Source organism: Streptomyces sp. NPDC055239, from assembly GCF_053606205.1.
Map to the genome: position 1 here is coordinate 302,841 of NZ_JBSGRD010000004.1, position 57,124 is coordinate 359,964.

Sequence of the window (57,124 nt, forward strand, 5' to 3'; positions counted from 1 at the left end):
GGCCGCCCGGTCCCCCGGTGGGGGGGGGAGGTGGCGGCCCGGGGGGCGGGGCCCGGGCGGGGGGGGGGGGGGGGTGGGGGGGGGGGGGGGCGGGCAAACCCCCCGCCCCGCCCCCCCACCACCATCCGCCGTCAGCCGACCGAGCTGTACGCCACAACCCCTCGCAGCAGCTGATCCACGGCCTTACGGGCGTTCTTCGCGACCGTGCTCCCCTCACGAGGAGCCGCAGCCGAAATCTGCCCAAGGACGTCGATCACCTGCTTGCACCACCGGACGAAGTCCCCCGCGGGCATCTCGACCTCCCGAAGCACCTCGTCGAGGCCCTTGTCCGACGCCCACATGTACGCCGCCCAGGCGAAGCCGAGGTCCGGCTCCCGCTGCCCGACCCCTTCCGCCTGGTTGATCTTGAACTCTTCCTCCAGGGCGTCGAGCCGCCCCCAGATCCGCACCATCTCGCCGAGCGAGGCCTTCACCTTCCCGGAGGGCAGCTTGGGGGCGAGCGCGTCGTCCGCCATCCGGGCCTCGAAGACCAACGCCGAGACGCACGCGGCCAGTTCGGCCGGGCTGAGCCCCTCCCACACGCCCTCCCGCAGGCATTCGCTCGCGAGGAGGTCCAGCTCTCCATAGAGCCGGGCGAGCCGCTTGCCGTGCTCGGTGACCTCGTCAGCCCGCAGATAGTCCATCTCGGTCAGGAGCGCGACGATCCGGTCGAAGGTCCGCGCGATGGTGTTCGTGCGCCCCTCGATGCGCCGCTCCAGCTGCACGGTGTCCCGGCGCAGGCGGTAGTAGCGCTCGGCCCACCGGGCGTGGTCCTCCCGCTCGTCGCACCCGTGGCAGGGGTGCGCCCGCAGCTCCGTACGGAGCCGGGCGATCTCTCGGTCGTCGGCGGCGACCGCGCGCCCCTTGCGATGGCGCTCCGGCACGATGTGCCCGGCCTTCGTGCGCAGCGCGGACGCCAGGTCCCTGCGCGACTGCGGCGAGCGCGCGTTGAACGACTTCGGGATGCGCATCCGCTCCAGGGCCTCGACCGGCACCGGGAAGTCCATCGAGGCGAGCCGCTTGACCTGCCGCTCGGAGGTGAGGACAAGGGGGCGCGGCCCGTCCTGGTGCTCGAAGCCGCGGTGGCCGTTGACCCGCCCCGCGGGGATCCCCGGATCCAGGACGAGCGCGAGGCCCGCGTACTTCCCGGTCGGCACGTGGATGACGTCACCGGGCTTGAGCTTCTCAAGGGCTGCGGCGGCAGCCGCCCTGCGCTGGTTGGCGCCCTGCTTGGCGAGCTCGGTCTCCCGGTCCTTCAGCTCGCGGCGCAGGCGTGCGTACTCGTCGAAGTCGCCCAGGTGGCAGGTCATCGAGGCCTTGTAGCCCTCAAGACCCTCTTCGTTCTTCTGCACCTGCCGGGAGATCCCGACGACCGACTTGTCGGCCTGGAACTGCGCGAAGGACGTCTCCAGGAGCTCGCGCGAGCGGTGCCGCCCGAACTGCTCGACCAGGTTCACCGCCATGTTGTACGACGGCTTGAAGCTGGACCGCAGCGGGTACGTACGCGTGCCGGCGAGGCCCGCGAGGTGCTCCGGGCTCATGGCGCGCTGCCACAGGACCACCGCATGGCCCTCGACGTCGATGCCGCGCCGCCCGGCACGGCCGGTCAGCTGCGTGTACTCACCGGGTGTGATGTCCGCGTGCTGCTCGCCGTTCCACTTGACGAGCTTCTCCAACACCACACTGCGCGCGGGCATGTTGATGCCGAGCGCGAGGGTCTCGGTGGCGAAGACCGCGCGCACGAGCCCGCGCACGAAGAGCTCCTCGACGACCTCCTTGAAGGTCGGCAGCATGCCCGCGTGGTGCGCGGCGATGCCGCGCTCAAGGCCTTCAAGCCATTCGTAGTAACCAAGGACGTGCAGGTCCTCGTCGGGGATGGCGGCCGTGCGCTCCTCGACGATCTCGCGGACCTGTGCCCGCGCGTCCTCGTCGTTCAGCCTCAGTCCCGCGTGCAGGCACTGCTGCACGGCGGCCTCGCAGGCCGCGCGGCTGAAGATGAACGTGATCGCGGGAAGGAGACCCTCGGAGTCGAGCCGGTCGATGACCTCGGGCCGGCCCGGCGTCCAGATCCGCGACCGCTGTCTGCGCTCGCGCTCGCGGTCGGCCTCGCGGATCATCTTGCCCTTGCGGCGATCACGCGGGTTGTACGAACGGCTGGCCTCCATCCGCGCCATGCGCGTGAGGTCGGGGTTGACGGCCTTGCGCTGGCCCTCCCCCTCCTCGAAGAGGTCGTACATCCGGCGTCCGGCGAGGACGTGCTGGAACAGCGGCACGGGCCGGTGCTCCGAGACGATCACCTGGGTGTCGCCGCGCACGGTGTCGAGCCAGTCGCCGAACTCCTCGGCGTTCGAGACGGTCGCCGACAGGGAGACCAGCGTCACCGACTCCTGAAGGTGGATGATCACCTCTTCCCAGACGGCGCCACGGAAGCGGTCGGAGAGGTAGTGCACCTCGTCCATCACCACATAGCCGAGGTTGAGCAGCGACTGCGAGCCCGAATACAGCATGTTCCGCAGCACCTCGGTGGTCATCACGACCACCGGGGCATCGGAGTTGACGCTGTTGTCGCCGGTCAGCAGACCGACCTTGTCCGCGCCGTATCTCTTGGAGAGGTCGGCGTACTTCTGGTTGGAGAGCGCCTTGATGGGCGTCGTGTAGAAGCATTTCTTGCCCTGCAGCAGGGCGAGGTGCACGGCGAACTCGCCGACGATCGTCTTGCCCGAGCCCGTGGGGGCGGCCACGAGAACACCCTTGCCCGACTCGAGCGCCCGACAGGCGTCGATCTGGAAGGGGTCGAGGCCGAATTCGTACATCTCGCGGAAGCCAGCGAGTGCGGTGGCCTGCTCGACAGCGCGCTCGCGCGCCGCCGCGTACCGCTCGGCCGGTGAGAGGTCCTCTGTCATCGTGCTTTCGAGACTACCGGCCACCACTGACAACGGACGATCATTATCCGTCTTGGGGTACCTGCGGGCTCGGGGTACCTGCGGGCCGCCCAGCCTCAGGGCGCGAGGACCCGCACGGCCCCCGGCACACACTCCGCCGTCAGCGGCAGTTCCCCGAGCTGCTCCCCGTCGGCGTACCCGGTGACGCCCGGTGCGGCGAGCTCCACCTTCGCGGCCCGGAACACGGTGACCTTGGGATGGTCCAGGTGCGTGCCCTTATAGACGCGCGGGAAGACCTTGAGGAGCGTCGTACGGCTGCAGTCGCCGACGACCGTGACGTCGAAGAGGCCGTCGCCCATGTCCGCCCGCGCGCAGATCTTCATGCCTCCGCCGTACGACGGTCCGTTCCCCACGGCGACGAGCGTCGCGTCGACCTCGTGGGCCCGGCCGTCGTCCAGCGTGATCCGGTACGGGACGGGCCGGAAGGCGGCCAGCTCGACGGCCATCGCCAGGTCGTACTTGAAGCGCCCCGTGGGCCAGCGCATCCGGTTGCCCCGGTCGTTGACCCGTGAGTCGAAGCCGGAGGCGAGCACGGTGCCGAACCACGTCTTGCCCACCCGCCCCAGGTCGACGTCCCGCGTGCGCCCCGCCTCGAGCGCGGCGGCGACGACCGCCCCCGCCGCGGCCGGGTCGCGCACCGGAAGCCCGAGGGCACGCGCGAAATCGTTGCCCGTGCCCACGGCGATCACCCCCAAGGGGGTGGGCGTCTGCGCGACCGCCTGCAGCGCGAGGCTAGCCATGCCGTCGCCGCCGACGGCGATCAGCGCGCCCGTACCGGCGTCGACGGCGTCCCGGGCCCGGCGCAGCGCGTCGCCGGCGTCCTCGCCGATGACCGTGCGCACGGAGAAGCCCGCGGCCCGCAACGCGGAAGCGGCCGGCTGCGCCGCATGGGCGCCCCGGCCGCGGCCCGCGGTGGGATTGACGAAGAGAGTGATCTCGCTGGTCACTGAGGGTCCCCCCGGACGGAGTTTGAGGGAGGACCTTACAAGATCAGGTCGCGTCGTCGAAACCGTTCACCCGATCCCGGTTCGTGCTGTCGCCGCTCGCCTGCTCGGGCAGCGCACGGTTCGCGGACACGGGTTCGATCTCGCCGACGTCGTCAGGGGTGAGGTCCAGGTCGGAGGCCTCGTCGTCATCGGGCCCCTCGGCTTCGATCTTGGCCTTGCGCCGGTCGTTGAGGATCGAGAAGGCGGTGGCCGCGAAGTAGAGCACCCAGATCGGTCCGGCGAGCATCATCATGGTCAGCGGGTCGGTGCTGGGCGTCGCCACGGCCGCGAAGACCGTGATGCCCATGATCATGCCGCGCCACCAGCCGAGCATCCGCTTGCCGGAGAGCACCCCGGTGAGGTTCAGCATCACCAGGAGCAGCGGAAGCTCGAAGGAGAGGCCGAAGACGATCACCATGCGGGTGACCAGGTCGAGCAGCTCGTCGAGCGGCAGCTGGTTGTCGACTCCGGCTGGTGAGAAGTCGAGCAGCACCCGGGCCATCGTCGGCAGCGTCTTGTACGCGAAGAAACCGCCGCCGAGGAACAGCGGGAAGCCCGCAGCCACGAATCCGTAGGCGTACTTCTTCTCGCTGCGGTGCAGCCCGGGCGCGACGAACGCCCAGAGCTGGTAGAGCCAGACCGGCGAAGCGAGGACCACACCGGCCGTCAAGGACACCTTGAGGGCGAGCGTGAACGGCGTGAGCAGGCCGTTCAGGACGATGCGCGCGCAGGTCTCGTGGCCGCCGTTCGCCGCGAGCTCGGCGAAGCTGGATTCGCACCCCACGGATTTCAGGATCGGGTCCGTGAAGAACTCGATGATGTTCTTGTAGAAGAACGCGGCGACGATCGCGACGACGATGATGGCCAGCACGGCCTTCGCGAGCCGATTGCGGAGCTCGCGCAAGTGCTCCGCAAGAGGCATCCGCCCCTCGGGATCCTGTTCCTTCTTGCGGGCAGACTTGAGCAACCCACGTCCTCATCTCGTGCGGCAGGCCGGCCGTCGCCGGCCTTGAATCAGCGCTTGGTCGTGCTCGTGCTGTCGGTGGGCTCGGTGACCGGACGGGAGCTGGTCACGTCGCCGGGCGCGGCCTGGATCGTGCGCGGCTGAGCGGCGGAAGGGTCGCCGGGCGGGTCGGCCGGGGCGGCTTCGTCCTTCTTGCCGTCCGACTTCATCGCCTTGGCCTCGCTCTTGAGGATGCGCGCGGACTTGCCGAGCGACCGGGCCATGTCGGGAAGCTTCTTCGCGCCGAACAGCAGAACGATGACGACGAGAATGAGAATGATCTCGGGGGCGCCGATCTTTCCGAACATAGGTCTTTACCTTCTCACCGAGGCGGCAGGGGCGGGGCTGCCGGACAGGCCGGACTTGGCTGTCCGACCACCGTGCTGGCAGCGATCGTAACGCTCAGGGGTGAACGCAGGGCAATCCCTGTGCGTACTCCCAGTTGCGGCCCGCGCCTCGCACTCCGGGCCACTTCAGCAGCGTACCCGCCGGACAAGGGAAGTTGACAGGCCGCGGGGTCGATACGTGTCCCGGCCGCACCGCCAGGATTCACGGGCCCTAGAGGGTGTCCCGGCTCGCACGGGCCACACCTGTGGCAGCCGCCTCAAGATCCTCCGCGGCGCGGTTGATCCGCTGTGTGGTCTGCGTCACTTGACTGCTGAGGCGCTGCGCCTCGATGAAGACCCGAATCGCCAGTACGCCGAGCACGGCGAGGCCACAGAACCCCGCGGCAATCGCCAGCATCGCCCAGAACATGCGCCGAGCCTAGACGGTCGAGTGCAGACGCAGCGTCCGCACCCCGCCGCCGGTGAGCAGTTCGACGATGCGCTCACCGGCGGGCTTGCGCACCGCGGTGCCGCACTCGGGGCACGTGAACGAGTAGAAGGTGGTGCGGGCCGAGGCGCCGATCGCAAGGCGCAGAGAGCCTGCGGAGAGTTCGAAGCGGGCTCGGCAGTCGGGGCAGGCGGCCTTGAAGAGTACGGGGGCGATTCTCGACATTCCGGGAATCTCGGACAAGATGCTGGTGTTCAACGCCCTTGCTCCTGCCTGTCATGCGACCCGCCGGGGTGCTTGTCGTGCTCGTCATAGGCCGCGAGTGCCTCGCGCGCGGCCTTGCGCGCGCTGTCCGCGAGGTCCGCCGGGGAGACGATGTGCCCGTCCCCGCCGAGCCGCAGCGCGAGCCTGCGCAGCGAGGTGGGGTCCGGGGTGCGCAGCGTGATCCGCAGGCCGCCGTCGGGGAGCTCCTCGGCGCTGTCGTGGGGGTAGTACTCGGCGACCCAGCGGCCGCCGGGCCCGACCTCCACGACCACCTCGGGGTCCTCGGCGGCGGGCTGCACGAGCCCCTCGGAGAGGTCACGCAGTTCGACCTCGGGCGGCGACGACGGCTCGTCCAGGATCTTGATCTCGGCCACCCGGTCGAGGCGGAAGGTGCGGCGCGCCTCGGAGAGGTAGCACCACGCCTCCATGTACGTGTGCCCGACGGCGAAGAGCCGGATCGGGTCGACCTCGCGCTCGGTGAGCTCGTCACGCGCGGGCGAGTAGTAGCGCAGCCAGAGCCGACGCCGCTCGGAGATGGCGCGGTCGACCTCGGCGAAGACACCGCCCTCGGACTCGAAGGTCACCGAGAGCCGCGCGCTGGCGCCCGCGTTCTCACCGGCTGCCGCCTCCAGCTTCGCGGTGGCGCGAAGGAGCGCCTGCCGGTCGCTCTCGCGCAGCCCTGGGAGGGTGGAGACCGCGCGGGCGGCCACCAGGAGCGCGGTGGCCTCGTCGGCGGCGAGCCGCAGGGGGGCCGCCACGTCGTCCGGGTTGTGCCACCAGATGCGGTCGCCGTCGGTGTCGATGTCGAGGAGGTCGCCGCCGCGGAAACTGGTCCCGCACAGCGGCAGCACGTCCAGGTCCGAGATCAGCTCGTCCTCGGTGATCCCGAAGGCGCGGGCCACGTCACTGACGTGGGCGCCAGGGCGCTCGCGCAAGTAGGTCACCAGGGAGAGCATCCGGCGGGTCTGGTCGATGGCGTTCGAGGCCATGGTCGTACGTCCCCTCAGCCCTTGGCCACGGCGCGCAGCCGGTCCACTACGTCGGCCCGCAGCTCGGCGGGCTCAAGGACCACCACATCGGGCCCGAACTCCACCAGCCAGGCGTCGAGCCCGTGCCCGTACGGAATCTCCAACTCGTCCCATCCCTCGCCCACTTCACGTATGTGAGCGGCCTTGGCGCGCAGCGGATAGCCCGCGCCCGTACGCAGTCTGATCAGAGCGGAGCGGTCGGCGCTCTCCCCCGCCCAGCTCGCGACGGTCTCACGCACCGTGACCACATCGGGGATGTCGGCGGTGAACTTCCCGGCGCGAGCGCGGACCTTCCCGGTGATCCGGGAGAGCCTGAAGACCCGCTCGGCGCCGCGGTCGCGGTCCCAGCCCGCGAGGTACCAGTGGCCGCGCCAGCACTCGAGCGCCCACGGTTCGACGTGGCGGGGCTCGGGGCGGGCCGCGGTGGCCTTGCGGTAGTCGAAGACGACGGGGCGGCGGTCGCGGCAGGCCAGCATCAGCGGCTCGAAGGACGCCTCGTGCACGGGGATGCGCGGTTCGAGGGCGCTGTGCGCCTCGTACGGGTCGACGTCCTCGGGCAGTCCGGCGGCGCGCAGCTTCTGCAGGGCGCCGCTGGCGGCTCCGGCGAGCCTGGCCTGCTGCCAGACCTTGGCCGCGAGGCCGAGCGCGGCGGCTTCCTCGGCGTCGATGGTGATGGGCGGCAGGCGGTTGCTGTCGCGGCGCGCGAGATAACCCACCTCGCCGTCGAGGTTCTCCACCGTCTCGATGACCAGACCGAGTTCGCGCAGATCGTCCTTGTCACGCTCGAACATCCGGTTGAAGGAGTCGTCGGACCCCGCCTCCAGATAGGCCTCGATGGACTCGCGCAGCTCGCGCTTGCTGAGCGGCCGCCGCGTCCCGAGCAGACACAGCGCCAGGTTCATCAGCCGCTCGGCCTTGGCAATGGCCATCGACGCCCTTCCTCAACATGACTTCCGACCGCCGACCGTACCGCCCCGGGGTGTCTCGGTGAAAGCTGAGAGCAAGGGGGGGCATCCCGAAGGGAATCCGTTGAGGGTGGTGGTGGGAGACGGGAGGGCCCATGCCGGAACAGGCATGGGCCCTCAGTGGTCAGGTCTGATCAGACCTGACCTCAGTCGTCGCTCAGACGCCGACGAGGTCGCAGACGAAGATCAGCGACTCGCCGGGCGCGATGGCGCCGCCACCGGCGCCCCGGTCGCCGTACGCCAGGTGGGCGGGGATGGTCAGCCGGCGGCGTCCGCCGACCTTCATGCCCTGCACGCCCTGGTCCCAGCCTGCGATGACCTGACCGGCGCCCAGCTGGAACTGGAGCGGCGTGCCGCGGTTCCAGGAGGCGTCGAACTCTTCACCGGTGGAGAAGGCCACACCCACGTAGTGGACCTTGACGGTGGCGCCCGCCTTGGCCTCCGGGCCGTCGCCCTCCCAGATTTCCACGATCTCGAGGTCGGTGGGGACCGGACCGTCGGGGAAGTCGATCTCGGGCTTCTCGATGCTCACGTCTAATGCTCCTGCTTTGATACGAATGGCCAGCTGGGACAGTGTTACATCTTCGCGAGGATGTCCACGGTGAAGACCAGCGTGGAGTCCTTCTTGATGGTGCTGCCCTGCGGCGGCTTGTCTCCGTAACCGAGCTTCGGCGGGACGACGACCAGGACGCGGCTGCCGACCTTCTTGCCGGTCAGGCCCTGCGCCCAGCCCTTGACGACCTGCGCCAGCTGGAACGAGGCGAGCTGGCCGCTCTTGTACGAGGAGTCGAACTCCTTGCCGTCGGCCCACAGCACGCCCTTGTACTGGCACAGGAGGCTGTCGGTCTCCTTGATCTCGTCGCCGTCGCCCTCGAGGATGTACGTCGCGACGAGCTTCTCGGGAGCGTCCTTCTTCTTCGGGACCTCGATCGAGGGGGCCTTGCCGTCGGTGTTCGTGCCGACCTTGGGGAGGTCGATGTTGGACTGCGCGACCTCCTTGCCCTTGGCCGAGCTCTTGTTGCTGAAGGTGCCCACGAGGTCCACGACGAACACCAGGGTGTCCGTGCCCTTGATGCCCGCCTGCTTGTTGCCCTCGGTGCCGTAACCCATCTTCGGCGGGATCGCGAGCTGCACGCGGCTGTCGAGCTTCTTGCCGACCAGGGCCTGGTCCCAGCCGGGGATGACCTGACCGGTGCCGATCGGGAAGACCGTGGGGTTGCCGCGGTCGTACGAGTTGTCGAAGACCTTGGCCGTGGCCCAGATCTGGCCGAGGTAGTTCGCCTGGAGGTAGTCGCCCTTCTTGACGACCTCGCCCTTGCCCTCGACCAGGGTCTTGACCGCGAGGTCGGAGGACGCCTTGCCCGGCCCCTTGGCGACGGTCGGCTTCTCACCGAACTTCGTCCCCTTCGTGACCTCGGGCAGCGGCCCGTCCACGATCTTCGCCGTCGGCGCGGCCGACGACGAGTTGGAAGGGGATGGACTGTCGCTGGACTTGGCCTTGTCGGCCTTTTTGTCGTCACCACAGCCGGCCAGCGTGAGCAGGCCTGCCGGAACAGCGAGAAGAAGTGAGCGTCGGCGCACGGTGGGGGCCTCGTATCGGTCGATCTTGTCGGTTGGCGTGCGCGCAACTCTACGCATGGAGAAGGGCGCCGTACGAGGAACGTACGGCGCCCCGCGTTGCGTTCCCGCAACGCATCTCCTGCATCTTGGCTTACATACCGGCGATCAGTTTCTCCACCCGGTCGTCCACCGACCGGAAGGGGTCCTTGCACAACACGGTGCGCTGTGCCTGGTCGTTGAGCTTCAGGTGCACCCAGTCGACCGTGAAGTCGCGGCGCTGCTCCTGGGCCCTGCGGATGAAGTCACCGCGCAGCCGCGCGCGGGTCGTCTGCGGCGGCACCGACTTGCCTTCGAAGATCTTCAAGTCGTTGCAGATGCGGGCGGCTTGCCCCTTCCTCTCCAGGAGGTAGTACAGCCCGCGCCGGCGGTGGATGTCGTGGTACGCGAGGTCTATCTGCGCGACCCGCGGATGCGACATGGTCATGTTGTTCTTCGCCCGGTACCGCTCGATGAGCTTGTACTTCATGACCCAGTCGATCTCGGTGCCGATGCGGTCGAGGTCCTCGGCCTCGATCGCGTCGAGCGTGCGGCCCCACAGCTCGAGGACCTGCTCGACGGTGCCCGTGCGAATGCCGCGGCGGTCCACGAAGTCCACGGCTTTCTCGTAGTACTCGCGCTGTACTTCGAGGGCGGAGGCCTCACGGCCGCTGGCCAGACGCACCTTGCGGCGGCCCGTGATGTCGTGACTGACCTCGCGGATCGCCCGGATCGGGTTCTCCAATGTCAGGTCCCGCATCACCGTGCCCGCTTCGATCATGCGCAGGACGAGGTCGGTGGCGCCGACCTTCAGGAGCATGGTCGTCTCGGACATGTTCGAGTCGCCGACGATGACGTGCAGCCTTCGATAGCGCTCGGCGTCCGCGTGCGGTTCGTCGCGGGTGTTGATGATCGGCCGGGAGCGGGTGGTCGCGGAGGAGACCCCTTCCCAGATGTGCTCGGCACGCTGACTGACGCAGTACACGGCGCCGCGCGGAGTCTGCAGCACCTTGCCCGCGCCGCACAGCAGCTGTCGCGTGACGAGGAAGGGAATGAGGATGTCCGCGAGCCGCGAGAACTCCCCGTGCCGGGCCACCAGATAGTTCTCGTGGCAGCCGTAGGAGTTTCCCGCCGAGTCGGTGTTGTTCTTGAAGAGATAGACGTCGCCCGCGATTCCCTCCTCGTGCAGGCGGCGTTCGGCGTCGACGAGCAGGCCTTCCAGAATGCGCTCGCCCGCTTTGTCGTGGGTGACCAGCTCGGTCACGTTGTCACATTCCGGTGTGGCATATTCCGGATGTGACCCGACGTCAAGATAGAGGCGGGCGCCGTTCCGCAGAAAGACGTTGCTGCTGCGGCCCCATGAGACAACACGGCGGAAGAGGTAGCGCGCCACCTCGTCAGGCGACAGACGGCGCTGTCCCCTAAACGTGCACGTGACGCCGTACTCATTCTCCAGCCCGAAAATGCGGCGGTCCATGACTGAACATTACGCCTGATGCCCTGCCCTGAAACCGGGTTCGACGGCACCGTTTCGATCATTTTCGGATGAACCCGCAACCACCGCCGATTCAGCGGGGAGTGCGAGCGTCCGCGCCGTGGCCAGCAGGACAAGCAGGGCGGCCACTCCGGCGACCCCGGGGATGACGAAGCCCGCCGTGGTCCCGCCCCACTCGACGACGGGGCCCGCGCCCGCCGTCCCCAGGGAGGCGCCGACCATGAAGGTGGTCACCAGCCAGGAGAACGCCTCCGTGACCGTGCCCGCCGGAGCGTGCCGGTCGACGACGATGAACGCGCATGCCAGGGAGGGCGCGAGGAAGACCCCGGCGAGAGCCGCGAGCAGCGTCATGGCGACCGCGCCCGGCGTGAGCATCAGGGGCAGGTAGCCGACGGCGAGCAGCGCGACGAGCACGGTGAGCCGCTTCTCCGGTACGCCCTTCCATTCCCGCGCCCCGTACACCACACCGCCGACGAGCCCGCCGAACCCCACCGCCGCGATGAGCCACCCGTACACGGCGTCGCCGCCGTTCCCGTCGGCGTACGACGAACCCGCGACGTTGATGGAGCCGAGCGCCACGCCGACGAAGAGATACGCGCCAAGGAGCGCGAGGAGCCCGGGCGAGCGCAGCGCCCCGAGCCAGTGCGCCTCACGGTCGGCCGAGCGCCACGCGCGCGAGGGCTTGGAGACCACCACGGAGAGGGCGCCCAGGATTCCGACGGCGTTGACGACGAGCAGCGCGGCCTGCTCCGACCAGAGCGCGACACATCCGGTGACGAGGAGCGGCCCCACGGTGAACATGATCTCCTGCGCCACCGCGTCCATGGCGTACGCGACGTGCACCTGCTTCTCGTCGCGAAGGACGCTCGGCCACAGCGCCCGCAGACCGCCCTCCAGGGGTGGCGTGGTCAGACCCGCCGCGGCGACCGAAGCGTAGGCGAGGGCGAGCGCGTCGGGGCCGGTGAAGGCGAAGGCCGCCATGCCGAGGGCGGAGAGCAGCGCCGCGGGCAGCTGCACGCGCGGCTGCCCGTAGAGGTCCACCAGGCGCCCGAGGAGCGGCTGTCCGACGGCGTTGGCCACCCCGTAGACCGCGGCGAGCGCTCCGGCCAGGCTGTACGACCCTCCCTCGGCGCGGATGAAGAGCACGATGGCGATCGGCGCGGTCGCGTTCGGCAGCCGCCCCACCAAGGTGCCCGCGAGCAGCCGCGTCACGTACCGCGCACGGAGGATCTCCGCGTATCCGGAAGCCATGTGATGCTCCCTCCCCCGCGCGCTGACGCGCCTAGGTGTTACGTATAACGTCGAGGGTCATACGTACCATGTGCGCTGGCCGCGGTCTACTGGGTGGCCGCCCGCTGCCCCGGTCCCGCGGGCACGATCTGGGAGGTGCCGGTGGCCGGACCGCAGCAAGAAGCCGGGGGCCCACGCCCCACGAGCCGCGACGTCGCACGCGCCGCCGGGGTGTCCCAGGCCACCGTCTCCCTGGTGTTCGGCGAGAAGTGGCGCGGCCGCGTCGCCGAGCGCACCGCCGAGCGCGTCAGGGCCACCGCACGCGAGCTGGGCTACCGTCCCAACCTCGCCGCCCGCAACCTGCGCCTCGGCCGCACCAGGACAGCGCTCCTCGTCGTCCCCGCCCTCACGAACGAGTTCTTCGCCCGCGTCTACACCGGAGCCGCCCGCGTCGCCGCCGAACACGGCGTCGGAGTCGTCCTCTACCCCTCCCCCGAAGGCGTCGGCCCCGCCCGCGACCCCTTCGACTCCAGCCGGGCCGCCCTCGACGGCATCCTCGCGTCCTCCATGGCCTCCGACACCCTCGCCACCATCCAGGGCGACGCGCTTCCTCTGGTCATGCTCGACAGCGACCCGGCCGACAGCCTCGGCGCGGCCACCGTCAACCTCGACATCGGCGACGGCATGCGCCAGGTGACCGAGCATCTGCTCGCCCTGGGCCACCGCGACTTCCTGCACCTCGCCGCGGACGTCGACTCCTGGACCTTCGACGTACGCTCCGACGCCCTCACAGCGGCGCTGAGGGGCACCGGAGCGGCCGTACGCACCGCCAGGGCACTCCTCACCGTCGACGACGCCCGCACGGCCGCTGAAGCCGCCCTGCGCGCCCCCGGACCCCGCCCCACCGCACTCGTCTGCGACGACGACATCCTCGCCGCTGGCGCCTGCAAGGCGGCCCGCCGCCTCGGCCTGCGCGTGCCCGAGGACCTCTCGGTGACCGGCTTCGACGACCTCACCCTGGCGACCGCCGTGGAACCCGAACTCACCACCGTGCGGCTGCCCGCCGAGCGGTTCGGCGAACGCGGCATGACGTCCCTGCTCGCCGTCCTCGACGGCCGTACGCCACGGACCGACACCCTCCCCGTCGGCCTGGTGACCCGCGGCTCGACGGCCCCCGCCGACCGCTGACCCCGCACATGCGTACGCCCCGCGCCCCGGCCACAGGGCCGGAACACGGGGCGTACGACGAACTGAACTATTCAGCTCTCGTCGGAGTCGGCATCCGGCTCTTCGTTGTCGGAATCGGCGTCCGTGGGTGCCGACGCGCCGCCTTCGAGCAGCCGCGCGAGCTGACGCCCGACGATCCGCTTGAACTTCCGCTGCTGCGGCCTCGTACGGTCGAGCACCGCCACTTCGAGCCGCTCCGCGGGAATCTCCCGCTCGCTGCCGTTCGTGTCGCGGGAGAGCGACTGCACGGCCAGCTTCAGCGCCTCGGCGAGCGACATCCCGTCACGATGACGCTGATCGAGATACGTGCTGATCTGCTCGGCGTTGCCGCCGACCGCGACCGAGCCGTGCTCGTCCACGATCGAACCGTCGTGCGGCAGCCGGTAGATCTGATCGGAGTCAGCCGTGGCGCCCACCTCGGCGACGACCAGCTCGACCTCGTACGGCTTCTCCGCCTGGCTCGAGAAGATCGTGCCGAGGGTCTGGGCATAGACGTTCGCGAGCCCACGGGCCGTCACATCGTCACGGTCGTACGTGTATCCACGGAGATCGGCGTACCGCACGCCACCGATCCGCAGGTTCTCGTACTCGTTGTACTTGCCGGCGGCCGCGAAGCCGATCCGGTCATAGATCTCGCTGAACTTGTGCAGCGCACGGGACGGGTTCTCGCCGACGAACACGATGCCATCGGCGAACTGCAGCACAACAAGGCTGCGACCACGGGCGATGCCCTTGCGGGCGTATTCCGCCCGGTCGGCCATGGCCTGCTGGGGTGAGACATAGAACGGCGTCGACACCGGCTATCCGTCCCTTTCTGTCAGTGACTCAGTCAGTGGCGAATACGGATCGATCAGAGCAGCGAGGCCCGCGGGCCGTCGGGCTGCTCCATGCGCCGCTCGAGGATCGAGCGGGCGATCTCGGAAGACTCCTCATCTCCCAGCCTCCGGAAACCCTCGTCGGAGATCACAGTGACGATCGGATAGATGCGGCGAGCGACATCGGGACCACCCGTCGCCGAGTCGTCGTCCGCGGCGTCGTACAACGCCTGGACGACGAGCGTCGTGGCTTCCTGTTCCGACAGGTCCTTGCGGTAGAGCTTCTTCATCGCACCACGCGCGAAGACCGAGCCGGAGCCGGTGGCCGCGAAGCCGTGCTCCTCGGAGCGTCCGCCCGTGACGTCGTACGAGAAGATGCGGCCCTTCTCGCGGTCCACGTCGTACCCCGCGAAGAGCGGGACGACGGCCAGGCCCTGCATGGCCATGCCCAGGTTCGACCGGATCATCGTGGAAAGCCGGTTCGCCTTGCCCTCCAGGGAGAGCGTGGCACCCTCGACCTTCTCGAAGTGCTCGAGCTCCAGCTGGAAGAGCTTGACCATCTCCACGGCGAGACCGGCGGTGCCGGCGATGCCCACGGCCGAGTACTCGTCGGCCGGGAAGACCTTCTCGATGTCGCGCTGCGCGATGACATTGCCCATGGTCGCCCGCCGGTCACCGGCGAGCACCACGCCACCGGGGAACGTCGTCGCCACGATCGTCGTGCCGTGCGGCGCCTCGATCACACCCTGCGTGGGCGGCAACTGCCGATTGCCTGGCAGGATCTCTGGCTGATGCTCGGACAGAAAGTCCATGAAGGACGAGGACCCAGGCGTCAGGAAGGCAGCCGGTAGACGCCCGGTGCTACGAGTGTTGGCTTCCACGCGTTTCCTTCCAGGTATGCGGCCGCACGGCGGACGGTGCCGGGATCGTCTCCCAACTTGCCGATGGCCGGAATGCAGTTGAAGCACAGTACGAAGGGACCCTACCCGGCTCTTGGCAGTGATCCACATGAACGGCTGAGGCGCTTGAGCAGCGGCCCGGCAATCCGTCACGCATTGCCGGCACCGCACGCACCCTCACCCGACATGCCCGCTATTGCCCGCCCTTTTGCACAAATGAGCGCACAAAGTCCTCGGCATTCTCTTCGAGCACATCATCGATTTCGTCGAGGACGGAGTCCACGTCGTCGCTCAACTTCTCCTGGCGCTCCTTGAGGTCTTCGGAGCCCTGTGCTTCCTCTGTCTGCTCCTCGACCTCCTCGGTGGAACGCGTCGCCTTCTGCTGTCCGCCGCCGGTGTCCTTGGTCGCCATCTACCTCACCCCGCTCGTTCGGTTCGATGCACTTGATCAGACCCTATAAGCCAGGTCTGACATCGGCCCCGTAGTTACTGCAACGTCCGGGGACCACCTCGATGATTCCCACACGCCGGGTCTTTCAGCCTCCGGAGAGCACCCGTACTAGGTCCTCTGCCGTACGGCAGCGGTCGAGCAGTTCCTTGACGTGGTTCCTCGTGCCGCGCAGCGGTTCCAGTGTGGGCACACGCTGGAGGGAGTCGCGGCCCGGCAGGTCGAAGATGACCGAATCCCAGGAGGCCGCGGCCACGTCGTCCGCGTACTGCTCCAGGCAGCGGCCGCGGAAGTACGCGCGGGTGTCCTCAGGAGGCTTCGTCTGGGCGCGCTCGACCTGAGGCTCCTCCAGGAGGCGCTTCATCTTGCCCCGGGCCACCAGACGGTTGTAGAGGCCCTTGTCGGGCCGTACGTCCGCGTACTGAAGGTCGACCAGGTGCAGCCGCGCCGCGTCCCAGTCGAGGCCGTCACGGCGGCGGTAGCCCTCCATGAGTTCTCGCTTGGCGACCCAGTCGAGCTCTCCGGAGAGGCTCATCGGGTCGCTCTCCAGGCGGCCGAGGACGTCTTCCCAGCGACTGAGAATGTCCTTGGTCTGCTCGTCGGCGTCGGAGCCGTACCGCTCCTCCACATACTTGCGGGCCAGCTCGAAGTACTCCATCTGGAGCTGTACGGCGGTGAGTGTCCGGCCGCTACGGAGCGTGATGAGGCGCTTGAGCGTCGGGTCGTGGGAGACCTGGTGCAGGGTGCGCACGGGCTGGTCGACGGCGAGATCCACCGCGATGAAGCCGTCCTCGATCATGGCGAGAACCAGGGACGTGGTACCGAGCTTGAGATAGGTCGAGATCTCGGAGAGGTTCGCGTCGCCGATGATGACGTGCAGGCGGCGGTACTTCTCCGCGTCGGAGTGCGGCTCGTCCCGGGTGTTGATGATGGGCCGCTTGAGGGTGGTCTCCAGGCCGACCTCGACCTCGAAGTAGTCGGAGCGCTGGCTGAGCTGGAAGCCGTGTTCGTGCCCGTCCTGGCCGATGCCGACGCGTCCCGCGCCCGTGACGACCTGCCGGGAGACGAAGAACGGCGTCAGGTGGCGCACGATGTCCGAGAAGGGGGTTTCCCTTTTCATCAGATAGTTCTCGTGCGTGCCGTACGAGGCACCCTTGTTGTCGGTGTTGTTCTTGTAGAGGTGGATCGGCTGGGCACCCGGCAGCTGCGCGGCCCGCTCGGCCGCCTCCGCCATGATGCGTTCGCCGGCCTTGTCCCACAGGACGGCGTCCCAGGGATTGGTGACCTCGGGTGAGCTGTACTCGGGGTGCGCGTGGTCCACGTAGAGGCGCGCCCCGTTGGTGAGGATCACATTGGCGAGACCGATGTCCTCGTCCGTGAGCTGACTGGCATCGGCGGTCTCACGTGCGAGGTCGAAGCCCCGTGCGTCCCGCAGCGGATTCTCCTCCTCGAAGTCCCAGCGGGCGCGTCGCGCCCGGTGCATCGCCGCGGCATAGGCGTTGACGATCTGGGACGAGGTGAGCATGGCATTGGCGTTCGGGTGGCCGGGGACGGAGATGCCGTACTCCGTCTCGATGCCCATTACTCGCCGTACGGTCATGCGGCCCTCCTTGCCCGGCGGCGCTCCCGTTCGGGTGCGGCGCTCAAGTACCGCTGGTTCTCCGGTGCGTGTGCGGTGCCCGTCCCCGCACTGCGCGACTCGGCGGTACCGAAGAGCCTAGAGCGCCTTTGCGCTGGTGGGGAGATCATTGCCTTCATTGAAAAACAGACAGCTGCGGGTACCCACGAAGGACACCCGCAGCCGCCCTGTCTTCTACAGGTACTGACCGGTGTTGGCCACCGTGTCGATGGAGCGTCCGGTGTCCGCGCCCTGCTTTCCGGTGACGAGCGTACGGATGTAGACGATCCGTTCGCCCTTCTTGCCGGAGATGCGGGCCCAGTCGTCCGGGTTGGTGGTGTTGGGCAGGTCCTCGTTCTCCTTGAACTCGTCGATGCAAGCCTGGAGGAGGTGGGAGACCCTGATGCCCTTCTGGTTGGCGTCGAGGAAGGCCTTGATGGCCATCTTCTTGGCACGTCCGACGATGTTCTCGATCATGGCGCCCGAGTTGAAGTCCTTGAAGTACAGGACTTCCTTGTCGCCGTTGGCGTACGTCACCTCGAGGAAGCGGTTCTCCTCGGACTCCGCGTACATCTGTTCCACGACGGACTGGATCATGCCGTCCACGGTGGTGCGCCGGTCGGCGCTGTGTTCGGCGAGGTCGTCCGCGTGCAGCGGGAGCCGCTCGGTGAGGTACTTGGCGAAGATGTCCTTCGCCGCCTGGGCGTCGGGGCGCTCGATCTTGATCTTGACGTCGAGTCGTCCGGGCCGCAGGATCGCGGGGTCGATCATGTCCTCGCGGTTGGAGGCGCCGATGACGATGACGTTCTCCAGGCCTTCCACGCCGTCGATCTCGGCGAGCAGCTGGGGGACGATGGTGTTCTCCACGTCCGAGCTGACTCCGGATCCGCGGGTGCGGAAGAGGGATTCCATCTCGTCGAAGAAGACGATGACGGGGGTTCCCTCGCTCGCCTTCTCCCTCGCACGCTGGAAGACCAGGCGGATGTGACGCTCGGTCTCGCCGACGTACTTGTTGAGGAGCTCGGGGCCCTTGATGTTGAGGAAGAAGCTCTTCCCCTGTGCCGCCCCGGTCACCTCGGCGACCTTCTTGGCAAGGGAGTTGGCGACGGCCTTCGCGATCAGTGTCTTGCCGCAGCCGGGGGGCCCGTACAGCAGGACGCCCTTGGGCGGCCGCAGTTCGTGCTCCCTGAAGAGGTCCGGGTAGAGGTAGGGGAGTTCGACGGCGTCGCGGATCAGCTCGATCTGGTTGCCCAGGCCGCCGATCTGCTCGTAGCCGATGTCCGGTACCTCTTCGAGGACGAGCTCTTCGACCTCGCTCTTGGGAACCACTTCGTAGACGTACCCGGAGCGGGGTTCGAGCAGGAGTGCGTCGCCGGGGCGGATGGTGACGTCGAGGAGTGGTTCGGCGAGCCGCACCACTCGCTCCTCGTCGGTGTGCCCGACCACCAGGGCACGCTCGCCGTCCTCAAGGATCTCCTTGAGGGTGACGATGTCCCCGACGCTCTCGTACTCCATGGCCTCGACCACGTTGAGCGCTTCGTTCAACATGAGTTCCTGGCCGCGCCTGAGCTCTTCGAGCTCGACGCTGGGGCTGACGTTCACCCGGAGCTTGCGGCCCCCGGTGAAGATGTCGGCCGTGCCGTCCTCATTAGCCATGAGGAAGACTCCGAAGCCGGCCGGCGGCTGCGCGAGCCGGTCGACTTCCTCCTTGAGGGCCACGATCTGGTCGCGGGCCTCACGGAGCGTGTTGGCGAGCCGCTCGTTCTGTGCGGATACGCCGGCCAGATTTGTCTGCAGCTCGACGATCCGCTCTTCGAGAATCCTCGTATGACGCGGAGAGTCGGCGAGCTTACGTCGCAGGACGGCGATTTCCTGCTCGAGATAGGCAACCTGACCGGCGGGGTCCTCAGACCCTCGCCCCGGCCGGATGCCGCGGTTGATGTCGTCGTCGTGGGCTGCCACGGTCCTCACCTCCTCCAAGGGGAGCTGGACGCTTCCAGACCCTACCTGGGTGGGTGTCGATTGAAACCCCTAGATCACAAAGACGGTCGAGGTGTGTCCGATCTTCACCCTTGCGCTCTCCCTCACACCAGGTGGATACCCACCCAACAACATCGGAAAGCGGGCGGTTGTATCGTCGAAGCGTTCAACACCCGTCAGGGCTGGCCCGACTTGTCCTCAAGTCGGTTCGCCCGACGCAGCGATCGGCAGGAGAAATGACCGTGCAGAACGAGGCTGGGACCGGCCCTGAGGGGCGCGATCTCCTGGAGGTCTGGATCGACCAGGACCTCTGTACCGGCGACGGCATCTGCGCCCAGTACGCGCCCGAGGTCTTCGAGCTGGACATCGACGGTCTGGCCTATGTGAAGAGCGGCGACGACGAGCTCCTGCAGACGCCGGGCGCCACAACGCCCGTTCCGCTGACGCTTCTGCGTGACGTGGCGGACTCGGCGAAGGAGTGCCCGGGCGACTGCATCCACGTACGTCGTGTTTCGGACAGCGTGGAGGTCTACGGCCCCGACGCGGCGTGAGGTCGCGAGCTCATCGGTGACTCGGCGATGAAGCCATGAAGAGGGGCCTGTGCCCGCCGTCGACCGGCGGGCACAGGCCCCTCTTCATGGCTGAGTTCTTCATGGCTCCGCCGTCACACGCTGTGAGCCCCGACGGGCGTGGACCGGGCGAACGTGCCGTCCTTCCATTGCCACTTGGCCTCGTCCTTGAGGTCCGGGCAGCAGCTGGGCACGTCCGGTGTCGAGTAGCCGTGGAGCGTGGCAGTGATCACGCCGGCGCGTACGGCGAAGTCGCTGACGTTCTGGCGGTCCTTCGGGTCGACGAGGGTGGCGACGATCCGGGGTTTGCCTCCGGTGGCGCGCGTGACGACGTACACGCCGTCGGGCGGCGTGCCCGATCCGGCGGCGCAGTGCACCACGGCGACGGTCTCGGGGCTGCCGTCCCCGTCGAGGTCCCCGGAGGCCTTCTTCTTGACGACGGGTTTTACGTTGCCGCAGGTGATGGGGTACGTGACGGTGGCCGGATCCGGGGCGGGCGCGGGGGCCGCCGCGGTCTTGCCCGACGGCTTGGAGGCCGGCTGGGCGGCGTTCGCGGGATCGGGCTGCAGGAAGGACGAGCCCGCGATGACGGCGGCGAGCGCGGCCGCGGTGGCCAGCCAGTGGATGGGGCGGGTGGTGTTGTGTGCCAGTTCCGGGACGGCTGGGTGCTGCACTAGGAGTGTCTCCTGTGAGGGCTGTGCCGGTGGGGGAGGTGGCCAGCATCGTGCCATACCTCACAGTGCGGCGGAACACCGGGGTCGATGAACGGACCGGCGTGAACTGACCTGGCATGAACGAAAAGGCGCCGCCGCCGAGTTCCCCGGGTGAAGGGGGAACTCGGCGGCGGCGCCGCTGCGTTCAACGGTGGTACGCGGGTATCGGCACCCGCGGGGTTCTCAGCTCTCCGCGCGGGGAGTGCCGCCGCCGGCGTTCGGGCCTGTGTAGTCGTCGCCGTAGGCGCCCTTGGAGGGGCGGCGGCGGCGCATGGGCGGCTCGACGCCGTCCGCGAGGCGGCGGGCGGTGAGCAGGAAGCCGGTGTGCCCGATCATGCGGTGGTCGGGGCGGACGGCGAGGCCCTCGACGTGCCAGTTGCGGATCATCGATTCCCAGGCGGTCGGCTCGTTGAAGCCGCCGATCTCGCGGATGGACTCGACGGTCCTCGCGAGCTGGGTGGTGGTCGCCACGTAGCAGCAGAGGATGCCGCCGGGGACCAGCGCCTTGGAGACGACGTCCAGGCACTCCCAGGGGGCGAGCATGTCGAGGATGACGCGGTCGACGTCGGTGTCGCTCAGGTTGTCCTGGAGGTCTCCGACGGTGAGCTGCCAGGCGGGGTGCGGGGCGCCGAAGTAGCGCTCCACGTTCTGCTGGGCGATCTCGGCGAAGTCCTCGCGGCGCTCGTACGAGTGCAGCATTCCCTGGTCGCCGATGGCGCGCAGGAGGAAGCTGCTGAGCGAGCCTGAGCCCACACCCGCCTCGACGACGCGGGCGCCGGGGAAGATGTCGGCGAAGGCCAGGATCTGCCCCGCGTCCTTGGGGTAGACCACGGCGGCGCCGCGGGGCATGGACAGGACATAGTCGGGGAGCAGGGGGCGCAGCGCGAGGTAGGCGACGTTTCCCGTGGTGCGGACAACGCTGCCCTCGGGAGCACCGATCAGCTCGTCGTGGGGGAAGGAACCCTTGTGGGTGTGGAAGTTCTTCCCGGCCTCGAGCGTGAACGTGTAGTGGCGGCCCTTGGGGTCGGTGAGCTGAACCTGGTCCCCGACCTTGAAGGGCCCGCGTCGGCGGGCGGCACCGGTCGGTTCGGACATGTGACCAGCCTACCGGCCCCCGCGGGGGCCGGGGACCAGGGTGGGTGTCAGCTGGGGCGGGCCATCGCCTTGACGAAGGCACGCTCCACGTCGGCGGCGGAGAGCACTCCGTAGATCTCGCCGGAGGCCTCGACCACGAGGTACTCCGTGGCGGGGGTCGCCCGGAGGGTGTCGAGGAGTTCCTCGCCCGCGAGCTCGGCGGAGATCCGCATGCCCTCGGTGATGTCCTGGGCGAGGCCGCTGACGGTGACCCAGGGGCGGCGGTGCTCGGGCACGCCGACGATGGCCGCCTCGCGCACCACGGACATGGGGTCGCCGTCGGCGTCGACCACGACGAGGGCCCTTGCCCCGGCGTCGTTGGCGCGGCGCAGCGCTTCGGAGAGCGGGGTGCTGGTCCCGACGGGCACCGCGCGGCGGGTCAGTGCACGGGCGCGAAGCTCGGGCAGGTGTTCGCGCAGACGGGCCATGCGGAGGCTGTTGCCCGCGCCGGTCCAGATGATCGCGGCGAGGATCGCGGCGAGCAGGGCGTCCATGACGGTGTCCATGCCGCCGATGTCCTGGGTCTCGCCGCCGAGCGCGCCGGACTGGTTGAGGAGGGGCAGGCCGATCAGGACGGAGATGGCGAGCGCGCGGCCGACCCAGGCTGCGGCGATCGTGCCGCTCATGGGCTTGCCGGTGATCTTCCAGACGACGGCGCGGAGCATGCGGCCGCCGTCCAGGGGCAGGCCCGGCAGGAGGTTGAAGGCGGCGACGATGAGGTTCGAGATCATCAGGCCCGCGAGCAGGACGCCGGGCACGGTGCCGGGCTCGACGGCGCGCATGCCCGCGTAGAAGACGCCCGAGAGGACCAGGGAGAGCAGCGGGCCCACGAAGGCGAGGACGAACTCGCGTCCCGGTGTCTCCGACTCCTTCTCGATCTCCGATACGCCGCCGAAGAACTGCAGCTGGATGCGGCGCACCGGCAGCTTGTAGCGCAGGGCGACGACGGTGTGGGCCAGTTCGTGGACGAGCACGGAGGCGTAGAAGGCGACGGCGAAGAAGAGCGAGACGAGATAGCGGGCGGCGCCGAGTTCGGGCAGGACGCGGTCGAGCTGGCCGCCGAAGACCCAGGTGATGAGGGCGGCGACGAGGAACCAGCTCGGTGCCACGTACACGGGCACGCCGAAGGGCCGCCCCATGAGCAGCCCTCCCCCGGGTCCCTTCTTCCCCTTGGGCGGGGTCTTCTTGGGCGCGGGGCCATGGGTGGCGTGCGCGAACTCGGGATGGGTGTCGTGCGGGTTCGTCCCGGGCGTGTCGTGCGGGTTCTTCCCGTCGTGCGGGGTCTTCGTGAGGCGGTCGCCGGGACGCGCGGGCTCCTCAGCGGGGCGCCCCGTCTCCTCGGGCGCCTGCCGGGGTGCTTCCTCAGGGGTCCGGGGCCGGGCGCCCTGCGCACCCTCTCCGCTCTCGGAGTCGGCCGTGTCCACCGGACGTGACGATTCCGAGTGGCCGGAGCCGTCTGGGGCCTCCGGCCGCCGACCGTCCGTCCCGTCGGGCTGCGGCCTGCCGCTCCCGGCGCTCTCGTCCACGATGTCCCCTTGTTCGAAGCGTCCCTCGCCCCTGTCCGGCGCGGTACACGCACGATCATGCAGGGCGAGAGGGTCTGTCGTCGATGGTATGCGGCCGTTGTCAGTGGCGGGTCGTAGGGTCTGTCCTCATGGAAACCAGCACCGAGGGTGCCGTGAAGGCCGTGCGCCCGGCGTCCCTGTCGCCCTCGCGCGCCAGTGACTTCATGCAGTGCCCGTTGCTCTACAGGTTCCGGGTGATCGACAAGCTGCCGGAGAAGCCGAGCGAGGCGGCGACCCGCGGCACGCTGGTGCACGCCGTCCTGGAGCGGCTCTTCGACGCGCCCGCGGGCGAGCGGACGGCGCCGCGCGCCAAGGCCCTGATCCCGGGTCAGTGGGACCGTCTGCGCGAGGCGAGGCCGGAGCTGACGGAGCTGTTCGCCGACGACGAGCAGGGGGAGCGGCTCACTCGCTGGCTCGCGGACGCGGAGAAGCTCGTCGAGCGGTGGTTCACCCTGGAGGACCCGACCCGTCTGGAGCCCGCCGAGCGTGAGCTGTTCGTGCAGGCGGAGCTGGACTCGGGCCTGAAGCTGCGCGGCATCATCGACCGCGTGGACGTGGCGCCCACCGGCGAGGTGCGGATCGTCGACTACAAGACGGGCAAGGCCCCCCGCCCCGAGTACTCCGAGGGCGCGCTCTTCCAGATGAAGTTCTACGCCCTGGTGGTGTGGCGCCTGAAGGGTGTGGTCCCGCGCCGCCTCCAGCTCGTCTATCTGGGCAGCGGGGACGTCATCACGTACGACCCGAGGACCGAGGACCTCGAGCAGGTCGAGCGGAAGCTGCACGCCCTGTGGGAGGCGATCACGCTCGCCACCGAGAGCGGTGACTGGCGGCCCCGGCCGACGAAACTCTGCGGTTGGTGCGACCATCAGGCCGTTTGTCCCGAATTCGGTGGGACTCCCCCGCCGTACCCCCTTGCTGTGAGGGTGCCCGAGTCGGAAGAGGACACGCAGGGCAGAATGGCCCCGGGCTAGCGAAGGAGAGTTACGTGGCGATCCGTGTCCTACTGGTCGACGACCAGCCACTGCTGCGCACCGGGTTCCGGATGATTCTGGAGGCCGAGCAGGATGTCGCGGTCGTCGGCGAGGCCGGGGACGGCCTGCAGGCTCTCGACCAGGTGCGGGCGCTGCAGCCGGATGTGGTCCTGATGGACATCCGTATGCCGAGGATGGACGGTGTCGAGGCGACCCGGCAGATCACCGGGCCTGGCCGGGACGGACCAGCGAAGGTTCTGGTCCTGACCACTTTCGACCTCGACGAGTACGTGGTGGAGGCGCTGCGGGCGGGTGCCAGTGGCTTCCTGCTCAAGGACGCCCCGGCGATCGAGCTCGTACAGGCGATCCGTGTGGTCGCCTCGGGCGAGGCGATGCTCGCGCCGAGCATCACGCGCAGGCTCCTCGACAAGTACGCGGGGCATCTCCCGTCGGGCGACGAGCCGGTGCCGGACACCTTGCACACGCTCACCGAGCGGGAGGTCGAGGTCCTCAAGCTGGTGGCGCGCGGCCTGTCCAACGCGGAGATCGCGGCGGACCTGTTCGTGAGCGAGACGACCGTCAAGACGCACGTGGGTCATGTGCTCACGAAGCTCGGGCTGCGCGACCGGGTGCAGGCCGCCGTGTACGCGTACGAGAGCGGTCTGGTGCGACCCGGCGCCCAGTGACAGCCGTACGGCAAGACGTATGAAGGCGGCCGCCCCGGGAGGGGCGGCCGCCTTCATACAGTCCGTGCGAGCGATCAGGCCTTGCTGAGTTCCCAGAAGCGGAACACCGTCGACGCGTCGAGGCACGACTCCACGCCGTACACGTCGTCGCGGATGACGGCGTACTGCTTGGCCTGCCAGACGGGCAGGATCGGCAGTTCGTCGGCGACGGTGTCCTGGAGCCGCGCGTAGTCGTCGTCGGTCCTGGTGCGGTCGGTCTCGGCGGCGGTGCCGGGGATGATCTTCCCGGTGATGTCGCTGTTCCGGTAACCGTTGCCGAGGACGTTGCCCTTGCCGAAGAACGGCTGCGTGAAGTTGTCCGGATCCGGGTAGTCCGGCACCCAGCCCTTGACGTACACGCCGTACTTGCCGGACTTGATGTCCTGCTCGTACTGGCTGAACGGGACCGACTTCACGTCGGCGTCGAAGAGTCCGCTCGCGTTGAGCTGCTTGGCTATCGTCTTCAGCTCCTGGTCGGTGGCAGGGCCGTAGCGCGAGGGCGTGGACCAGAGGGTGAGCTCGACCTTGCCGCTCAGGCCCTCGTCGCGCAGGGCCGCCGCGGCCTTGGAGCGCTGCGGGCGGGCGCCGTAGGTGTCGAAGAAGGCGGTGTCGTGACCGCCGATCCCGGCCGGGACGATCGAGTACAGCGGCGTCGCCGTGTCCCGGTAGACGTCTCTGACCAGGGCGTCCCTGTCGAGCAGGTATGCCATGGCCTTGCGGACGCCCAGCTTGCCCACGACCGGGTCCTTCATGTTGAAGACCAGGTGCTGCGCCTCGGCGCTCGTGCCCTCGACGACGTCGATGTTCTGGCTCGCGTCGGAGGTGTCCTGCTCGATGTCCGCGACGTCGTCGGAGGCGAGGCCCCGGTACGCGATGTCGATCTTGTCGTCCAGGAGTGCCTTCTTCAGGCCCTTCTGGTCGTCGTGGAAGAACTTGAGGGTGACGCCCTTGTTCTTCACCCTGGCGGTGCCCTTGTACTCGGGGTTGACCGAGAACACCGCCTGATCCTCGTTGAAGGAGTCGAGCTTGTACGGCCCCGAACCCGTGGCCTGACCGTCGCCGCGCAGCCGGTCCATGTCGTACGACGCGTGGTCGACGATGGATCCGGCACCGGACGCGATCTTGCTGGGGAAGGTGGCGTCGGCGTACTTGAGCTTGAAGACGACCTTCTTGGCGTTCGGCGTCTCGACGCGGTCGAGCATCGGGAACATGATCGCCGGACCGGCCCGGTCGTTCATCTTCATCATGCGGTCGAAGGAGAACTTGACGTCCTTCGCGGTCAGCGCGTCGCCGTTGCTGAACTTCAGGCCGTCGCGCAGCGTGCACTCGAAGACCTTGGTCCCCGATCCTGTGAAGCCGCACTCCTCGGCGGCCTCGGGCTCCGGCTCCGTGGCCCCGCTGGGGAAGCTCATCAGGGACTGGAAGACGTTGTTGAACAGGAGCCACGACCCGGGGTCGTAGCCCGAAGCCGGGTCGGTGGCCACGACGTCGTCCGACATCCCCATCACCACCGCGTCACCGTCCGCTCCCGCTCCGCCGGATTCTGTTCCGCAGCCGGTCAGCAGGGCGGTGGCCAGCCCTCCCGTGAGGGAAAGGGCCAGCCACTGGTTACGCAAATTCACGAACGTGCCTTGTCGTTGATGTCAATCGGTGGAGCGAAGCCCGGCGAGGCTTGTGCGGGTGTGCGCGAGGACTAGTCGCTCACACCGCGGCCGAGCTCCCACAGCTGCAGGCTCGATGCCGAGTTCAGGGCCCACTCGACGCCCGTGATGTCGTCGCGGGCGGCGATGTACTGCTTACCCTGCCAGAGGGGAATGAACGGCACGTCCTCGGCGACGATGTCCTGGATCTTCTGGATGCTCTTGGCGGCGGAGAGGCGGTCCGCCTCACGGCGCGAGTGCGGGATCAGCTCGTCGATGATGACGGGGTTCGCGTACGGCGAGTTGAGGAAGTTGCCCTTGTCGAGGAACGGCGCGACGAAGCTGTCGGGGTCCGGGAAGTCGGGGAACCAGCCCATTCCGTAGACGTCGTACGCGCCCTTCTGCTCGGCGGGGCGGAAGGTGGTCCAGCCCTCGCCCTTGATCGACACGTCGAACAGGCCGGTGTCGTTGAGCTGCTTCTGCAGGACCTGGAATTCCTTCTTGGTGCCCGGTCCGTAGTGGTCCGTCGTGTAGTGCAGGGTGAGCTTGACCGGCGTGCTGATGTCGGCCTTCTGCAGCAGGTTGCGGGCCTTGGCCGTGCTCGGGTTGCCGTACTTGTTGAAGAACGAGTTGGTGTGGCCCACGACCGTGGCCGGCACCAGGGAGTAGAGCGGCTCGGCCGCGTCGCCGTAGACACCGGCCGCGAGGGCGCCGCGGTCGACGACCTGCGCCATGGCCTGGCGGACCGCCTTGGACTTGACGGTGGTGGCGTCCGTGTTGAAGCCGATGTAGCGGATCTCGAGGCCCGGCGTCTCGACCAGGTCGATGTCCTTGCCCGGGTCCGTGTCGAGCTGCTTGATCTGCTCCGGCGACATGGTGCGCGTCATCATGTCGATGTCGCCGTCCTTGAGGGCCTTGCCCATGGCCTCGGTGGAGGCGTAGTCGCGCAGCTCGATCTCGTCGCTCTTGGGCTTGTACGCGCCCTTGTAGTTGGGGTTCTTGGAGAACACCGTCTTGACGAGGGTGTTGCCCTTGACCTCCTGCTTGGCGGTGTACGGGCCCGAGCCGTCGATGTCGAAGCCGTCGCGCAGCTTCCTCTTGCCGTAGTGCTCCGAGCTGACGACACCCGCGACGGGCGTGGCCAGCTTGTACGGGAACGTCGCGTCGGCGCTCTTGAGGTGGAAGACGATGCCCCGGTCGCCCTCGGTCTCGATCGCGTCGACGTTGGCCATCAGGCTGGAGGAGCCGGTGGAGTCCTTGATCTTCATGTCCCGCACCCGCTCGATGGAGAACTTCACATCGTTGGCGGTCAGCGGCTTGCCGTCGGCGAACGTCAGGCCCTTGCGCAGCGTGCACTCGTAGCGCTCGTTGCCGGTGTCGGTGAAGCCGCACTTCTGGGCGGCGTCGGGCTCCGGCTCTCCGTCGCCGCGCGGCGACGCCATCAGCGTCTGGACCGTCTGGCGCAGGATGTTCCAGGAGCCCGCGTCATAGGCGAACGCCGGGTCGAAGGGGGCCGGAACCTCGGGCGAGGTGGAGAACACGTCCGTGGTGCCGACAGCGATCGCGTCGTCTCCCCCACTGTCCGCCCCGCCGCACGCCGCGAGCGCGGGAGCGAGCAGACCTACCAAGGCAGGCAGCACCAAAGTCTTACGGTTCATGCTCGACGTTCTCCAGAGCTGTTGGTCCCGTGCGGACCGACAACGAGGGGTGGGGTCAGTCGGACCGTGGGGTGTGGCGATGTTCTCGCGAAGACATTAGTCCGCGCCGCCAGGAGGGCCGGAAGGTACCGGAGTTGCCCCCCAATCACGCAGCGAAACCGGGCGCGGACACACCGATAACCCGACACGGGAAGGTTTCGTCAGGTTCCCCTCAATCGGGACACAACACCACTCCACAACTCGCGCAAATCGGCGTTCCGACACAGCCTTGACCGGCTGTCGACCCCCCGTGAAGTGGGAAAGGTCACACCTTCAACCGCTCAGCACTTTCCGGCCATCAGACCTTGTAGGAAAGGCAGGTTGACGTGTTCGAGGGACGGGACGACGGTCCTGCCGGTCGCCGCCGCGATGGGCGCGACGGACGGCACGGCCACCACTCGGCAGCCCGCGGCCTCGGCCGCGGCGACGCCGGTCGCGGTGTCCTCGATGACGGCACATCTGGCCGGTTCTGCCCCAACCCCCGCTGCCGCGAGGAGATAGGGATCGGGGTGCGGCTTGGTCCGGGTCACCTCGTCGCCCGCGATCGTCAGCGTGAAGTGGTGGGATCCGATCGAGTCGAGCACGCGGTCGATGATGCGCCGGTGCGACGCGGAGACCAGTGCCATCGGCACCTCGTGCGCGGCGAGTTCGGCGAGCAGCCTGGCGGCTCCCGGCATCATCGGCAGGGCGCGGCCGATGCGGTCCTCGAAGCCGTCGTTGAGCAGCACGGTCAGCTCGGGCACCGTGATGTCGGCCCCGGTGGACGCGATGAGGAATCCGGCGCTGCGGGTCATCGGCCCGCCGACGACGACGTCGCGCCAGGCCTCGTCGAGCGTGTGCCCGAGTGCGGCGAACACCGCGACCTCGGCGTCCCACCAGAATCCCTCGGTGTCCACGAGTGTTCCGTCCATGTCGAGGAGCACCGCCTGGAGGTCGGAGCCTTCGGCCGTTCGGGTATCGAGCGCGGGAACCGTACTGGTCATCCGGGCACACCTCCGTGAGGGACGAGAAGGCCGGTTGCTCCCTTCTGACGGGTGAGCAACCGGCCTGCACTGGACCGACAAGTGTACGACTTGTCGGCTTAGCGCGCGTTGAAGTATTTCGCCTCGGGGTGGTGGATGACGATGGCGTCCGTGGACTGCTCCGGGTGGAGCTGGAACTCCTCGGAGAGCTGCACTCCGATCCGCTCCGGCTCCAGGAGCTCGGCGATCTTCGCGCGGTCCTCCAGGTCGGGGCAGGCGCCGTAGCCGAGCGAGAAGCGCGCGCCGCGGTACTTCAGGTCGAACATGTCCTCGACGTCGGCGGGGTCCTCGCCGCCGAAGCCGAGTTCGGCGCGCACGCGCGCGTGCCAGTACTCGGCGAGGGCCTCGGCCAGCTGCACGGACAGGCCGTGCAGTTCGAGGTAGTCGCGGTAGGAGTCGGCCTCGAAGAGCTTCGCGGTGGCCTCGCCGATCTTCGAGCCGACGGTGACGACCTGGAGGCCGACCACGTCCTTCTCGCCGGACTCCTCGGGGCGGAAGAAGTCCGCGAGGCACAGGCGCCGGCCGCGGCGCTGGCGCGGGAAGGTGAAGCGGGTGCGCTCGTTGCCCTCGTCGTCCAGGATGATCAGGTCGTCGCCCTTGGAGACGCAGGGGAAGTAGCCGTAGACGACGGCCGCCTCCAGCATGTTCTTGGTGTGCAGCTCGTCCAGCCAGCCGCGCAGGTGGGGGCGTCCCTCCGTCTCGACGAGCTCCTCGTAGGTGGGCCCGTCGCCCTTGCGGGCCTGCTTGAGGCCCCACTGGCCCTTGAACAGGGCGCCCTCGTCGAGCCAGGAGGCGTACTCCTTGAGCTGGATGCCCTTGACCACGCGGGTGCCCCAGAACGGCGGGGTGGGCACGGGGTTGTCGACGGAGGTGTCCGAGCGGGCGGGGCCCTCTTCCTCGCTGACCTCCAGGACGGGGGTGTCCCGCTTGGGCACGCGGCGCTGCTTCAGTTCGGGCAGTGTGGCGCCGGGGACGCCGCGCTTGACCGCGATGAGGGCGTCCATCAGGCGCAGGCCCTCGAAGGCGTCGCGGGCGTAGCGGACCTCGCCCTCGTAGATCTCGTGGAGGTCCTGCTCGACGTAGGCGCGGGTGAGCGCGGCACCGCCGAGGATGACGGGGAAGTCTGCGGCCATCTTGCGCTGGTTGAGCTCCTCCAGGTTCTCCTTCATGATCACGGTCGACTTCACCAGGAGGCCCGACATGCCGATCACGTCCGCGCGGTGCTCGGCCGCGGCGTCCAGGATCGCGGCGACCGGCTGCTTGATGCCGAGGTTGACCACGTTGTAGCCGTTGTTGGACAGGATGATGTCGACGAGGTTCTTGCCGATGTCGTGGACGTCGCCGCGCACGGTGGCCAGGACGATGGTGCCCTTGCCCTCGGAGTCCGACTTCTCCATGTGCGGTTCCAGGTGGGCGACCGCGGTCTTCATGACCTCGGCGGACTGCAGCACGAAGGGCAGCTGCATCTGGCCGGATCCGAACAGTTCGCCGACGACCTTCATGCCCTCAAGGAGGGTGTCGTTGACGATGTCGAGAGCCGGGCGGGTCAGCAGGGCCTCGTCGAGGTCTGCCTCCAGGCCCTTCTTCTCGCCGTCGATGATGCGGCGCTGCAGCCGCTCGTCCAGGGGCAGGGCGAGGAGCTCCTCGGCCTTGCCCTCCTTCATCGACTTCATGTTGACGCCCTCGAAGAGCTCCATGAGCTTCTGCAGGGGGTCGTAGCCCTCTTCGCGGCGGTCGTAGATCAGGTCGTGGGCGGCCTTGACCTGCTCCTCCTCCAGGCGCGCGATGGGCAGGATCTTGGAGGCGTGCACGATCGCCGAGTCCAGGCCCGCCTTGACGCACTCGTCCAGGAAGACGGAGTTGAGGACGACGCGGGCGGCCGGGTTGAGGCCGAAGGAGATGTTCGAGAGGCCCAGGGTGGTCTGCACGTCCGGGTGGCGGCGCTTGAGCTCGCGGATCGCCTCGATGGTGGCGATGCCGTCCTTGCGGGACTCCTCCTGACCGGTGCAGATGGTGAAGGTCAGGGCGTCGATGAGGATGTCCGACTCGTGGATGCCCCAGTTGCCCGTCAGGTCGTCGATGAGGCGCTCGGCGATGGCGACCTTGTGCTCGACGGTGCGGGCCTGACCCTCCTCGTCGATGGTCAGGGCGATCAGCGCGGCGCCGTGCTCCTTGGCAAGGGCGGTGACCTTCGCGAAGCGCGACTCGGGGCCGTCGCCGTCCTCGTAGTTGACGGAGTTGATGACGGCGCGGCCGCCCAGCTTCTCCAACCCGGCCTGGAGCACCGGCAGTTCGGTGGAGTCCAGGACGATGGGCAGGGTGGAGGCGGTGGCGAAGCGGCCCGCGAGCTCGGCCATGTCCTTGACGCCGTCGCGGCCCACGTAGTCGACGCACAGGTCGAGCATGTGGGCGCCCTCGCGGATCTGGTCGCGGGCCATCTCCACGCAGTCGTCCCAGCGGCCCTCCAGCATGGCCTCGCGGAACTTCTTCGAGCCGTTGGCGTTCGTGCGCTCGCCGATCGCCATGTACGCGGTGTCCTGGCGGAAGGGCACGGTCTGGTAGAGCGAGGCGGCGCCGGGCTCGGGGTGCGGCTCGCGGCGGACCGTCTCCACACCCCGGACGCGCTCCACGACCTGGCGCAGGTGCTCGGGGGTCGTACCGCAGCAGCCGCCGACCAGGGAGAGGCCGTACTCGCGTACGAAGGTCTCCTGCGCGTCGGCGAGCTCGGCCTCGGTCAGCGGGTAGTGGGCGCCGTTCTTGCCAAGGACCGGCAGGCCCGCGTTGGGCATGCAGGAGATCGGGACGCGCGAGTGGCGGGCCAGATAGCGCAGGTGCTCGCTCATCTCGGCCGGGCCCGTGGCGCAGTTCAGGCCGATCATGTCGATGCCCAGCGGCTCCAGGGCGGTCAGCGCGGCGCCGATCTCCGAGCCGAGGAGCATCGTGCCGGTCGTCTCGACGGTGACCGAGCAGATCAGCGGGAGGTTCGAGCCGGTGGCGTCCAGCGCGCGGCGGGCGCCCAGGATCGCGGACTTGGTCTGCAGGAGGTCCTGGGTGGTCTCCACCAGGAGGGCGTCGGCGCCGCCCGCGATCATGCCTTCGGCGTTGGTCTGGTAGGCGTCGCGAAGGACCGTGTACGGGGCGTGCCCCAGCGTCGGCAGCTTGGTGCCCGGACCCATCGAGCCCAGGACCCAGCGCTGTTGGCCGGTGGACGCGGTGAACTCGTCGGCGACCTCGCGGGCGATGCGGGCGCCCGCCTCGGAGAGCTCGAAGTTCCGCTCGGGGATGTCGTACTCGTTCAAGGCCGCGAAGTTCGTGCCGAACGTGTTCGTCTCCACGCAGTCCACACCGACCGCGAAGTACTCCTCGTGGACCGAGCGGACGATGTCCGGGCGCGTCACGTTCAGGATCTCGTTACAGCCCTCGAGGTTCTGGAAGTCCTCGAGAGTGGGGTCCTGTGCCTGGAGCATGGTGCCCATCGCACCGTCGGCCACCACCACACGGGTGGCGAGGGCTTCGCGGAGGGCGTCGGCCCGGGTTCCGTTCGAGGGACCGGACGAGGGGGTCGGCAACGAGGCCATGAAAGAGCTCCCTGAGGTGCGACGGCTGTCGGCTTTGCGCTTCGGTGGAAGGCGCACCCGGTCAGGGTAGCCGGACGAAGGTCCAGAGCGCTGGAGTGTTCACGGGGCGGACGCGTGGCCGGTTCACTCGCCGCAAGGAGGTGTAGCTCGTGGCCCAGCGGGAAACGGCGAGAACTTGCGAGAACCTACGACAAACACAGCCTGCCGCTCTGTCGCGGGAGGTCGGCAACGACCGATAGTGTTCAGCATTGTCGAACATGGAGTCAGAGGGGACGGAGGAAGGGGCTGCGATGGCACGGAACATCCAGTCGCTCGAACGGGCGGCCGCGATGCTGCGGCTGCTCGCGGGCGGAGAGCGACGGCTCGGCCTCTCCGAGATCGCGTCCGCCCTTGGCCTCGCCAAGGGCACGGCTCACGGCATTCTGCGCACCTTGCAGGCCGAGGGCTTCGTCGAACAGGAGTCCGCGTCGGGCCGCTATCAGCTCGGCGCCGAGCTCCTGCGCCTGGGCAACAGCTATCTGGACGTGCACGAGCTGCGGGCCCGCGCCCTGGTGTGGACGGACGACCTGGCCCGCTCCAGCGGCGAGAGCGTCTACCTCGGCGTCCTGCACCAGCGGGGCGTCCTGATCGTGCACCACGTCTTCAGGCCCGACGACAGCCGCCAGGTCCTGGAAGTGGGTGCGATGCATCCGCTGCACTCCACCGCCCTGGGCAAGGTTCTCGCCGCCTACGACCCCGTGGCGCACAGCGAGGCCGCTGAGGCCGAGTGGCAGAGCTTCACCTCGCGCACCGTCGTGGACCCCGACGACTTCGAGGGCGTCCTCGACGTGACCCGCGCGCGCGGGTACGCCGCCGACGTCGAGGAGACCTGGGAAGGCGTCGCCTCCGTGGCCGCCCCCATTCACGACCGGCGCCGCATGCCGGTCGGCGCGGTCGGCATCACCGGTGCGGTGGAGCGCGTCCAGAAGGACGGGGAGCTGCGCCCCGATCTGATCGCGGCCGTACGGGACTGCGCCCGCGCCGTGTCACGGGACCTGGGCGCCGGGCGTTTCTGAGCGTGCCCCGCGCCCTTTGCGGGGCACGCCCCCAGCCGCTCGACATGCAGCGGAGACCCTTCCGCGCGATCATCGTGTGACGGTGTTTCGCCCCGTGGCGCCCCCTGCCGCGACCGATAACCCGGAACGATCAATAACGATCGTATTTTCAATTACAGAACTCTTGACGGGCGAGTAACCCCGGGGCGAGACTCGCGTCCATCGGTCGGCATTGTCGAACACCTACCGGCATTACGCGTTAGAGTGTGACAAGGCCAAGGGCCGGCAGGACCTCACCTGAGGTCGCGGACCACCGGAGGGACCCGGGGTTCGCCTTCCCCTGGACGAAGGACAAAGGAGTCGCGGGTGTCCAGCTCCGACATCTTCATCGGCGAGACCATCGGTACCGCCATTCTCGTACTGCTCGGCGGCGGTGTCTGCGCCGCCGTCACGCTCAAGGCCTCCAAGGCCAAGGACGCCGGCTGGCTCGCGATCACCTTCGGGTGGGGCTTCGCGGTGCTCACCGGCGCCTACCTGGCAGGTGGCGTGTCAGGCGCCCACCTCAACCCGGCGGTCACCGTCGGCCTGGCCATCGAGGGCGGCACGAAGTGGAGCGATGTTCCGCTCTACCTCGGCTCCCAGCTGCTCGGCGCGATCATCGGCGCCGTCCTGGTCTGGCTCGCCTACCTGGGTCAGTTCAAGGCCCACCTCACGGACCCGGAGATCCTCGCGGCGCAGCCGATGGAGGAGGGTCTCGTCGACCAGAAGGCCGCTCCCAAGGCCGGTCCGGTGCTCGGCGTCTTCGCCACAGGACCCGAGATCCGCAACTACGCGCAGAACGTGCTCACCGAGATCATCGCGACGGTCGTACTGGTCCTCGCGATCCTCACCCAGGGCCTGAACGACGGCGGCAACGGCATCGGCACACTCGGCGCGCTGATCACCGCCCTCGTCGTGGTGAGCATCGGCCTCTCGCTCGGTGGCCCCACGGGCTACGCGATCAACCCGGTCCGTGACCTGGGTCCGCGCATCGTGCACTCCCTCCTCCCGCTGCCGAACAAGGGCAGCTCGGACTGGGCCTACGCATGGGTGCCGATCGTCGGCCCGTTGATCGGTGGCGCCATCGCCGGCGGCATCTACAACCTCGCGTTCAAGTAGGACCGCGAGCACCGCCGATGACCGCCGCAGAAAGACCGCCGAGAGCAAAGAAGACCAGGAGTACACCGTGAGCACCGACGCACACACCGCAGGCCCCTTCATCGCGGCCATCGACCAGGGCACCACTTCGAGCCGCTGCATCGTCTTCGACAAGGACGGCCGGATCGTCTCGGTCGACCAGAAGGAGCACGAGCAGATCTTCCCGAAGCCGGGCTGGGTCGAGCACGATGCGAGCGAGATCTGGACGAACGTCCAGGAGGTCGTTGCCAGCGCCATCTCCAAGGCCGGCATCACCCACGAGGACATCAAGGCGATCGGCATCACCAACCAGCGTGAGACCACGCTGCTCTGGGACAAGAACACCGGCGAGCCGGTGCACAACGCCATCGTCTGGCAGGACACCCGTACCGACACCCTGTGCAAGGAGCTCGGCCGCAACGTCGGCCAGGACCGCTTCCGCCGCCAGACGGGCCTGCCGCTCGCCAGCTACTTCGCCGGGCCGAAGGCCCGCTGGCTGCTCGACAACGTCGACGGTCTGCGCGAGCGCGCCGAGGCGGGCGACATCCTCTTCGGCACCATGGACTCCTGGGTCATCTGGAACCTGACGGGCGGTGTCAACGGCGGCAAGCACGTCACCGACGTCACCAACGCCTCGCGCACCATGCTGATGAACCTGCACACCATGCAGTGGGACGAGTCGATCGCCGAGTCCATCGGCGTGCCGATGGCGATGCTCCCCGAGATCCGCTCCTCCGCCGAGGTCTACGGCGAGGTCACCGGCGGCAAGCTCGGCGAGATCCTGCCCGGCACCCCCGTCGCCTCCGCGCTCGGCGACCAGCAGGCGGCCCTCTTCGGCCAGACCTGTTTCGCCAAGGGCGAGGCCAAGTCGACGTACGGCACCGGCACCTTCATGCTGATGAACACCGGTGAGTCGGCCATCAACTCCTACTCGGGCCTGCTGACCACCGTCGGCTACCAGATCGGCGACCAGAAGCCGGTCTACGCGCTCGAGGGTTCCATCGCGGTCACCGGTTCGCTCGTGCAGTGGATGCGCGACCAGATGGGCCTGATCAACTCCGCCGCCGAGATCGAGACGCTCGCGTCGTCGGTCGAGGACAACGGCGGCGCCTACTTCGTACCGGCCTTCTCCGGCCTCTTCGCCCCGTACTGGCGCTCCGACGCCCGCGGCGTGATCACCGGTCTCACCCGGTACGTCACCAAGGCGCACATCGCGCGCGCCGTCCTGGAGGCCACGGCCTGGCAGACCCGTGAGATCACCGACGCCATGACGAAGGACTCCGGCGTCGAGCTCACGGCCCTCAAGGTCGACGGCGGCATGACCTCCAACAACCTGCTGATGCAGACGCTCTCGAACTTCCTCGACGCACCGGTGGTGCGCCCGATGGTGGCCGAGACGACCTGCCTCGGCGCCGCCTACGCCGCCGGTCTCGCCGTCGGCTTCTGGTCCGGCACCGACGAGCTGCGCGCCAACTGGCGCCGGGCGGCGGAATGGACACCCAGCATGGACGCGGACACCCGTGCCCGTGAGTACAAGAGCTGGCTCAAGGCCGTCGAGCGGTCCATGGGTTGGCTCGATGAGAGTGGCGAGGAGTAATCAACATGACCACCCTGCAGAGCGTCCCTGCCCTCGGGACGCATCCGGCTGCCGGTTCCAACCCGAGCCGCGCCGAGACCCGGGAGCAGCTTTCCAAGGCGACGTACGACCTCCTGGTGATCGGCGGCGGGATCCTGGGCATCTCCACCGCCTGGCATGCCGCGCAGTCGGGACTGCGGGTGGCCCTGGTGGACGCCGGTGACTTCGCCGGCGCCACCTCCTCCGCCTCCTCCAAGCTGCTCCACGGCGGTCTGCGCTACCTGCAGACCGGCGCGGTGAAGCTGGTCGCGGAGAACCACTTCGAGCGTCGCGCGGTGTCCCGTCAGGTGGCCCCCCACCTGGCGAACCCGCTCACCTTCTACCTGCCCGTCTACAAGGGCGGCCCGCACGGCGCCGCCAAGCTGGGCGCGGGCGTCTTCGCCTACTCGGCGCTCTCCGCCTTCGGCGACGGCGTCGGCCACCTGCTCAGCCCCTCGAAGGCCGCGCAGGACGTGCCGGAGCTGCGCACGGACAACCTGAAGGCCGTCGCCGTGTACGGCGACGACCAGATGAACGACTCCCGCATGGCCCTGATGACGGTCCGCGCGGCCGTCGAGGCCGGCGCCGTCGTCCTCAACCACGCCGAGGTCACGGGCCTGCGCTTCACCAAGGGCCGGGTCACGGGCGCGGAGCTCAAGGACCGCATGAGCGGCGACGAGTTCGGCGTCAACGCCCGCCTCGTGCTCAACGCGACCGGCCCGTGGGTCGACCACCTGCGCAAGATGGAGAACCCGGACGCGGCCCCCTCCATCCGCCTCTCCAAGGGCGCGCACCTGGTCCTCAAGCGCACCGCCCCCTGGAAGGCCGCGCTGGCCACGCCGATCGACAAGTACCGCATCACGTTCGCCCTGCCGTGGGAGGACATGCTCCTTCTCGGCACGACGGACGAGGAGTTCGAGGGCGACCCGGCGGACGTGAGCGTCACCGAGTCCGACACCACGCAGATCCTGGACGAGGCCGCGTTCTCCATCCGCGACCAGCAGCTGTCCCGCGACCTGATCACGTACTCCTTCGCGGGTCTGCGCGTCCTGCCCGGCGGCCCCGGCGACACGTCGAAGGCCAAGCGCGAGACGGTCGTCACCGAGGGCGCGGCCGGCATGCTCTCCGTCGCGGGCGGCAAGTGGACGACCTTCCGCCACATCGGTCGTACGGTCATGAAGAAGCTGGAGTCGCTGCCGGGTCACCCGCTCGGCGACGACTACGAGCCGATCTCGCAGCTCCAGAAGCGTCTGCCGCTGCCCGGCATCGCCAACCCGCGCGCGGTCGCACACCGCCTCCTCGTCGACGGTCCGGCGCCCGGTCCGCGTATGTCCGCGGACACCGCCAAGCACCTGGCGACGCACTACGGCTCGCTCTCCTTCGACATCGCCCGTATCGCGAACGAGAACCCGGAGCTCGCCGAGCGCGTATCGCCGGACGCCCCGGAGATCTGGGCGCAGGTCGTCTACGCCCGTGACCACGAGTGGGCCGAGACGGCGGACGACGTCCTGCGTCGCCGTACGACGCTGACGATCCGCGGCCTCGCCACGGACGAGGTCCGCGGCAAGGTCCAGGACGTGCTCGACGGCAAGTAGGCACCGGCTGTAAGTACTGGCTGGTCGAAGGGGCGGCTCCCTCTCTTTTGAGGGGCCGCCCCTTCGGCGTGCCCAGCCGGTTGCCCGGCGGGGCCGCCACACCGCGTACATACGCGTGCAATACGGCACGGGGAGAGTAGGAGGATGCCTCCGGTTCCTCTTTCAGTACTCGATCTGGTCCCCGTCACCTCCGGTTCAAACGCTCCGACGGCGCTGCGCAACACCGTCGAACTGGCCCGCGCGGCCGAGGAGTTCGGCTACCGCCGCTACTGGCTGGCCGAGCACCACCTCAACCCCGGTGTCGCGGGTTCGGCGCCCGCCCTGGTGATCCAGGCGGTGGCGCAGGCGACGCGGGAGATCCGGGTGGGCTCAGGCGCGGTGCTGCTCGGGCACCAGACTCCGCTGTCGGTCGTGGAGCAGTTCGGGATTCTGGACGCGCTGTATCCGGGGCGGATCGATCTGGGGCTCGGCAGGTCCGGGCGCCCGCGTCCCACGGGGTCGGCGGTCCCGGCGGGTCTCGCACGGCTGCTGCAGTCCCCGCGCTTCCAACTCCAGTTCAAGCTGCTCCAGCAGCCCGGCGCGCGGACTCCGGCGTACGACGAGCAGGTCGGTGACATCCTGGCGCTCTTCGGCGGTACGTACCGTGGCGACGACGGCACCGAGGCGCACGCGATACCGGGCGATGGTGCCGACGTCGACGTGTGGGTCCTGGGCAGCAGCGCGGGCGAGAGCGCCGAGGTGGCGGGTGCGCGGGGGCTGCCGTTCGGGGCGAACTACCACGTCAGTCCGGGCACGGTGACCGAGGCGGTGGATGCCTACCGCGCCGCGTTCCGGCCGTCGGCGACGCTCTCCGCTCCCTATGTCCTGGTGTCCGCCGACGCCGTGGTCGGGCCCGACGACGCCTCGGCGCGGCGGCTCGCGGCCGGGTACGCGCCATGGGTGCGGTCCATCCGCAGGGCGGAGGGTGCGATCAAGTTCCCCACGCCGGAGGAAGCGGACCGCCTCGAATGGACGCGGGAGGAGCGCGAGTTGGTCGCCGACCGCGTCGACACGCAGTTCGTGGGCAGCCCCGAGACGGTGACGGCAGGCCTGGCAGAACTCCAACAGGCCACTGGTGCGGATGAGTTGCTCATCACCACCATCACGCACGACCACGCGGACCGGGTGCGGTCGTACGAGTTGCTCGCGCAGGCCTGGCAGAAGCAGGGCTGATCCCCCCCGGCGGCACACATCACGTCACGAAAGAGGGCACCATGAAGTTCCAGGTCCTGTCGATCATCGGTCATGCCCCGCACCCGCTGACCGGCCACCTCCCCACGTCCGCCGACCGGTTGGATGACGTGATCGAGGTCGGCGTGGCCGCCGAGCGGCTCGGATACGACGCGTACGCCGTGGGAGAGCGGCACGCGGGCGCCTTCCTGTCGTCGAGTCCGACGGTCGTGCTCGGCGCGCTCGCCGCACGGACCAACCGGATCAAACTCTTGACCGGCGTCACCGTCGTGGCGATCCTCGACCCGGTCCGGGTGGCCGAGGACTACGCGACGCTCGATCAGATCTCGCGCGGCAGGATCGAGTTGGTGATCGGCAAGGGCGCGGAGGCCGGTCACTTCGATCTCTTCGGGCTCGACGAGGAGCGGCAGTGGGATCTGCAGAAGGAGAAGTACGAACTGCTCCGCCGTCTGTGGGGCGAGGAGAACGTCGACTGGGAGGGCGAGTTCAGGCCCGCCCTGAAGGACGTGACGACGGTGCCGCGCCCGTACGCGGGCCTGCCGCGCATCTGGCACGGCTCGGCGACGTCCCTCAACTCCCCCGATCTGGCAGCCAAGCACGGGGATCCGCTCTTCACCGCCAACGCCATTCAGCCGCGTGCCGCGTACGCGAAGCTGATCACGCACTACCGCGAGCGGTTCGAGGAGTACGGGCACGATCCGGCGCGGGCCCGGGTGGCGGCGGGCTCCGGCGGGCTGCTCATCGCGGACTCGGCGGAGCAGGCGGTCTCGCGCTACGGCGAGCTGTACGAGGCGAAGGTGCGCCAGACCTTCAAGCCGCATCTGGAGGGGAAGGCGGGCTACAACACTCCCTTCCGCACCATCGAGGACGCGATCGCCGACGGGCCCCAGCTCATCGGCTCGCCGCAGCAGATCATCGACAAGATCCTCGGCTACCACGAGGTGTACGGGCACGACCTGCAGTCCATCACCGTGGACGGCTTCGGTCTGGAGCGCGGCGAGCAGATCGAGACGCTTGAGCGGTTCGCCGAGGAGGTCGCGCCGGTGGTCCGCAGGGCTGCGCCGTCCACGCTGTGGGACGGCGAGTAAGCACGGCTGACGTCTGCTGACCTGCGAGTTACCATCCCCCCGTACCCACCTTGTCCCCTTCTGGAGCGAGCCATGACCCTCCTGACGACCTGGCCGGAGTCCGGCACCGAGACCGTCGTACGCCGCACCGCGGACCCGGCCGAGATCGCCGCCGCGCTCGCCCCCGTCGGCGTGCGCTACGAGCAGTGGCCGGTGCGCGAGGACGTACCCGCCGACGCTGACAGCGACACCGTCTTCGCCGCGTACCGCGCGGAGATCGACAAGCTCAACGCCGAGGAGGGCTTCCAGACGGTCGACGTGGTCGCGCTGCACCCCAGCGACGACCCCGAGTGGCCCGCGAAGGCGAAGGCGGCCCGGCAGAAGTTCCTCGCCGAGCACACGCACGACGACGATGACGAGGTGCGGTTCTTCGTCGCGGGCGCCGGGATCTTCTATCTGCACGTGGCCGGCGAAGTGCACGCGGTCTACTGCGAGAAGGGCGATCTGCTCGGGGTGCCGCGCGGCACGACGCACTGGTTCGACATGGGCACGTCGCCCGCGTTCACGGCGATCCGCTTCTTCCACGAGGAGGACGGCTGGATCGGCACGTTCACGGGCAGCCCGATCGCGGACCGCTTCCCGGACTTCGACGCGATTCACGCGGGATACGCCGCGTGACTTCGGGTTCGGGAACAGCCGTGAACGCCGTGGACGCTGTGGTGCTCGACATCGAGGGCACCACGAGCGCGACGGGGTTCGTGGTGGATGTGCTGTACCCCTACGCGCGCGAGCGCTTCGGGACGCTGCTCGACTCGCGGGGCGAGGAGCCGGAGGTGGCGCGGGCCGTCGCCCAGGTGCGGGAACTGGCCGGTGAGCCGGACGCGGACGCCGGGCGTGTGGAGAAGATCCTGGGCGAATGGGTCGACGCCGACCGCAAGGCGACGCCCCTGAAGACGCTCCAGGGCATCCTCTGGGCGGAGGGCTTCGCGCGGGGCGAGTTGGTCTCGCACTTCTACCCCGAGGTGATCGACGTGCTGCGCGGCTGGGCGGCGGACGGGATACGCCTTTACGTGTACTCGTCCGGGTCCGTCGGGGCGCAGCGGGCGTGGTTCACGTACTCGCCCGAGGGTTCCTTGATGGAGCTCGTGAGCGGTTTCTACGACACCGAGAACGCGGGCCCGAAGCAGGAGCCGGGGTCCTACCGCGCGATTTCGGCCGCTGTCGGGGTGGATCCGGGCCGCACGCTCTTCCTCTCCGACCGGCTCGGGGAGCTTGACGCGGCGCGGGACGCCGGGTGGCTGGCCGTGGGTGTGCGGCGGGCCGGGGAGCCGTACTTCGCCGACGGGGTCGGCGGGCATGCGGAGGTTTCGGCCTTCGATGAGATCAGCGTTGCGAGGAGCGTTCGATGAGTGAGACCACTGCTGATCTTGACCTGGAGGAGGCGGGCGCCGTCCTCGCTGCCGAGGCCGCGCGGTTCGCTTCGTTCGGGTGGATGAGGGGTACGTCCGGGAACCTGTCCGTGGTCCTCTCGCGTACGCCGCTACAGCTCGCGGTGACGGCGAGCGGGCGGGACAAGGGTGAACTCACCTCTGCGGACGTGGTGTTGACGGACGCGTCCGGTGCGGCGCTGGGCGCGGGGCGGCCTTCGGCGGAGGCGGCGCTGCATGCGCGGGTCGCCGCGCTCACCGGGGCCGGGGCCGTGGTGCACGTCCACACCGTGGCGTCGGTGGCCATGGGGCACCGCCTGCCCGGGGGGATTCCCTTCCGCGATCTGGAGATGCTGAAGGGGCTCGGGCACGCGACGCACGAGGTCGCTGTGACGTTGCCGGTGATCGAGAACAGCCAGGACATGGGTGTCCTGGGGGACCGTCTCGAGGCGGCGCTTTCGCCGGGGATGCCGGCGGTGGTTGTCGCCGGACACGGGCTGTATGTGTGGGGGGCCGATGCTCGGGAGGCGCGGCATCGCACGGAGGTCGTGGAGTGGTTGCTGGAGCTTGAGCTGACGCGGGGCTAGCCCTGCGGGGCTTTCCCCAACCCCGCCCCTTCCCCGGCTCCGCCGCGTTCGTCCTCAAACGCCGGAGAGGCTGAAGGGTTTCAGCCCGTCCGGCGATTGAGGGCATCTTGTACGGGGTCCGGGGCGGGACCCAGGTCCGCACCGTCAAAGGGCGGGTAGCTCTCGCGGCCCGTTCGCTCGGCCGCATCGATGTAGGTGGCAAGAGCATCGTGAGACTGAGCGAGGGTGGCCATCTGATCGTTCAGTCGCTGCAGCCGTGACCGCATCGCGGCCAGCAACTCGGGACATCCGGGCAGCTCCGGGGCCTCTCCGAGCGCACATGGCAGCACGTACGCGATGTCCTCGGAAGACAGACCGGCACCGAGCAAGTGCCGGATCTGCTTCACGCGCAGTACGGCGTTCTCGTCGTACTCGCGATATCCGTTGGCGCCGCGGTCCGCCTCCAGCAGCCCCTGGGCTCCGTAGTAACGCAGCTGATGAGTGTGGACTCCCGTCCGACGACTCAGTTCCCCGATCCGCATCGCTACCTCACTTGACCTTCATACCGGTATCAACGTTGACGATGCTGTCATGAACGACAGCACCGAAACACCCGTGACCATCATCGGACTCGGCCTGATGGGCCAGGCGCTCGCCGGCGCGTTCCTGAAAGCCGGGCATCCCACCATCGTATGGAATCGCACCTCCTCCAAAGCCGACCAACTGGTGGCCCAGGGTGCACGGCTGGCACCGACCATTGGCGACGCGCTCAAGGCAGGTTCGCTGACGATCATCTGCGTCACCGACTACCCGGCCCTGTACGAGCTGCTCGGCGCGGACGAAGTCGAGCTGGACGGCACGACGTTGATCAACCTGACCTCGGGGAGCTCGTCTCAGGCCAGGGAAGCCGCCCGATGGGCCGAGCAGCGTGGTACCCGCTACCTGGACGGCGCCGTCATGGCCATCCCATCGGCCATCGGCACCGCCGACGCGGTGATTCTGCACAGCGGGCCGCAGACGGACTTCGAGGCGCACGAGTCGGCACTCGGCGCGCTCGGCACCGTCGCCTACCTGGGGGCGGACCATGGGCTTGCGTCGCTGTACGACGTGGCCGGCCTGGCCATGATGTGGAGCGTCCTGAACGCCTGGCTCCAGGGCACGGCCATGCTCAGGACGGCCGGCGTCGACGCCGCGACGTATGCACCGTTCGCGCGGCAGATCGCCGCCGGTGTGGCCGAATGGCTGCCTGGATACGCCGAGCAGATCGACAGCGGCTCCTTTCCCGCCGAGGTCTCGGCCCTGGAGACCGACGCACGGGCGATGGAGCACCTGATCGAGGAGAGCGAGGCAGTGGGAGTGAACGCCGAACTGCCGAAGTTGCTCAAGACCATGGCAGACCGGGCGATCGCCGCCGGACACGGCAAAGAGCAGTATCCCGTGCTGATCGAGGAGTTCGGCAAGCTCCGCAACGACTGACCGACCCCGACACCGGAATTCAGTCGGCTCGGAGAAGCGGGATTCTGCCACGGGCCGCCACATCATTTCGCGACCACCGCTGCCTCGTCGAACTCCTCATGCCAACTCCTCCGCCTGCGCGACAGGTGAGCTTGGGCAGTGGGCAACGAGTGAGCACGTGTGAACCTGCGTGCTCGGTTGCGCTGTTGGGCCCCGCATCACAGGGATGCGGGGCCCAACAGCGCGGATTACTACGAGGCCGACCGTGGTCGTTTCTCAGGTCCCGGACGGCACGACGCTGCCTTCACGTGAGCGACGACTTCGTCCAACAGCTCGTCATCACCACCGGTGCCGTCAGCGCAGTGGAGCCGCCACGTCCTCAAGATCAACAACTGGCGGCTCTTGGGCTCACCTCAGCGCTATCCCGGGTCGGGGAAACGAACTGCCTCTAGCCCAGCCCCGCCCCCGGCAACTCCCCCGCCCCCACCTCCAGCACACCCCGCTCCGTCACAAGCCCCGTCACCAAAGAACCCGGCGTCACGTCGAAGGCGGGGTTGTGGCCCCGTGAACCTGCCGGAGCGGTCCGGACTCCGGCCCACTCCAGGATCTCCTCCTCGCCCCGCAGTTCGATGTGGATGTCAGAGCCCGTCGCCGTGGCGAGATCCACGGTCGTCGTGGGCGCGGCCACCATGAACGGGATCCCCGCGTACGCGCACGCAAGCGCGATCCCCACCGTGCCCACCTTGTTCGCCGTGTCCCCGTTCGCGGCGATCCGGTCCGCGCCGACGATCGCCGCGTCCACCTCACCCCGCAGAATCGTGCCCGCGGCCGCCCCGTCCGCCTGGACGAAGTGCGGTATCCCCTCCTGCGCCAGCTCCCACGCGGTGAGCCGCGCACCCTGGAGCAGGGGGCGGGTCTCATCGGCGTACACGGTCTCCAGGTGTCCGCGGCCGTGCAGTTCGCGTATGACGCCCAGCGCCGTGCCCCACCCCGCCGTGGCGAGCGCACCCGTGTTGCAGTGGGTGAGGATCCGCAGCGGCCGGTCCACGGACACGCGCTTCAGGAGCCAGTCCGCCCCGAACGCGCCCATCGCGTGGTTCGCTTCCAGGTCCTCCCGCACGATCGCGTCCGCCTCCGCGAGCACCGCGGAGAGACCCGCGTCGATGAGCGGGGCGACCCGGTCCACGCACACCATGAGGTTCACTGCCGTGGGCCGCGCCGCACGCACCCGCGCGACCTCCGCGTCGAGGCGGGTGCGGTCCCAGCCCTCGCGGTCGGCCTGCGCCACGGCGAGCGCGACGCCGTATCCGCCGGCCGCACCGATAGCGGGGGCGCCACGGACCACCAGGCGCACGATCGCGTCGATCAGCTGGTCGACGGTCGTGACGTCGAGACGCTCCAAGGCGTGCGGGAGCGCGGTCTGGTCGATGAGGGAGAGGGACGGCACGCCACCCTCCACCGCCGCCGTCCACGTGACGGCGCGCAGGTCCTGGCTGCTCATGTGCTTGCTCAACTCCGGGAGAATAGGGGCGTTTGCGGCCATGCGGGGAGGGGTGCCGTCACCGTACCTGACCTGCTCGAACCATATTTCGAGACGTTCGTGCAGCTGTCCGAAATCCGGTGTTACCCTCACCGCCACCCAGGACGGATCGACCCACGGTGCGAGGAGGACGGCCATGAAAGCCCAGCGGACCGCCGGCTCCATGTGCTGCCCCGCCGTGACCGACGGCCGCCGAATGTGCCGCTGTCGCCGCTGTTGTCGCCGCTGTCGCTGAGCGGCCCCCGCTCTCTCCGGCTCTCCAGCCCCGCACGTCCGAACTCCCCGCCACCGCCTGGGCCACCAGGCTCCTTCGAGAAGGCGCTCCCGTATGTCCATGTCTCCGCGTATGTCTCCGCGTATGTCCCTTCGCGTATCCCGTCGTACGTCCCTTCGGCTGTCCTCGATCGCCGTCGGCGCCGCCCTTCTCGCCACCGGCTGCAACGCCGCCGCGAAGAAGGGCGATTCGGACGGCGGCGGAGCCGACGGAGCCAAGGCGTTCACGCTCGTCACGCCCGATCCGGTGGCCCAGAACGAGTTCCTCAAGCTGGCCGTCAGCGGGGTGAAGTCGGCCGCGAAGGCGCAGGGCGGCGGGGCTCCGAAGGTCTTCCAGAGCAGCGATCCGGCCTCGCGGCAGCAGAACGTGCAGTCGGCCGTTGACTCCGCGCCCGACGTCATCACACTCGTCGGGTTCGAGTTCGCCGACATCGCGGCACAGCAGGCCGAGGCCCATCCCGACCAGCAGTTCCTGCTCGTCGACGCGTGCACGAAGAAGACGTACGAGAACGTCACCTGTGCGGTCTTCCGCGAGCACGAGGCGGTGTACCTCGCGGGCGCCGAGGCCGGGCTGCTCACCGAGAGCAAGAAGGTGGGCGCCGTCGTCGTCCTCGACTCCGTGCAGTTCCGGCGCTACAGCGAGCCGTTCGCGGCCGGTGCGAAGAAGGTGGAGGAGGGCGCCAAGTCCCGCACGCTCTTCGTCGGCGGGCAGTCCCCGTTCAGTGACGCGGCGCGTGCCAAGGACCAGGGTTCGACGCTCGGTTCGGGCGGGGCCGACCAGGTGATGGCGGCCGCCGCGGGCGGCAACACCGGTGTCTTCCAGGCCGCGAAGGCCAAGGGCTTCGAGGCGTACGGCGTCGACGCGAACCAGTGCCTCACGAGCCCGGGGGTCGTCGTCGACAACGTACTGAAGAAGACCGATGTCGCCGTCGAGAAGGGCATCGCGCAGATCCTGAAGGGCAAGGGCGGCACCACGGTGTCGTACGGCCTCAAGGAGGGCGGTATGTCGCTCACCGGTCTCGAGCCCGGGCTCGCGGACTCCAAGTGCCTGATCGCCGACCACAAGGATGTCCTGAAGCGCGTCGAGTCGCTGCGGGACGACATCATCGCGGGGAAGCTGAAGGTCAATGACCCGGCCGCCTGAGGCCGACACCGGCGCCCCTGCGGTCGAACTGCGGTGCATCACGAAGGAGTTCCCTGGCACCCTCGCCAACGACCGGGTGGACCTGACCGTCGCGCGCGGTGAGATCCACGCCCTGATGGGCGAGAACGGCGCCGGCAAGTCGACGCTGATGTCCGTGCTCTACGGTCTTCAGCGGCCGGACGCCGGGCAGATCCTGCTCGACGGGCGCGAGGTGACGTTCGCGAGTCCGAGCGAGGCGATCGCGGCGGGCCTCGGCATGGTGCACCAGAGCTTCAAGCTGTTCCCGTCCTTCACGGTCGCCGAGAACGTCGTGTACGCCGCCGAGCCGCGCCGCTTCGGTCTGACGGACCGGAGGGAGGCCGTGCGGCGGGTGGGTGCGCTCGCACAGGAGCACGGGCTCGCGGTGGACCCGGCGGCGAAGGTCGGGGACCTGCCGGTGGGCGTGCGCCAGCGCGTGGAGATCCTCAAACTCCTCTACCGCGGCGCTCGTACGCTGATCCTCGACGAGCCGACCGCCGTCCTGACCCCGGCGGAGGCCGACGCCCTGTTCGGCGTCCTTCGCTCCCTGGCCGACGACGGGCGCACGGTCCTCCTCGTCACGCACAAGCTGCGTGAGGTGATCGAGGGCAGCGACGCCGTGACCGTACTGAGGGACGGCCGGGTCGCGGCGCGGATGCGGACCGCCGACACCAGCGCGGACGGGATCGCCGCGGCGATGACCGGGCGCGCGGTGGAGCTCGACCGCGTGCATCCGACGGGTGCGCCGGGCGGCGAGGTCCTTTCGGTCGACGCCGTTTCGACGGACGCGGTGCGCCAGGTGACGCTGTCCGTCCGGGCGGGCGAGATCGTGGGCATCGCCGGGGTGGCGGGCAACGGTCAGAGTGAACTCGTCGAGGCGATCGCCGGGTTGCGCCCGGTCTCCGGCGGCCGGGTCACGCTCTCCGGCCAGGACATCACGGACTCCTCGGCCGCGGGGCGCCGCGCGGCGGGTCTCTCGTACGTCCCCGAGGACCGCGTGGCGGTCGGTACGGCGCCGGGCGCGACGATCGCCGAGAACCTGGCGATGGGCCACCACCGGGGGCACGGCCTCCTGCGCCCCGCCTGGTTCCGTGACCACGCGCGCGTGCTGATCGACCGCTTCGGCATCAAGGCGGCCTCGTCCCGCCACACGGCGGGCTCCCTTTCGGGCGGCAACCTGCAGAAGCTGGTGATCGGCCGTGAACTCGCCCATGAATCCCCCCTGTTGATCGTCGAGCAGCCCACCCGGGGTGTCGACATCGGCGCCATCCAGACGATCCACGACCAACTGATCGCCCACCGCGACGCGGGCCACGCGGTCCTCATGGTCTCCGCCGAACTGAGCGAGATCCGGGGCCTTTCGGATCGTGTTCTCGTGATGTACGAGGGCCGGGTGGCCGCGGAGTTCGCCCGCGCCGACGCGGACGAGCGCACCCTTGGCCTCGCGATGGCGGGCGGCACCGGCGACGACAGCACCGCCGGCAGCACCGAAGCGACGGTCCCGCCTCCCCGCGAGAGCGGCCCCGCCCCCGTGAAGGAGGCCCCCTGACATGGGTGCCACGATCCGCTCCCTCGGCGGCCGGAGCCTCCGCTCCCCCGCTCTCCACTCCGTCGCCGCCGCCGTCCTCGTCGGCGCGCTCTTCCTGATCGGGACCGGCGCCGATCCCTTCGGGGCGTACGGCTCTGTCGTCAGTGGCGCGCTCGGGCCCGACGGCATCGGGTCCACGCTCACCACCGGGACCAGCATCATCGGCCTCGCCGTCGCGCTCGCGATCCCCATGCGGGCGGGGCTTCTCAACCTCGGCGGGGACGGGCAGTTGGTGCTCGGCGGCATCGCCGCCGCCGCCACCGGGCTCTACTCGCCGTTGCCCGCGCCGCTGACCGTCGTCGCCTCACTGCTCGCGGGGATGGCGGCGGGCGCCGTCTACGCAGCGCTCGCCGCCGTGTGCCAGAACCGGTTCGGGGTGCCGCTGCTCGTCAGCAGCCTGCTGCTCGGGTACCCGGCGATGTCCTTCGCCTCCTACCTCGCGCGTTTCCCGCTCAAGGAGGAGGGGTCGAGCCTTCCGCAGACCCGGCGCCTTCCGGACGGGGTCGAGCTGCCCGCGTTCGGGTCGTCGACCGTCACCGTCGGACTGCTCCTCGTGGCGGTCGCGGCGGCCGTCTTCATGTTCGCCGACGCCCGTACCGCCTCCGGCTACGAGATCCGCATGACGGGGCTCAATCCGCGCTTCGCCGCCTACGCGGGGGTCGACAGGCCACGGCTCACGCTGCGGCTCATGGCGCTCTCCGGCGCCGTCGCGGGACTGGTGGGCGCCATCGGCGTGCTCAGCTTCCCCTACCGCTTCATCGACGGTTCGCTGACCGCGGCCGGGCACACCTGGACCGGCCTCACGGCCGCGCTCCTTGCCGCCGCCGCGCCCGTCGGGACCGCCGTCGCCGCCCTGTTCTTCGCGGCGCTCGAAGTGGGCGGGCTCGCCATGGAGCGGACCACCGAGGTGCCGCGCGAGCTGACCCAGGTCCTGCAAGCCGTCGTCATCGTCTTCCTGGCGGCCCGGCTGAACCTGACGTGGCGGCGGGCCAGGAAGAAGCCCGCGGAGCTGCCCGACGAAACGAAGGAAGTGAGCGTGCGATGAGCATCGACTCCGCGCTGTTCCACTCGGCGCTCCTCGCCCTCACCCCGATCCTCCTCGCCGCACTCGGCGGCGCGATCTGCGAGCGCGCGGGCGTCTTCAACATCGGCCTCGAAGGCATGATGCTGATCGGCTGCTTCAGCGGCGTCGCGGGCAGCTGGTTCACCGGGAGCGCCTGGCTCGGTGTCGTGTTCGCCGCCCTCGCGTCGGCTGCGTACTCGATGATCCTGGCCGTCGGGACGATCTCGCTGCGCGGGGACGCCGTCGTCCTGGGCGTCGCGCTCAACCTCCTCGCGGTCGGCCTGACGGGGTTCCTGCTGCGTACGGTCTTCGGCGTGCAGGGCACCTTCTCCGATCCGGGTCTCGCCGGGCTCGACGGCATCGACATCCCGTTCGTCGGGGCGGTCCTGTCCGGGCACTCCGCGCTCGTGTACCTCTCGTGGGCCGCCGTCGCCGTGGCTGCGGTCTTCCTCGCCCGCCATCCCTGGGGCCTTCGCCTGCGCGGCGTCGGCGAGGCGCCCGACGCGGCGGCGACGCTGGGGGTGAGCCCGGCGAAGTACCAGTACGCCGCCGTCCTGACGTCCGGTGTCCTGTGCGGTCTGGCGGGCGCCCAACTCGCTCTCGGCAACGTCACGTTGTTCTCCGAGAACATGACGGCCGGGCGTGGTTGGATCGCCGTGGTGGCCGTGATGCTGGGCCGCGCCCTGCCGCTCGGCGTCCTGCTCGCCGGGCTGCTCTTCGGCATCGCGGAGGCCGTCGGCTTCCGTCTCCAGGGGCTCGGCATGCCGCAGCAGGCGACCGACGCCGCCCCGTACGTGGTGACCCTGGCCGCCCTCTTCCTGTCCACGGCGCGCAGGCGCCGCCGCAAGACGCCCCTGGTAGGAGCACCTTCATGACGACCGACACGACCGACGCCCGCACACTCAACGACGCGCTGCCCATCACCCGCGTCCCCCGCACCGGCCTGCCCACCCGCGCGGTCGTCGTCGGCGACCCGGCGCGCGCCGGCGCCGTCGCCGATCTCCTGGACGACGCGAAGGAGGTGTCGTACCACCGCGAGTACCGCACCTTCACCGGCACCTGGCAGGGCACCCCGGTCGTCGTCGCCTCGCACGGCGTCGGCGCCCCCGGCGCGATCCTGCTCTTCCAGGAGCTGGCGGAGGCGGGCGTCACCACCCTCCTGCGGCTCGGCACGGCGGGCGCGATCCGCCCCGGCATCCGCGACGGCGACCTGGTCATCGCGGACGCGGCGGTACGCGACGACGGCGTGACGCAGCAGCTGATCCCCGCCGAGTACCCGGCGTTCGCGACTCCCGAGGCGGTCATCGCGCTCCAGCGTGCGGCCCGCGCGGCCGATGCCCCGTACCACCGGGGTGTGGTGTGGACGCGGGCCGCGTTCCAGCCGGGCTTCCTGCCGCTGCCCGGCGAGGCCTACGCGGCCGCCGGGATCGCGGCCATCGAGATGGAGCTCTCCGCGCTGTACGTCTTCGCGTCCACGCACGGCCTCACGGCGGGCGGCGCGCTCGTCGTCGACGGCGCCAACGCCGACGAACTCGTCGACGAGGAGGCCACCGGTGGCTACAACCCGCACCGCGACGTGGTGGCCGACGGAGTCGACCGTGGGGCCCGGATAGCCTTGGACGCCTTGCGCCTGCTGGCCTCGACGGAGCACTGAGCCACACGCGAACCGACCGCCTCGAACGACCTCACGGAGAACTGAAGCGATGCACCCCACTGACCTGCCGGCCCAGGACCGGGGCGGCTCCATAGATCTCCTGGTCCACGGCGGCGACGTCCTCACCGTCGACGCGTCGGGCACCGTCGTGGAGCACGGCGCCGTCGCCGTGCGGGACGGCCGGATCGTCGAGGTCGGCCCGGCCGAGCGGCTGCGCGCCACGTACGAGGCCACGGACGAGCTGGACGCCCGCGGCTGTCTCGTCCTGCCCGGCCTCATCAACACGCACACCCACCTGGCGATGACCCTCTTCCGCGGCATCGCGGACGACGTCACGCTCCAGGGCTTCCTGGAGCGCGTGATCCCGGCAGAGGCGGAGCAGCTCTCTCCGGAGACGGTGACGGCGGGCATCGGGGGCGCGATCGCCGAGTCCGTACGGGGTGGGGTCACCACCGCGCTCGACATGTACTGGTTCCACGAGGCGGCCGAGGCCGTGGCCCGCGAGGCGGGGTGGCGCCTCCTGACAGGCCCCACGTTCATGGACGTACCGGGCCCGCCGGACGGCCGCGCCTACGCCGACAGGATCGGCTGGGCCGCGGGGGACCTCGCCGCCCGTACCCCGGCGCCGGGCACGCGCCCGGTCCTCTTCGCGCACTCCGCGTACACCCTGGGTCCCGAGCAGCTGACGGCGATCAGCGCGCTTGCCCGCGAGCACGGCGCTCTCCTGCACATCCACGCCGCCGAGAACGCGGGCGAGGTGGAGATGGTCACCGAGCAGCACGGCATGCGGCCCGTGGAGCTGCTCGACTCGCTCGGCGTGCTCGGCCCGGACACGCTGCTCGCCCACGCGGTCGACCTCACGGACGCGGAGATCGAGACCATCGCCCGCACCGGCACGGCGGTCGCGCACTGCCCGGTGTCGAACCTGAAGCTGGGCTGCGGCATCGCACGCGTCCCCGACCTGCTCGACGCGGGTGTCACGGTGGGCCTGGGCACGGACGGCGCGGTGAGTTCCAACACGCTCGACCTGCTCGGCGCGGTGAAGCTCGCGGCGCTCGTGCACAAGGCGGGCGGCGACCCTACGGCGGTCGGCGCCGAGCAGGCCGTACGGATGGCGACCATCGAATCCGCGCGGGCCCTCGGCCTCGGCGACCAGCTGGGCTCCCTGGAGGCGGGCAAGCGCGCGGACCTGATAGTCCTCGACCTCTCCCGGCCGCATCTCACACCGCGGCACGACCCGTGGTCGATGCTGGCGTACGCGGCGGCGTCCTCCGACGTCAGGGACACGGTCGTCGACGGTCGTGTCCTGATGCGGGACCGTACGCTGGAGACAGTGGACGAGCAGCGCGCGCTGCGAGCCCTGCAAGACGCGGCGGACGCCGCGGCACCGAGCACCTCCGAAGTGGCAAGCACCGTATGACCATCAATCCCACGCGCGGCTTCACCGGCCGCGCCCGCGCCGCCGACCGCGACCCGCGGCTGCCTCCCGGGCAGTACGACGCGGCGGACGGCTGGCCCGTCCTGTCCGCCGAGGTGACGCCCGAGCTCACGTCAGCGGAGTGGACGTTCCGCGTGGACGGGCTCGTCACGACCCCGCGGACCTGGACGTGGGACGAGGCGCACGCGCTGCCCGCGTCCGAGTACCGCGGCGACATCCACTGCGTGACCAGCTGGTCCAAGTTCGGTGTGCGGTTCGGCGGGGTGAGCCTGGACGCGTTCCTGACCGCCGCGAGGCCGCGCCCCGAGGCCACACACGTCGTCGCGTACTCGTACACGGGCTACACCACGAGCCTCCCGCTCTCCGATGTGACGGGCGGCAAGGCGTGGATCGTCTGGGAGTACGGGGACGGCCCGCTGCCTCCCGAGCACGGTGGCCCGGCGCGCCTGATCGTCCCCCACCTGTACTTCTGGAAGAGCGCGAAGTGGGTCGCGGGCCTGCGGCTCCTGGACCACGAGGAGCCGGGCTTCTGGGAGCAGAACGGCTATCACCCCCGGGGAAACCCCTGGCGGGAGGAGCGTTACTCCGGTGACTGAGACTTTCGTGCCGCCGACGCGGTTCGCCGTGCCCGGGCGGATCGCGGTGAGCAATCGCGCGGCTGCGGAGTGGCAGCGGGCCGTGGTGGTGGACGTCCGGCGCGAGAACGCGGCCGGCACGGTGTCGAGCTTCCGCCTGAAGGTGCCCGACTGGCAGGGGCATCTGCCGGGCCAGCACCTGATGCTGCGACTCACGGCGCCGGACGGATACGTGGCCCAGCGCCACTACTCGATCGCGTCAGCTCCTGACGAGGGCGGCGAGATCGAGCTGACCCTGGACCACGTGCCGGGCGGCGAGGTCTCCGGCCACCTGCACACGGTCGCCCGCGTCGGCGACGTGGTGGAGGTGCGGGGTCCGCTGTCCGGGTTCTTCGCCTGGCCCGGGGACCGTCCCGCGCTGCTGCTCGGGGCAGGCTCCGGTGTGGTGCCGCTGATGTCGATGCTGCGGCACTGGCGGGGGGCAGGACGTCCGGTGCCGCTGCGGCTCGTCGTCTCGGCGCGTACGCCGGAGGATCTGATCTACCCGGACGAGTACGGCGACGAGACCACGGTCGTGTTCACGCGCAGGGAGGGCAGGCTGAGCGCCGAGCACGTGGCGCCGCTGCTCGGCGCGGCTCAGCCCGAGGGGGGCTGGGAGGCGTACATCTGCGGGTCGAACGGGTTCGCCGAGCACGCGTCGCGCCTGCTGGTTGCCGGGGGCCAGCCTGTGGATCGCATCCGCATCGAGCGCTTCGGGTAGGGGTCACGGCGGCCCCTGCGGGGCTTTCCCCAGTCCCGCCCCTCGGGAAGGGGCGGGGTTGGGGAAAGAAGCCTACGGCGAAACCTCCTCCAGCCGCCGCCCCGCCGTCTCCTCCGCCCCGACCGCAGCCACCACACACCCGGCCACGGCAACCGCCCCCAGCATCACGAACACCATGGACACACTCCCGCCCGCGTACACGACCCCCACCACAATCGGGCCGAGAATGACGCCGAGCCGGTTCATCGCCCCGCCCACGCTGCTCCCCAACGCCCGCATCCGCGTCGGAAACAGCTCCGGCGTGTACAGGTAGAGGCAGATGTTGGAGCCGAAGAAGAACACCGCGGCCAGCGAGGTCCACACCAGGACCTGAACGGGCGTGCCCGCACCCACCGCCGCGAGCCCCACCAGCATCACCGCCGCCCCGCCCAGACACCCGGCGATGACCTTCCGCCGCCCCAGCCGGTCGACCGTGAGCGCGGCGACGAGGCAGCCGAGCAGACCCGCGCAGGACGTGACCGTCGAGTAGAGGAGCGCGTCCGAGAGGGAGAGGTCGTAGCGGTTCTGGTAGATCGTCGGGAGCCAGGACGTGATGCCGTAGTTGACGAAGTAGCCGGTGAACCAGAGCACGCCGATCACCAGGGTCCGGCGCCGGTAGCGGCCGGTGAAGAGGCCGCGCAGTCCGGACGCGGCCTCCCCGGGAGCCGCGACGGGCAGCGCCTCGGGAACGGGCGGCAAGGGTTTCCCCGTGATCCGTTCGACCTCTGCCTCGATCCCGCTCATCACCTCGGACGCCTCATCGGACCTGCCGTGGTCCGCGAGCCACCGCGGCGACTCGGGGACCTTCCGCTGTACGAGGATGCAGAGCAGACCCGGCAGCGCAGCAAGGGCGTACATCCAGCGCCAGCCGAGGATCGGCACCACCCAGGCCGCGACAAGTGCGCCCACGGTGAGCCCCGCCGGGAACACCAGCTCGTAGAGGAGGACGAAGCGGCCACGCCGGTGGCTGCGGGTGATCTCGGCGATGAAGGTCGCCGCCACCGGCACCTCGCCCCCGATCGCCAGGCCCTGGACGAACCGCAGGGCCATGAAGGAGTCGGGTGACGTGGCGAAGGACAGGGCCAGGTTGGCGACGCTGGACACCGCCACGCACAGCGCGATGACCTTCACCCGGCCGATCCGGTCCGCGAGCCGCCCGGAGAGCAGCGCCCCGATCAGCATGCCGATCGAGCCGACGGTGAGCAGCAGCGTCGCGGCGGACGTACTGAGGTCCCACTCCTGGCGCAGTCCGGGCAGGGCGTAGGCGATCAGGAGCTGGTCGAAGGCCTCGAAGAAGGTGACCACGCCCACGATGAGCCGGACGGTGACGTGCCAGCGGCACAGAGGAAGCCGTTCGAAGCGGGCGGCAATGGCGGCCCGGACCGCTCGGTCCGGGGAAGCGTCGATCGTCATGCGGGAACTCCGCTGCTGAGGGGGCGGGGGCGGACGAGCGGGGGAAGCGACCGGCCACGGCGTCTGGGGAAACCCGGGCCAAGAAGCGAGTAAGCGCAAAGTTTCTAAGGGCTTAAGTTGTACCGCCCCGGCACCGGAGCACGTCAAGAGCTTGTGCAGGGGAAATCGCCGAAGACTGTTCCTCGGTCGGGTCTTGCGCTCCAGATATTTAAGCCCTTAGATTTCTAGCGCTTACCGAAATGCACCGAGCGCTCACCCCGCACGGCAGCACGGCAGCCACGCCCGAGTCCCGTCCCGCCAGGAGGCCCCATGCTCCGCATCCCAGCCGACGAAGCACTCATCGCGGGCGAGTGGCGACGCGGCGCGGGCGCCCCGGCCGACACCGTCGACCCGGCGACGGGAGACGTCATCACCACCGTCCACGCGGTCTCCCTCGACGAGGTTGCCGAAGCGGCGCGGGGAGCGGCCGCCGCCGCGGCGGACCCGCGCTGGCGTGGCCTCCTGCCCCACCGGCGCGCCCTGCTCCTGCACCGCGTCGCCGAGTTGATCGAGGCGTCCGCGGACGAGCTCGCCGCCCTGCAGACCGCCGACACCGGCAAGGCGCTCACCGAGACCCGCGCCCTGGTGGGCAGCGCGGCGGCCACCTTCCGGTACACGGCCGCCGCCCTGGAGACAGCCGAGGAGGCGATCACACCCTCGCGCGGCGACTACGTGACGATGAGCGTGTACGAGCCGATCGGCGTCGTCGGCGCGATCAACCCCTGGAACTCCCCCGTCGCCAGCGACGCACAGAAGCTCGCCCCGGCGCTCGCGGGCGGCAACGCGGTCCTGCTCAAGCCCGCCGAGTGGACCCCGCTCGTCTCCCTCGCACTCGGCCGCCTGATCACCCGCGCCCTGGATGAACTCGACCTTCCCGCAGGCCTGTTGTCCGTGCTCACCGGGCGCGGAAGCCTCGTCGGGGACGCGATCGTCCGCGATCCGCGCGTCGGCAAGGTCACCTTCACCGGAGGCACGAGCACGGGCCGTACGCTCGCGCACACGGCCGCCGAGAAGCTGATGCCCCTCTCGCTCGAACTGGGCGGCAAGTCCCCGACGGTCGTCCTCGCCGACGCCGACGTCGAACAGGCCCTGGCAGGCGTGATGTTCGGCGTCTTCTCCTCCAGCGGACAGTCCTGCATCGCGGGGTCACGGCTCTTCGTCGCACGCGCGCTGTACGAGGAGTTCGTGGGTGAGCTCGTGCGGCGCGTCGCGAAGTTGCGCGTCGGGCCCGGCACCGACCCCGGCACCCAGGTCGCCCCGCTCGTCCACCACAAGCACCGGGACTCCGTCGCCTCGTACGTCGATCTCGCCCGCGAGGAAGGGGCACGGGTGCTGTGCGGTGGAGGTGTACCGGAGGGCACGGAGTACCGGGACGGGGCGTACTACCTGCCCACCGTCCTGGACGGGCTCCCCAACTCATCGCGGGCCTGCCAGGAGGAGATCTTCGGGCCCGTCCTCGTCGCGCTGCCCTTCGACGACGAGGACGACCTCG

Annotated in this window: 50 protein-coding genes and 1 pseudogene (1 of these 51 running past the window's edge); 23 read left to right on the plus strand and 28 right to left on the minus strand. The window is 69.5% G+C overall.

Annotated elements, in window-relative coordinates:
* Window positions 1-131 precede the first annotated feature (131 nt).
* The 12 genes from ACWFRJ_RS16860 to ACWFRJ_RS16915 all read right to left on the minus strand — a co-directional run bounded on the left by ACWFRJ_RS16860 (window position 132) and on the right by ACWFRJ_RS16915 (window position 12,343).
* Window positions 132-2,942 (minus strand): DEAD/DEAH box helicase, encoded by a 2,811-nt coding sequence (locus ACWFRJ_RS16860; RefSeq protein ID WP_453530436.1) that lies wholly within the window; start codon window positions 2,940-2,942, stop codon window positions 132-134.
* Window positions 2,943-3,037: 95 nt separating this feature from the next.
* The gene (locus ACWFRJ_RS16865; RefSeq protein WP_453530439.1) at window positions 3,038-3,928 is read right to left on the minus strand and encodes a diacylglycerol kinase; all 891 of its coding nucleotides are present in this window, start codon (window positions 3,926-3,928) and stop codon (window positions 3,038-3,040) included.
* A gap of 43 nt (window positions 3,929-3,971) precedes the next feature.
* The gene (gene tatC, locus ACWFRJ_RS16870; protein WP_453530442.1) at window positions 3,972-4,934 is read right to left on the minus strand and encodes a twin-arginine translocase subunit TatC; all 963 of its coding nucleotides are present in this window, start codon (window positions 4,932-4,934) and stop codon (window positions 3,972-3,974) included.
* Window positions 4,935-4,981: 47 nt separating this feature from the next.
* Window positions 4,982-5,278: a Sec-independent protein translocase subunit TatA gene (gene tatA, locus ACWFRJ_RS16875; protein WP_453530444.1), complete on the minus strand. Its 297-nt coding sequence runs from the start codon at window positions 5,276-5,278 to the stop codon at window positions 4,982-4,984.
* 250 nt (window positions 5,279-5,528) lie between these two features.
* Complete coding sequence (locus tag ACWFRJ_RS16880) at window positions 5,529-5,726, minus strand: hypothetical protein (RefSeq protein WP_383284936.1); 198 nt, start codon at window positions 5,724-5,726, stop codon at window positions 5,529-5,531.
* Between the two features lie 9 nt (window positions 5,727-5,735).
* On the minus strand, window positions 5,736-5,969 hold the full coding sequence (locus ACWFRJ_RS16885) for a hypothetical protein (RefSeq protein ID WP_383284939.1): 234 nt from the start codon (window positions 5,967-5,969) through the stop codon (window positions 5,736-5,738).
* A 29-nt stretch (window positions 5,970-5,998) separates the two neighbouring features.
* The gene (locus tag ACWFRJ_RS16890) at window positions 5,999-6,997 is read right to left on the minus strand and encodes a helix-turn-helix transcriptional regulator (protein WP_453530448.1); all 999 of its coding nucleotides are present in this window, start codon (window positions 6,995-6,997) and stop codon (window positions 5,999-6,001) included.
* Between the two features lie 14 nt (window positions 6,998-7,011).
* On the minus strand, window positions 7,012-7,965 hold the full coding sequence (locus ACWFRJ_RS16895) for a helix-turn-helix transcriptional regulator (RefSeq protein WP_453530451.1): 954 nt from the start codon (window positions 7,963-7,965) through the stop codon (window positions 7,012-7,014).
* A 193-nt stretch (window positions 7,966-8,158) separates the two neighbouring features.
* A complete protein-coding gene (locus ACWFRJ_RS16900; RefSeq protein WP_383285458.1) occupies window positions 8,159-8,533 on the minus strand; it encodes an FKBP-type peptidyl-prolyl cis-trans isomerase in 375 nt (124 codons plus the stop codon).
* Window positions 8,534-8,577: 44 nt separating this feature from the next.
* On the minus strand, window positions 8,578-9,582 hold the full coding sequence (locus ACWFRJ_RS16905; protein ID WP_453531176.1) for an FKBP-type peptidyl-prolyl cis-trans isomerase: 1,005 nt from the start codon (window positions 9,580-9,582) through the stop codon (window positions 8,578-8,580).
* A 130-nt stretch (window positions 9,583-9,712) separates the two neighbouring features.
* Window positions 9,713-11,074, minus strand: coding sequence for a Pup--protein ligase (gene pafA / locus ACWFRJ_RS16910; RefSeq protein WP_055550703.1), 1,362 nt, complete (start codon window positions 11,072-11,074; stop codon window positions 9,713-9,715).
* Between the two features lie 9 nt (window positions 11,075-11,083).
* Window positions 11,084-12,343, minus strand: a complete 1,260-nt coding sequence (locus ACWFRJ_RS16915) for an MFS transporter (protein WP_453530456.1) — start codon at window positions 12,341-12,343, stop codon at window positions 11,084-11,086.
* Window positions 12,344-12,484: 141 nt separating this feature from the next.
* Here ACWFRJ_RS16915 and ACWFRJ_RS16920 point away from each other — a divergent pair, with 141 nt between their 5' ends.
* A complete protein-coding gene (locus ACWFRJ_RS16920; protein WP_453530459.1) occupies window positions 12,485-13,510 on the plus strand; it encodes a LacI family DNA-binding transcriptional regulator in 1,026 nt (341 codons plus the stop codon).
* A 71-nt stretch (window positions 13,511-13,581) separates the two neighbouring features.
* Here the strand turns inward: ACWFRJ_RS16920 and prcA are convergent, their stop codons facing one another.
* The 6 genes and pseudogenes from prcA to arc form a co-directional block, all read right to left on the minus strand.
* Complete coding sequence (prcA, locus tag ACWFRJ_RS16925) at window positions 13,582-14,346, minus strand: proteasome subunit alpha (protein ID WP_453530462.1); 765 nt, start codon at window positions 14,344-14,346, stop codon at window positions 13,582-13,584.
* 53 nt (window positions 14,347-14,399) lie between these two features.
* The gene (gene prcB, locus ACWFRJ_RS16930; RefSeq protein WP_453530465.1) at window positions 14,400-15,245 is read right to left on the minus strand and encodes a proteasome subunit beta; all 846 of its coding nucleotides are present in this window, start codon (window positions 15,243-15,245) and stop codon (window positions 14,400-14,402) included.
* Window positions 15,197-15,396: pseudogene (locus ACWFRJ_RS16935) on the minus strand (endonuclease domain-containing protein); the annotation flags it as partial. The gene prcB and the pseudogene ACWFRJ_RS16935, both read right to left, overlap by 49 nt.
* A gap of 60 nt (window positions 15,397-15,456) precedes the next feature.
* Window positions 15,457-15,675 (minus strand): ubiquitin-like protein Pup, encoded by a 219-nt coding sequence (locus ACWFRJ_RS16940; RefSeq protein ID WP_249590985.1) that lies wholly within the window; start codon window positions 15,673-15,675, stop codon window positions 15,457-15,459.
* Between the two features lie 124 nt (window positions 15,676-15,799).
* On the minus strand, window positions 15,800-17,311 hold the full coding sequence (dop, locus tag ACWFRJ_RS16945; protein WP_383285296.1) for a depupylase/deamidase Dop: 1,512 nt from the start codon (window positions 17,309-17,311) through the stop codon (window positions 15,800-15,802).
* Window positions 17,312-17,524: 213 nt separating this feature from the next.
* Window positions 17,525-19,291 carry a proteasome ATPase gene (gene arc, locus ACWFRJ_RS16950; RefSeq protein ID WP_453530469.1) on the minus strand — a complete coding sequence of 589 codons (1,767 nt, stop codon included), beginning with the start codon at window positions 19,289-19,291 and terminating at the stop codon, window positions 17,525-17,527.
* Between the two features lie 254 nt (window positions 19,292-19,545).
* On the opposite strand from arc, the gene ACWFRJ_RS16955 reads away from it, so the two are divergent.
* Window positions 19,546-19,860 carry a ferredoxin gene (locus ACWFRJ_RS16955; RefSeq protein WP_344520703.1) on the plus strand — a complete coding sequence of 105 codons (315 nt, stop codon included), beginning with the start codon at window positions 19,546-19,548 and terminating at the stop codon, window positions 19,858-19,860.
* A gap of 113 nt (window positions 19,861-19,973) precedes the next feature.
* Here ACWFRJ_RS16955 and ACWFRJ_RS16960 read toward each other — a convergent pair whose 3' ends face one another.
* From ACWFRJ_RS16960 to ACWFRJ_RS16970, 3 genes are all read right to left on the minus strand, one after another.
* Window positions 19,974-20,552, minus strand: coding sequence for a hypothetical protein (locus ACWFRJ_RS16960; RefSeq protein ID WP_453530472.1), 579 nt, complete (start codon window positions 20,550-20,552; stop codon window positions 19,974-19,976).
* Between the two features lie 222 nt (window positions 20,553-20,774).
* Window positions 20,775-21,686 (minus strand): tRNA (adenine-N1)-methyltransferase, encoded by a 912-nt coding sequence (locus ACWFRJ_RS16965; protein ID WP_453530475.1) that lies wholly within the window; start codon window positions 21,684-21,686, stop codon window positions 20,775-20,777.
* 47 nt (window positions 21,687-21,733) lie between these two features.
* Entirely contained in the window at window positions 21,734-23,251 is a 1,518-nt protein-coding gene (locus ACWFRJ_RS16970) for a site-2 protease family protein (protein WP_453530478.1), read from the minus strand.
* Between the two features lie 128 nt (window positions 23,252-23,379).
* Here ACWFRJ_RS16970 and ACWFRJ_RS16975 point away from each other — a divergent pair, with 128 nt between their 5' ends.
* The gene (locus tag ACWFRJ_RS16975; protein ID WP_453530481.1) at window positions 23,380-24,261 is read left to right on the plus strand and encodes a RecB family exonuclease; all 882 of its coding nucleotides are present in this window, start codon (window positions 23,380-23,382) and stop codon (window positions 24,259-24,261) included.
* Between the two features lie 14 nt (window positions 24,262-24,275).
* Window positions 24,276-24,947: a response regulator gene (locus tag ACWFRJ_RS16980; protein ID WP_453530484.1), complete on the plus strand. Its 672-nt coding sequence runs from the start codon at window positions 24,276-24,278 to the stop codon at window positions 24,945-24,947.
* Between the two features lie 74 nt (window positions 24,948-25,021).
* Here ACWFRJ_RS16980 and ACWFRJ_RS16985 read toward each other — a convergent pair whose 3' ends face one another.
* The 4 genes from ACWFRJ_RS16985 to metH form a co-directional block, all read right to left on the minus strand.
* Window positions 25,022-26,608, minus strand: coding sequence for an ABC transporter substrate-binding protein (locus ACWFRJ_RS16985; protein WP_453530487.1), 1,587 nt, complete (start codon window positions 26,606-26,608; stop codon window positions 25,022-25,024).
* A gap of 71 nt (window positions 26,609-26,679) precedes the next feature.
* Window positions 26,680-28,284, minus strand: a complete 1,605-nt coding sequence (locus ACWFRJ_RS16990) for an ABC transporter substrate-binding protein (protein WP_453530490.1) — start codon at window positions 28,282-28,284, stop codon at window positions 26,680-26,682.
* Between the two features lie 320 nt (window positions 28,285-28,604).
* Window positions 28,605-29,306 carry an HAD-IA family hydrolase gene (locus ACWFRJ_RS16995; protein ID WP_453530493.1) on the minus strand — a complete coding sequence of 234 codons (702 nt, stop codon included), beginning with the start codon at window positions 29,304-29,306 and terminating at the stop codon, window positions 28,605-28,607.
* 98 nt (window positions 29,307-29,404) lie between these two features.
* Window positions 29,405-32,923 carry a methionine synthase gene (metH, locus tag ACWFRJ_RS17000; RefSeq protein ID WP_453530496.1) on the minus strand — a complete coding sequence of 1,173 codons (3,519 nt, stop codon included), beginning with the start codon at window positions 32,921-32,923 and terminating at the stop codon, window positions 29,405-29,407.
* Between the two features lie 290 nt (window positions 32,924-33,213).
* On the opposite strand from metH, the gene ACWFRJ_RS17005 reads away from it, so the two are divergent.
* The 9 genes from ACWFRJ_RS17005 (at window position 33,214) to mtnB (ending at window position 42,654) form a co-directional block, all read left to right on the plus strand.
* Entirely contained in the window at window positions 33,214-33,978 is a 765-nt protein-coding gene (locus ACWFRJ_RS17005; RefSeq protein WP_453530499.1) for an IclR family transcriptional regulator, read from the plus strand.
* A 345-nt stretch (window positions 33,979-34,323) separates the two neighbouring features.
* Window positions 34,324-35,115, plus strand: coding sequence for an MIP/aquaporin family protein (locus ACWFRJ_RS17010; RefSeq protein ID WP_453530502.1), 792 nt, complete (start codon window positions 34,324-34,326; stop codon window positions 35,113-35,115).
* 67 nt (window positions 35,116-35,182) lie between these two features.
* Window positions 35,183-36,730, plus strand: coding sequence for a glycerol kinase GlpK (glpK, locus tag ACWFRJ_RS17015; protein WP_453530504.1), 1,548 nt, complete (start codon window positions 35,183-35,185; stop codon window positions 36,728-36,730).
* Window positions 36,731-36,735: 5 nt separating this feature from the next.
* On the plus strand, window positions 36,736-38,343 hold the full coding sequence (locus ACWFRJ_RS17020; protein WP_453530506.1) for an FAD-dependent oxidoreductase: 1,608 nt from the start codon (window positions 36,736-36,738) through the stop codon (window positions 38,341-38,343).
* Window positions 38,344-38,487: 144 nt separating this feature from the next.
* Window positions 38,488-39,555 (plus strand): LLM class flavin-dependent oxidoreductase, encoded by a 1,068-nt coding sequence (locus ACWFRJ_RS17025; protein WP_453530509.1) that lies wholly within the window; start codon window positions 38,488-38,490, stop codon window positions 39,553-39,555.
* Window positions 39,556-39,596: 41 nt separating this feature from the next.
* The gene (locus tag ACWFRJ_RS17030) at window positions 39,597-40,661 is read left to right on the plus strand and encodes an LLM class flavin-dependent oxidoreductase (RefSeq protein WP_453530512.1); all 1,065 of its coding nucleotides are present in this window, start codon (window positions 39,597-39,599) and stop codon (window positions 40,659-40,661) included.
* A gap of 72 nt (window positions 40,662-40,733) precedes the next feature.
* Window positions 40,734-41,318, plus strand: a complete 585-nt coding sequence (locus ACWFRJ_RS17035; protein ID WP_453530515.1) for a 1,2-dihydroxy-3-keto-5-methylthiopentene dioxygenase — start codon at window positions 40,734-40,736, stop codon at window positions 41,316-41,318.
* Window positions 41,319-41,338: 20 nt separating this feature from the next.
* Entirely contained in the window at window positions 41,339-42,049 is a 711-nt protein-coding gene (mtnC, locus tag ACWFRJ_RS17040) for an acireductone synthase (RefSeq protein WP_453530517.1), read from the plus strand.
* Window positions 42,046-42,654, plus strand: a complete 609-nt coding sequence (gene mtnB / locus ACWFRJ_RS17045) for a methylthioribulose 1-phosphate dehydratase (RefSeq protein ID WP_453530520.1) — start codon at window positions 42,046-42,048, stop codon at window positions 42,652-42,654. The genes mtnC and mtnB overlap by 4 nt, the downstream gene beginning before the upstream one ends.
* A gap of 80 nt (window positions 42,655-42,734) precedes the next feature.
* Here mtnB and ACWFRJ_RS17050 read toward each other — a convergent pair whose 3' ends face one another.
* Window positions 42,735-43,175, minus strand: coding sequence for a MerR family transcriptional regulator (locus ACWFRJ_RS17050; protein ID WP_453530523.1), 441 nt, complete (start codon window positions 43,173-43,175; stop codon window positions 42,735-42,737).
* A gap of 49 nt (window positions 43,176-43,224) precedes the next feature.
* Between ACWFRJ_RS17050 and ACWFRJ_RS17055 the strand changes: the two genes are divergently transcribed.
* The gene (locus tag ACWFRJ_RS17055) at window positions 43,225-44,109 is read left to right on the plus strand and encodes an NAD(P)-dependent oxidoreductase (protein ID WP_453530526.1); all 885 of its coding nucleotides are present in this window, start codon (window positions 43,225-43,227) and stop codon (window positions 44,107-44,109) included.
* Between the two features lie 427 nt (window positions 44,110-44,536).
* Here ACWFRJ_RS17055 and mtnA read toward each other — a convergent pair whose 3' ends face one another.
* On the minus strand, window positions 44,537-45,589 hold the full coding sequence (mtnA, locus tag ACWFRJ_RS17060) for an S-methyl-5-thioribose-1-phosphate isomerase (RefSeq protein WP_453531179.1): 1,053 nt from the start codon (window positions 45,587-45,589) through the stop codon (window positions 44,537-44,539).
* A 397-nt stretch (window positions 45,590-45,986) separates the two neighbouring features.
* Between mtnA and ACWFRJ_RS17065 the strand changes: the two genes are divergently transcribed.
* The 8 genes from ACWFRJ_RS17065 to ACWFRJ_RS17100 are packed head-to-tail and all read left to right on the plus strand — an operon-like array spanning window position 45,987 to window position 54,141.
* Window positions 45,987-47,045 (plus strand): BMP family ABC transporter substrate-binding protein, encoded by a 1,059-nt coding sequence (locus ACWFRJ_RS17065; RefSeq protein ID WP_453530529.1) that lies wholly within the window; start codon window positions 45,987-45,989, stop codon window positions 47,043-47,045.
* Window positions 47,029-48,612, plus strand: coding sequence for an ABC transporter ATP-binding protein (locus ACWFRJ_RS17070; protein ID WP_453530532.1), 1,584 nt, complete (start codon window positions 47,029-47,031; stop codon window positions 48,610-48,612). The genes ACWFRJ_RS17065 and ACWFRJ_RS17070 overlap by 17 nt, the downstream gene beginning before the upstream one ends.
* 1 nt (window position 48,613) lies before the next feature.
* A complete protein-coding gene (locus ACWFRJ_RS17075; RefSeq protein WP_453530535.1) occupies window positions 48,614-49,696 on the plus strand; it encodes an ABC transporter permease in 1,083 nt (360 codons plus the stop codon).
* A complete protein-coding gene (locus ACWFRJ_RS17080; RefSeq protein WP_453530538.1) occupies window positions 49,693-50,589 on the plus strand; it encodes an ABC transporter permease in 897 nt (298 codons plus the stop codon). The genes ACWFRJ_RS17075 and ACWFRJ_RS17080 overlap by 4 nt, the downstream gene beginning before the upstream one ends.
* A complete protein-coding gene (locus ACWFRJ_RS17085) occupies window positions 50,586-51,368 on the plus strand; it encodes a nucleoside phosphorylase (RefSeq protein ID WP_453530541.1) in 783 nt (260 codons plus the stop codon). The genes ACWFRJ_RS17080 and ACWFRJ_RS17085 overlap by 4 nt, the downstream gene beginning before the upstream one ends.
* A 49-nt stretch (window positions 51,369-51,417) precedes the next feature.
* Window positions 51,418-52,788: an amidohydrolase gene (locus ACWFRJ_RS17090; RefSeq protein ID WP_453530544.1), complete on the plus strand. Its 1,371-nt coding sequence runs from the start codon at window positions 51,418-51,420 to the stop codon at window positions 52,786-52,788.
* 2 nt (window positions 52,789-52,790) lie between these two features.
* The gene (locus ACWFRJ_RS17095) at window positions 52,791-53,402 is read left to right on the plus strand and encodes a sulfite oxidase-like oxidoreductase (protein ID WP_453531181.1); all 612 of its coding nucleotides are present in this window, start codon (window positions 52,791-52,793) and stop codon (window positions 53,400-53,402) included.
* Entirely contained in the window at window positions 53,395-54,141 is a 747-nt protein-coding gene (locus tag ACWFRJ_RS17100; RefSeq protein WP_453530547.1) for a ferredoxin reductase, read from the plus strand. Before ACWFRJ_RS17095 ends, ACWFRJ_RS17100 begins: the two co-directional genes overlap by 8 nt.
* Before the next feature lie 72 nt (window positions 54,142-54,213).
* On the opposite strand, the gene ACWFRJ_RS17105 is transcribed toward ACWFRJ_RS17100, so the two are convergent.
* Window positions 54,214-55,593 (minus strand): MFS transporter, encoded by a 1,380-nt coding sequence (locus ACWFRJ_RS17105; RefSeq protein WP_453530550.1) that lies wholly within the window; start codon window positions 55,591-55,593, stop codon window positions 54,214-54,216.
* A gap of 309 nt (window positions 55,594-55,902) precedes the next feature.
* Between ACWFRJ_RS17105 and ACWFRJ_RS17110 the strand changes: the two genes are divergently transcribed.
* On the plus strand, window positions 55,903-57,124 hold the 5' portion of the coding sequence (locus ACWFRJ_RS17110; protein WP_453530553.1) for an aldehyde dehydrogenase family protein. Its footprint extends 266 nt past the window's final position; the window shows 1,222 of its 1,488 coding nt (coding positions 1-1,222); its start codon is at window positions 55,903-55,905; its stop codon lies off the right edge, out of view.

What these genes read in the sequence shown, in the direction of transcription:
- ACWFRJ_RS16860 (WP_453530436.1), bottom strand. Translation starts at nt 2,942, where the DNA reads ATGACAGAGGACCTCTCACCGGCCGAGCGGTACGCGGCGGCGCGCGAG.
- tatA (WP_453530444.1), bottom strand. Translation starts at nt 5,278, where the DNA reads ATGTTCGGAAAGATCGGCGCCCCCGAGATCATTCTCATTCTCGTCGTC.
- ACWFRJ_RS16880 (WP_383284936.1), bottom strand. Translation starts at nt 5,726, where the DNA reads ATGTTCTGGGCGATGCTGGCGATTGCCGCGGGGTTCTGTGGCCTCGCC.
- ACWFRJ_RS16885 (WP_383284939.1), bottom strand. Translation starts at nt 5,969, where the DNA reads ATGTCGAGAATCGCCCCCGTACTCTTCAAGGCCGCCTGCCCCGACTGC.
- ACWFRJ_RS16890 (WP_453530448.1), bottom strand. Translation starts at nt 6,997, where the DNA reads ATGGCCTCGAACGCCATCGACCAGACCCGCCGGATGCTCTCCCTGGTG.
- ACWFRJ_RS16895 (WP_453530451.1), bottom strand. Translation starts at nt 7,965, where the DNA reads ATGGCCATTGCCAAGGCCGAGCGGCTGATGAACCTGGCGCTGTGTCTG.
- pafA (WP_055550703.1), bottom strand. Translation starts at nt 11,074, where the DNA reads ATGGACCGCCGCATTTTCGGGCTGGAGAATGAGTACGGCGTCACGTGC.
- ACWFRJ_RS16915 (WP_453530456.1), bottom strand. Translation starts at nt 12,343, where the DNA reads ATGGCTTCCGGATACGCGGAGATCCTCCGTGCGCGGTACGTGACGCGG.
- ACWFRJ_RS16940 (WP_249590985.1), bottom strand. Translation starts at nt 15,675, where the DNA reads ATGGCGACCAAGGACACCGGCGGCGGACAGCAGAAGGCGACGCGTTCC.
- dop (WP_383285296.1), bottom strand. Translation starts at nt 17,311, where the DNA reads ATGACCGTACGGCGAGTAATGGGCATCGAGACGGAGTACGGCATCTCC.
- ACWFRJ_RS16955 (WP_344520703.1), top strand. Translation starts at nt 19,546, where the DNA reads ATGACCGTGCAGAACGAGGCTGGGACCGGCCCTGAGGGGCGCGATCTC.
- ACWFRJ_RS16965 (WP_453530475.1), bottom strand. Translation starts at nt 21,686, where the DNA reads ATGTCCGAACCGACCGGTGCCGCCCGCCGACGCGGGCCCTTCAAGGTC.
- ACWFRJ_RS16975 (WP_453530481.1), top strand. Translation starts at nt 23,380, where the DNA reads ATGGAAACCAGCACCGAGGGTGCCGTGAAGGCCGTGCGCCCGGCGTCC.
- ACWFRJ_RS16990 (WP_453530490.1), bottom strand. Translation starts at nt 28,284, where the DNA reads ATGAACCGTAAGACTTTGGTGCTGCCTGCCTTGGTAGGTCTGCTCGCT.
- ACWFRJ_RS16995 (WP_453530493.1), bottom strand. Translation starts at nt 29,306, where the DNA reads ATGACCAGTACGGTTCCCGCGCTCGATACCCGAACGGCCGAAGGCTCC.
- metH (WP_453530496.1), bottom strand. Translation starts at nt 32,923, where the DNA reads ATGGCCTCGTTGCCGACCCCCTCGTCCGGTCCCTCGAACGGAACCCGG.
- ACWFRJ_RS17005 (WP_453530499.1), top strand. Translation starts at nt 33,214, where the DNA reads ATGGCACGGAACATCCAGTCGCTCGAACGGGCGGCCGCGATGCTGCGG.
- ACWFRJ_RS17020 (WP_453530506.1), top strand. Translation starts at nt 36,736, where the DNA reads ATGACCACCCTGCAGAGCGTCCCTGCCCTCGGGACGCATCCGGCTGCC.
- ACWFRJ_RS17025 (WP_453530509.1), top strand. Translation starts at nt 38,488, where the DNA reads ATGCCTCCGGTTCCTCTTTCAGTACTCGATCTGGTCCCCGTCACCTCC.
- ACWFRJ_RS17030 (WP_453530512.1), top strand. Translation starts at nt 39,597, where the DNA reads ATGAAGTTCCAGGTCCTGTCGATCATCGGTCATGCCCCGCACCCGCTG.
- ACWFRJ_RS17035 (WP_453530515.1), top strand. Translation starts at nt 40,734, where the DNA reads ATGACCCTCCTGACGACCTGGCCGGAGTCCGGCACCGAGACCGTCGTA.
- mtnB (WP_453530520.1), top strand. Translation starts at nt 42,046, where the DNA reads ATGAGTGAGACCACTGCTGATCTTGACCTGGAGGAGGCGGGCGCCGTC.
- ACWFRJ_RS17050 (WP_453530523.1), bottom strand. Translation starts at nt 43,175, where the DNA reads ATGCGGATCGGGGAACTGAGTCGTCGGACGGGAGTCCACACTCATCAG.
- ACWFRJ_RS17055 (WP_453530526.1), top strand. Translation starts at nt 43,225, where the DNA reads ATGAACGACAGCACCGAAACACCCGTGACCATCATCGGACTCGGCCTG.
- mtnA (WP_453531179.1), bottom strand. Translation starts at nt 45,589, where the DNA reads ATGAGCAGCCAGGACCTGCGCGCCGTCACGTGGACGGCGGCGGTGGAG.
- ACWFRJ_RS17065 (WP_453530529.1), top strand. Translation starts at nt 45,987, where the DNA reads ATGTCCCTTCGCGTATCCCGTCGTACGTCCCTTCGGCTGTCCTCGATC.
- ACWFRJ_RS17070 (WP_453530532.1), top strand. Translation starts at nt 47,029, where the DNA reads ATGACCCGGCCGCCTGAGGCCGACACCGGCGCCCCTGCGGTCGAACTG.
- ACWFRJ_RS17075 (WP_453530535.1), top strand. Translation starts at nt 48,614, where the DNA reads ATGGGTGCCACGATCCGCTCCCTCGGCGGCCGGAGCCTCCGCTCCCCC.
- ACWFRJ_RS17080 (WP_453530538.1), top strand. Translation starts at nt 49,693, where the DNA reads ATGAGCATCGACTCCGCGCTGTTCCACTCGGCGCTCCTCGCCCTCACC.
- ACWFRJ_RS17085 (WP_453530541.1), top strand. Translation starts at nt 50,586, where the DNA reads ATGACGACCGACACGACCGACGCCCGCACACTCAACGACGCGCTGCCC.
- ACWFRJ_RS17090 (WP_453530544.1), top strand. Translation starts at nt 51,418, where the DNA reads ATGCACCCCACTGACCTGCCGGCCCAGGACCGGGGCGGCTCCATAGAT.
- ACWFRJ_RS17105 (WP_453530550.1), bottom strand. Translation starts at nt 55,593, where the DNA reads ATGACGATCGACGCTTCCCCGGACCGAGCGGTCCGGGCCGCCATTGCC.